This is a genomic window from Prevotella conceptionensis 9403948 (assembly GCF_000312305.1).
GTDB lineage: Bacteria > Bacteroidota > Bacteroidia > Bacteroidales > Bacteroidaceae > Prevotella > Prevotella conceptionensis.
Map to the genome: position 1 here is coordinate 184,802 of NZ_HE999449.1, position 57,671 is coordinate 242,472.

At 46.8% G+C, this 57,671-nt stretch carries 53 protein-coding genes (1 of these 53 cut by a window edge); 17 read left to right on the top strand and 36 right to left on the bottom strand.

The annotated features are described in order from the left end of the window. Window positions 1-432: 432 nt before the first annotated feature. Window positions 433-1,413 (bottom strand): ROK family protein, encoded by a 981-nt coding sequence (locus tag BN93_RS11375; protein WP_019188445.1) that lies wholly within the window; start codon window positions 1,411-1,413, stop codon window positions 433-435. A gap of 211 nt (window positions 1,414-1,624) precedes the next feature. On the opposite strand from BN93_RS11375, the gene BN93_RS11380 reads away from it, so the two are divergent. The 13 genes from BN93_RS11380 to BN93_RS11445 all read left to right on the top strand — a co-directional run bounded on the left by BN93_RS11380 (window position 1,625) and on the right by BN93_RS11445 (window position 16,964). After that, window positions 1,625-2,293, top strand: coding sequence for a LysE family translocator (locus BN93_RS11380; protein ID WP_019188446.1), 669 nt, complete (start codon window positions 1,625-1,627; stop codon window positions 2,291-2,293). An 83-nt stretch (window positions 2,294-2,376) separates the two neighbouring features. Further along, window positions 2,377-2,925 (top strand): DUF4924 family protein, encoded by a 549-nt coding sequence (locus BN93_RS11385; protein ID WP_019188447.1) that lies wholly within the window; start codon window positions 2,377-2,379, stop codon window positions 2,923-2,925. Between the two features lie 18 nt (window positions 2,926-2,943). After that, window positions 2,944-3,792, top strand: coding sequence for a dTDP-4-dehydrorhamnose reductase (gene rfbD / locus BN93_RS11390; protein WP_019188448.1), 849 nt, complete (start codon window positions 2,944-2,946; stop codon window positions 3,790-3,792). A gap of 241 nt (window positions 3,793-4,033) precedes the next feature. Beyond that, window positions 4,034-5,599, top strand: a complete 1,566-nt coding sequence (locus tag BN93_RS11395) for a peptide chain release factor 3 (protein WP_019188449.1) — start codon at window positions 4,034-4,036, stop codon at window positions 5,597-5,599. Between the two features lie 125 nt (window positions 5,600-5,724). Then, on the top strand, window positions 5,725-7,689 hold the full coding sequence (gene thrS / locus BN93_RS11400) for a threonine--tRNA ligase (RefSeq protein WP_019188450.1): 1,965 nt from the start codon (window positions 5,725-5,727) through the stop codon (window positions 7,687-7,689). 279 nt (window positions 7,690-7,968) lie between these two features. Beyond that, a complete protein-coding gene (infC, locus tag BN93_RS11405) occupies window positions 7,969-8,640 on the top strand; it encodes a translation initiation factor IF-3 (protein ID WP_019188451.1) in 672 nt (223 codons plus the stop codon). 103 nt (window positions 8,641-8,743) lie between these two features. Next, window positions 8,744-8,941, top strand: a complete 198-nt coding sequence (gene rpmI / locus BN93_RS11410; protein WP_009229858.1) for a 50S ribosomal protein L35 — start codon at window positions 8,744-8,746, stop codon at window positions 8,939-8,941. A gap of 35 nt (window positions 8,942-8,976) precedes the next feature. Continuing rightward, window positions 8,977-9,321, top strand: coding sequence for a 50S ribosomal protein L20 (gene rplT / locus BN93_RS11415; protein WP_009229859.1), 345 nt, complete (start codon window positions 8,977-8,979; stop codon window positions 9,319-9,321). 1,780 nt (window positions 9,322-11,101) lie between these two features. After that, window positions 11,102-12,166, top strand: a complete 1,065-nt coding sequence (locus tag BN93_RS11420) for a LacI family DNA-binding transcriptional regulator (protein WP_019188454.1) — start codon at window positions 11,102-11,104, stop codon at window positions 12,164-12,166. Between the two features lie 447 nt (window positions 12,167-12,613). Then, on the top strand, window positions 12,614-13,903 hold the full coding sequence (locus tag BN93_RS11430; RefSeq protein WP_044260584.1) for a Na+/H+ antiporter NhaC family protein: 1,290 nt from the start codon (window positions 12,614-12,616) through the stop codon (window positions 13,901-13,903). Window positions 13,904-13,915: 12 nt separating this feature from the next. Next, window positions 13,916-14,722, top strand: coding sequence for a hypothetical protein (locus tag BN93_RS11435; protein WP_019188457.1), 807 nt, complete (start codon window positions 13,916-13,918; stop codon window positions 14,720-14,722). A gap of 48 nt (window positions 14,723-14,770) precedes the next feature. Next, a complete protein-coding gene (locus BN93_RS11440) occupies window positions 14,771-15,466 on the top strand; it encodes a glycoside hydrolase family 25 protein (protein WP_019188458.1) in 696 nt (231 codons plus the stop codon). A 37-nt stretch (window positions 15,467-15,503) separates the two neighbouring features. Continuing rightward, a complete protein-coding gene (locus tag BN93_RS11445; RefSeq protein WP_019188459.1) occupies window positions 15,504-16,964 on the top strand; it encodes a zinc ribbon domain-containing protein in 1,461 nt (486 codons plus the stop codon). Between the two features lie 691 nt (window positions 16,965-17,655). Here the strand turns inward: BN93_RS11445 and BN93_RS11450 are convergent. The 3 genes from BN93_RS11450 to BN93_RS11460 all read right to left on the bottom strand — a co-directional run bounded on the left by BN93_RS11450 (window position 17,656) and on the right by BN93_RS11460 (window position 19,888). Next, on the bottom strand, window positions 17,656-17,835 hold the full coding sequence (locus BN93_RS11450; protein WP_019188460.1) for a PG1828 family lipoprotein: 180 nt from the start codon (window positions 17,833-17,835) through the stop codon (window positions 17,656-17,658). A 235-nt stretch (window positions 17,836-18,070) separates the two neighbouring features. Then, on the bottom strand, window positions 18,071-18,553 hold the full coding sequence (cdd, locus tag BN93_RS11455) for a cytidine deaminase (RefSeq protein WP_019188461.1): 483 nt from the start codon (window positions 18,551-18,553) through the stop codon (window positions 18,071-18,073). Between the two features lie 24 nt (window positions 18,554-18,577). Next, window positions 18,578-19,888, bottom strand: a complete 1,311-nt coding sequence (locus tag BN93_RS11460) for a right-handed parallel beta-helix repeat-containing protein (RefSeq protein WP_019188462.1) — start codon at window positions 19,886-19,888, stop codon at window positions 18,578-18,580. On the opposite strand from BN93_RS11460, the gene BN93_RS18690 reads away from it, so the two are divergent. Continuing rightward, a complete protein-coding gene (locus BN93_RS18690; RefSeq protein ID WP_019188463.1) occupies window positions 19,887-20,072 on the top strand; it encodes a hypothetical protein in 186 nt (61 codons plus the stop codon). The two genes, BN93_RS11460 and BN93_RS18690, sit on opposite strands and share 2 nt — an antisense overlap. A 34-nt stretch (window positions 20,073-20,106) precedes the next feature. On the opposite strand, the gene BN93_RS11465 is transcribed toward BN93_RS18690, so the two are convergent. From BN93_RS11465 to BN93_RS11510, 10 genes are all read right to left on the bottom strand, one after another. After that, entirely contained in the window at window positions 20,107-21,282 is a 1,176-nt protein-coding gene (locus BN93_RS11465) for an MFS transporter (RefSeq protein WP_019188464.1), read from the bottom strand. Between the two features lie 91 nt (window positions 21,283-21,373). Continuing rightward, the gene (gene panB / locus BN93_RS11470) at window positions 21,374-22,195 is read right to left on the bottom strand and encodes a 3-methyl-2-oxobutanoate hydroxymethyltransferase (protein ID WP_019188465.1); all 822 of its coding nucleotides are present in this window, start codon (window positions 22,193-22,195) and stop codon (window positions 21,374-21,376) included. A 178-nt stretch (window positions 22,196-22,373) separates the two neighbouring features. After that, window positions 22,374-23,477: a DegT/DnrJ/EryC1/StrS family aminotransferase gene (locus BN93_RS11475; protein WP_019188467.1), complete on the bottom strand. Its 1,104-nt coding sequence runs from the start codon at window positions 23,475-23,477 to the stop codon at window positions 22,374-22,376. Window positions 23,478-23,560: 83 nt separating this feature from the next. Further along, window positions 23,561-24,502, bottom strand: a complete 942-nt coding sequence (locus tag BN93_RS11480) for a GNAT family N-acetyltransferase (protein WP_019188468.1) — start codon at window positions 24,500-24,502, stop codon at window positions 23,561-23,563. Between the two features lie 55 nt (window positions 24,503-24,557). After that, window positions 24,558-24,971 (bottom strand): sugar 3,4-ketoisomerase, encoded by a 414-nt coding sequence (locus BN93_RS11485; protein WP_019188469.1) that lies wholly within the window; start codon window positions 24,969-24,971, stop codon window positions 24,558-24,560. After that, window positions 24,968-25,270 (bottom strand): hypothetical protein, encoded by a 303-nt coding sequence (locus BN93_RS11490; protein ID WP_019188470.1) that lies wholly within the window; start codon window positions 25,268-25,270, stop codon window positions 24,968-24,970. Before BN93_RS11490 ends, BN93_RS11485 begins: the two co-directional genes overlap by 4 nt. Next, window positions 25,270-26,418 (bottom strand): dTDP-glucose 4,6-dehydratase, encoded by a 1,149-nt coding sequence (rfbB, locus tag BN93_RS11495; RefSeq protein WP_019188471.1) that lies wholly within the window; start codon window positions 26,416-26,418, stop codon window positions 25,270-25,272. Before rfbB ends, BN93_RS11490 begins: the two co-directional genes overlap by 1 nt. Window positions 26,419-26,431: 13 nt before the next feature. Further along, on the bottom strand, window positions 26,432-26,884 hold the full coding sequence (locus tag BN93_RS11500; RefSeq protein WP_316928623.1) for a metallophosphoesterase family protein: 453 nt from the start codon (window positions 26,882-26,884) through the stop codon (window positions 26,432-26,434). Next, the gene (locus tag BN93_RS11505; RefSeq protein WP_019188473.1) at window positions 26,799-27,563 is read right to left on the bottom strand and encodes a cytidylate kinase-like family protein; all 765 of its coding nucleotides are present in this window, start codon (window positions 27,561-27,563) and stop codon (window positions 26,799-26,801) included. The genes BN93_RS11500 and BN93_RS11505 overlap by 86 nt, the downstream gene beginning before the upstream one ends. Window positions 27,564-27,565: 2 nt before the next feature. Beyond that, a complete protein-coding gene (locus tag BN93_RS11510) occupies window positions 27,566-28,921 on the bottom strand; it encodes an MATE family efflux transporter (protein WP_019188474.1) in 1,356 nt (451 codons plus the stop codon). Between the two features lie 1,421 nt (window positions 28,922-30,342). On the opposite strand from BN93_RS11510, the gene BN93_RS11515 reads away from it, so the two are divergent. Continuing rightward, window positions 30,343-30,579: a hypothetical protein gene (locus BN93_RS11515; protein ID WP_019188475.1), complete on the top strand. Its 237-nt coding sequence runs from the start codon at window positions 30,343-30,345 to the stop codon at window positions 30,577-30,579. Window positions 30,580-30,819: 240 nt separating this feature from the next. On the opposite strand, the gene BN93_RS11520 is transcribed toward BN93_RS11515, so the two are convergent. The 15 genes from BN93_RS11520 to BN93_RS11590 all read right to left on the bottom strand — a co-directional run bounded on the left by BN93_RS11520 (window position 30,820) and on the right by BN93_RS11590 (window position 48,524). After that, the gene (locus tag BN93_RS11520; RefSeq protein WP_019188476.1) at window positions 30,820-32,391 is read right to left on the bottom strand and encodes an NAD(P)/FAD-dependent oxidoreductase; all 1,572 of its coding nucleotides are present in this window, start codon (window positions 32,389-32,391) and stop codon (window positions 30,820-30,822) included. A 193-nt stretch (window positions 32,392-32,584) separates the two neighbouring features. Further along, window positions 32,585-33,553: a F0F1 ATP synthase subunit gamma gene (locus tag BN93_RS11525; RefSeq protein ID WP_044260588.1), complete on the bottom strand. Its 969-nt coding sequence runs from the start codon at window positions 33,551-33,553 to the stop codon at window positions 32,585-32,587. 74 nt (window positions 33,554-33,627) lie between these two features. Next, window positions 33,628-35,217 carry a F0F1 ATP synthase subunit alpha gene (gene atpA / locus BN93_RS11530; RefSeq protein WP_019188478.1) on the bottom strand — a complete coding sequence of 530 codons (1,590 nt, stop codon included), beginning with the start codon at window positions 35,215-35,217 and terminating at the stop codon, window positions 33,628-33,630. A gap of 1 nt (window position 35,218) precedes the next feature. After that, window positions 35,219-35,758: a F0F1 ATP synthase subunit delta gene (locus BN93_RS11535; protein ID WP_019188479.1), complete on the bottom strand. Its 540-nt coding sequence runs from the start codon at window positions 35,756-35,758 to the stop codon at window positions 35,219-35,221. Between the two features lie 7 nt (window positions 35,759-35,765). Then, window positions 35,766-36,281: a F0F1 ATP synthase subunit B gene (atpF, locus tag BN93_RS11540; protein ID WP_009229883.1), complete on the bottom strand. Its 516-nt coding sequence runs from the start codon at window positions 36,279-36,281 to the stop codon at window positions 35,766-35,768. Between the two features lie 8 nt (window positions 36,282-36,289). After that, window positions 36,290-36,532, bottom strand: a complete 243-nt coding sequence (atpE, locus tag BN93_RS11545) for an ATP synthase F0 subunit C (RefSeq protein WP_009229884.1) — start codon at window positions 36,530-36,532, stop codon at window positions 36,290-36,292. A gap of 191 nt (window positions 36,533-36,723) precedes the next feature. After that, a complete protein-coding gene (atpB, locus tag BN93_RS11550; RefSeq protein WP_019188480.1) occupies window positions 36,724-37,779 on the bottom strand; it encodes a F0F1 ATP synthase subunit A in 1,056 nt (351 codons plus the stop codon). A 26-nt stretch (window positions 37,780-37,805) separates the two neighbouring features. Continuing rightward, entirely contained in the window at window positions 37,806-38,225 is a 420-nt protein-coding gene (locus tag BN93_RS11555) for a hypothetical protein (protein WP_019188481.1), read from the bottom strand. Between the two features lie 9 nt (window positions 38,226-38,234). Continuing rightward, window positions 38,235-38,477 carry an ATP synthase F1 subunit epsilon gene (gene atpC / locus BN93_RS11560; protein ID WP_019188482.1) on the bottom strand — a complete coding sequence of 81 codons (243 nt, stop codon included), beginning with the start codon at window positions 38,475-38,477 and terminating at the stop codon, window positions 38,235-38,237. Between the two features lie 21 nt (window positions 38,478-38,498). Further along, window positions 38,499-40,028, bottom strand: a complete 1,530-nt coding sequence (atpD, locus tag BN93_RS11565) for a F0F1 ATP synthase subunit beta (RefSeq protein WP_019188483.1) — start codon at window positions 40,026-40,028, stop codon at window positions 38,499-38,501. 130 nt (window positions 40,029-40,158) lie between these two features. Continuing rightward, window positions 40,159-41,136: a 6-phosphofructokinase gene (pfkA, locus tag BN93_RS11570; RefSeq protein ID WP_044260591.1), complete on the bottom strand. Its 978-nt coding sequence runs from the start codon at window positions 41,134-41,136 to the stop codon at window positions 40,159-40,161. A gap of 167 nt (window positions 41,137-41,303) precedes the next feature. Then, a complete protein-coding gene (locus BN93_RS11575; protein WP_019188485.1) occupies window positions 41,304-42,692 on the bottom strand; it encodes an SLC13 family permease in 1,389 nt (462 codons plus the stop codon). Window positions 42,693-43,920: 1,228 nt separating this feature from the next. Beyond that, the gene (locus BN93_RS11580; RefSeq protein WP_019188486.1) at window positions 43,921-45,954 is read right to left on the bottom strand and encodes a M13 family metallopeptidase; all 2,034 of its coding nucleotides are present in this window, start codon (window positions 45,952-45,954) and stop codon (window positions 43,921-43,923) included. Between the two features lie 85 nt (window positions 45,955-46,039). Continuing rightward, the gene (locus tag BN93_RS11585) at window positions 46,040-48,001 is read right to left on the bottom strand and encodes an ABC-F family ATP-binding cassette domain-containing protein (protein ID WP_019188487.1); all 1,962 of its coding nucleotides are present in this window, start codon (window positions 47,999-48,001) and stop codon (window positions 46,040-46,042) included. 139 nt (window positions 48,002-48,140) lie between these two features. Beyond that, window positions 48,141-48,524 (bottom strand): 2-amino-4-hydroxy-6-hydroxymethyldihydropteridine diphosphokinase, encoded by a 384-nt coding sequence (locus BN93_RS11590; RefSeq protein ID WP_019188488.1) that lies wholly within the window; start codon window positions 48,522-48,524, stop codon window positions 48,141-48,143. Window positions 48,525-48,727: 203 nt separating this feature from the next. On the opposite strand from BN93_RS11590, the gene BN93_RS11595 reads away from it, so the two are divergent. Together BN93_RS11595 and BN93_RS11600 are read left to right on the top strand one after the other, a co-directional pair. After that, entirely contained in the window at window positions 48,728-49,642 is a 915-nt protein-coding gene (locus tag BN93_RS11595; protein ID WP_019188489.1) for a glucosaminidase domain-containing protein, read from the top strand. A 211-nt stretch (window positions 49,643-49,853) separates the two neighbouring features. Beyond that, window positions 49,854-51,128, top strand: coding sequence for a M64 family metallopeptidase (locus BN93_RS11600; RefSeq protein ID WP_044260592.1), 1,275 nt, complete (start codon window positions 49,854-49,856; stop codon window positions 51,126-51,128). Window positions 51,129-51,551: 423 nt separating this feature from the next. On the opposite strand, the gene BN93_RS11605 is transcribed toward BN93_RS11600, so the two are convergent. From BN93_RS11605 to ileS, 7 genes are all read right to left on the bottom strand, one after another. Continuing rightward, on the bottom strand, window positions 51,552-53,204 hold the full coding sequence (locus BN93_RS11605) for a dipeptidase (protein WP_019188491.1): 1,653 nt from the start codon (window positions 53,202-53,204) through the stop codon (window positions 51,552-51,554). Between the two features lie 19 nt (window positions 53,205-53,223). Next, on the bottom strand, window positions 53,224-54,876 hold the full coding sequence (locus BN93_RS11610) for a M23 family metallopeptidase (protein ID WP_019188492.1): 1,653 nt from the start codon (window positions 54,874-54,876) through the stop codon (window positions 53,224-53,226). A 107-nt stretch (window positions 54,877-54,983) separates the two neighbouring features. After that, window positions 54,984-55,199 (bottom strand): hypothetical protein, encoded by a 216-nt coding sequence (locus tag BN93_RS17665; RefSeq protein WP_157462812.1) that lies wholly within the window; start codon window positions 55,197-55,199, stop codon window positions 54,984-54,986. Then, complete coding sequence (locus tag BN93_RS11615) at window positions 55,163-56,035, bottom strand: DUF4296 domain-containing protein (RefSeq protein WP_232211176.1); 873 nt, start codon at window positions 56,033-56,035, stop codon at window positions 55,163-55,165. Before BN93_RS11615 ends, BN93_RS17665 begins: the two co-directional genes overlap by 37 nt. A gap of 13 nt (window positions 56,036-56,048) precedes the next feature. Next, the gene (locus BN93_RS11620; RefSeq protein WP_044260639.1) at window positions 56,049-56,708 is read right to left on the bottom strand and encodes a lipoprotein signal peptidase; all 660 of its coding nucleotides are present in this window, start codon (window positions 56,706-56,708) and stop codon (window positions 56,049-56,051) included. An 87-nt stretch (window positions 56,709-56,795) separates the two neighbouring features. Continuing rightward, window positions 56,796-57,176, bottom strand: coding sequence for a TraR/DksA family transcriptional regulator (locus BN93_RS11625; RefSeq protein WP_009229902.1), 381 nt, complete (start codon window positions 57,174-57,176; stop codon window positions 56,796-56,798). A gap of 16 nt (window positions 57,177-57,192) precedes the next feature. Continuing rightward, window positions 57,193-57,671 carry the end of an isoleucine--tRNA ligase gene (ileS, locus tag BN93_RS11630; protein ID WP_019188496.1) on the bottom strand. 2,962 nt of this gene lie beyond the right edge of the window, so only the last 479 of its 3,441 coding nucleotides appear in the window; the start codon falls outside the window, past its right edge — the gene reads right to left on this strand; its stop codon occupies window positions 57,193-57,195.

Below are 57,671 nucleotides of genomic sequence, written 5' to 3' on the forward strand. Positions count from 1 at the left end.
AATGGATGCTTACGTTAACAGGTTAACCAGTTGACGAGTTAACAAGTTAACCAGTTAGCGAGTTGACAAGTTAACCAGTTGACAGGTTGACGAGTTAACAAGTAGGAAAAAAGTTAACTGGTTAGCGAGTTGACAAGTTAACCAGTGACAAGTTGGTAAGCTACCCTATCACAACGAAAATACAGGAATGGTGTTTACGCTCAACATTCATTGGGACGGTTATAAGTTGCTGGTTTTCTAGGTAGATGTTTTTCTAAGTGGAGGTGTTTCTAAGTTGGTGAGCTTTTGGTTTATGAGCTGAATTGCGTTTCTTTCAAGCTAAGAACCAACAAACTTATCGTTCGTTAGAGCCCGAAAACCGAAAACTCATAAACCAAAAGCTCACCTAACTTAGAGGCCTAAAAGGCAATATAGCTTAACAAAAAGCATTGTTTACAAGTCCCATCCCACGGCACTTGCGCCAAGGACGGCAGCCGAAGAGCCTTCAAGACCGCTAATGAGGAACTTTGCCTTGTCTTTGAAAATCTTCAACACGCTCTCATCGTATGCCTTTTTAAGCGGTTTCATCAGCAAATCGCCGGCCTTGGTCAGTCCGCCGAAGAAGATAAACGCCTCTGGCGAAGAGAAAGCAGCGAAGTCTGCACATGCCTGACCAAGCATCTTGCCCGTAAACTCGTAAACATCTACAGCCAACTTGTCGCCCTTAGCAGCCGCAAGTGATACATCAAGCGATGTGATTTCTTCCGGTTTCAAGTCGCGAAGGACAGAGGGAGTTGTGGTTTTCTCCAAGAACTCGCGTGCCGAACGTGCCACACCCGTTGCCGAGCAATAGGTTTCCAAACAACCAAAGCGGCCACACCCACAGCTGCGTCCACCTTCTCTCTGGGCGATGACGTGCCCTAACTCGCCGGCAAAACCGTCGCTTCCATACACCACTTGCCCATTAATAACGATGCCGGAGCCAACACCCGTACCTAGCGTGATGACGATAAAGTTTTTCATTCCACGTGCAACGCCATACGTCATTTCGCCGATGGCGGCCGCATTGGCATCGTTGGTAAGAGCAACGGGGATGCCGCCTAAACCCTCGGAGAACATTTCGGCCAAAGGAACAACCCCATTGTGTCCCCAAGTCAAGTTGGGAGCAAACTCTATCGTTCCTTTATAGTAGTTGCCGTTGGGCGCACCGATACCCATTGCCTTAATGGTTCCGATACCGCCAACCTGCTCAATGATGATGTGAAGCGCGTCGAGCGAAGCCTTAACATAGTCTTCTACGCTTGCATAGGCTTGTGTCTTAATGGCCGTAGTGGCCTTAATTTCGCCTCGGCTATCAACGATACCAAATACAGAGTTCGTTCCACCCAGGTCTAAACCAATGACGTATGGTTTCAAATCTTCTATTACACTCATGATGTGTCTTTATTTTTAGTTTAGTAATAATTGTTTGCTTTCGTGGATATAGGCCTTGTACACCGGTCCTAAATGGTGGCAGCATTGCGCCATCCTTTTGTATTTAGCCTTAAATTAAGCGTTGACAAAGTTATGAAAAATATGGAATAACACAAACTTATAAGTTGAAAATTTGCTCAATCCGCATATTTTTTGCAATTTTGCATCCGTTATGCCCTTACCTTTTCATATAGATATTGTAGACATTGTATTCAAGGGAATACTTATTGGTCTTATTGCCTCTGCTCCGATGGGGCCTGTGGGAGTGCTTTGTGTTCAGCGAACACTGAACAAAGGCAGATGGTATGGTTTTATCACAGGCATTGGTGCGGCGGTAAGCGATATGATTTACGCCTTGGTTACTGGCTATGGAATGAGTTTCATCATGGATCTCATCACCGCCCCACGCACACTTTTCGCCCTTAAAATATCGGGAAGTGTACTGCTGATGTTTTTTGGGATTTACTGTTTCAAGTCTAACCCCACCAAAAAAGTGCATTACAGCGGTAAGGGTAAGGGCACATTGATACACAACGGCATAACCGCTTTTCTTGTAACTTTCTCCAATCCACTCATCATTTTCCTCTTCATGGCCACCTTTGCCCAGTTCGCTTTCGTTGTCCCGAACAGGCCTTGGCTGATGGTTGGCGGATATACAGGCATTGTGTTGGGCGCTTTAATATGGTGGTTCGGGCTTACTTGGCTTATCGATAAGGTGCGCGGAAAGTTCGATAAAGGTGGAATTATACTCATCAACAAGATTATCGGCAGCGTGGTCATCATCTTTTCGGTGATATTTCTCATAGGCACGATATTCAATCTCTACACATTCGAATACTGACGCGCCCTGCCGCACGTCGCCCTTGTACTCCTATTCTATATAATAAGGAGTGGCTCATTTTCATCCCTAGCAAGCATCAACAAATGTACATCGCCAAACAACTAAGAGAAAAAAGCATTGCCGAATACATATTATATATGTGGCAAATAGAAGACCTGATACGCGCTTACGGCTGTTCGTTGCAACGTATCAGGCACGAATACATAGACAAGTTCGACTATACTGCCGAACAAAAAGAAGAAATGCTCGATTGGTACGGCAATCTTGTGCGCATGATGAACCAAGAAGGGAAACGCGAACGGGGACATCTGCAAATAAATGCCATCATCGTAAAGGATTTGATGGACCTGCACAACCTGTTGATGCAAAGCACCAAGTTTCCTTTCTACAATACGGCATACTATAAGGTGCTGCCCTTCATCGTTGAACTACGCAACAAGGGTGACAAGGAGGTGAACGAGATTGAAACATGCCTTGATGCGCTTTACGGCGTGATGTTGCTGAGATTGAGACAAAAGGAGATTACCCCCGACACCATGACAGCCATCAAAGAAATTTCCACCTTTGTGGGGATGCTCGCTGATTATTATCAGAAAGACAAGCGAGAAGGACTGGTTTTTGAAGACGAATAAACATAACCCACTGCATAAATGAACATTTTGATTACTGGCTGCAACGGCCAACTAGGAAACGAAATACAGCTGCTGCAAGCGCAGTACGCACAACACACGTGGCTTAACACCGACGTTAACGAATTAGACATTACCGACAAAGCCGCCATCGAACGCTTTGTTGAGGCGAACGAGATTGACGGCATGGTGAACTGCGCTGCCTATACGGCCGTAGACAAGGCCGAAAGCGACCCGCAGCTGGCGCGAAAACTGAACGCCGACGCCCCTGCTTTCTTAGCAGAGGCTGTAGCCAAACGCGACGGATGGATGGTACAGGTGTCTACCGACTACGTTTTCAACGGCACTAAACACACACCATACGTGGAAACAGACGAGCCTTGCCCTAATAGCATTTATGGACAAACGAAGTTGGAAGGCGAACAGGCCGTAAGTAAACTCTGTACAAACGCCATGATTATAAGAACGGCTTGGCTGTACAGCGAGTTTGGAAACAACTTTGTGAAAACAATGATTCGCCTAGGAAGAGAACGCGAACAACTAGGCGTTATCTTCGACCAGGTGGGTACGCCAACCTACGCTCACGACCTTGCTACGGCGATAATGACGGCCATAGACAAGGGCATCAAGCCTGGCGTTTACCACTTTTCTAACGAGGGCGTAACAAGTTGGTACGACTTTACCAAGAGCATACATCGCCTAGCAGGGATAAATACTTGCCAAGTATCTCCCTTGCACACCGCAGAATACCCTACCCCAGCCTGTCGCCCCGCATATAGCGTGCTCGACAAAACGAAGATTAAGGACGCTTACGGCATCGAAATACCCCATTGGGAGGAGTCGTTGGCCAAGTGTATTGCCAAACTTTAATCACGAAATTAACACGGTTTACAAAATAACGGACCTGTCAACTGAATAACGCCTCTGTCAACTTGTTAACCCGTTAATTTATCAACAGAATAACAGACTTGTCAACTCGTTAATCCGTTAACTTGTCAACTGAACAACTGACTTGTCAACTCGTTAACCCGTTAACTTGTCAACTGAACAACTGACTTGTCAACTCGTTAACCCGTTAACTTGTCAACTTTGAATAAGAACATAGAAAATAATGACTGAAATAGAAAGAAGACGAACCTTTGCCATCATCTCTCACCCCGACGCAGGTAAGACAACACTCACTGAAAAATTCTTGTTGTTCGGCGGACAGATACAGGTGGCAGGAGCAGTAAAGAGCAACAAGATAAGAAAAACGGCCACATCCGACTGGATGGACATCGAGAAACAGCGTGGTATATCGGTTTCTACCTCGGTGATGGAGTTCGATTACGAAGGCTATAAGGTGAATATCCTGGACACACCCGGACACCAAGACTTCGCCGAAGACACTTATCGCACACTTACAGCGGTAGATTCGGCCATCATTGTTGTGGATTCGGCCAAAGGTGTTGAAACACAAACACGCAAGCTAATGGAGGTTTGCCGAATGCGGAACACCCCTGTGATTATCTTTGTCAATAAGATGGACCGCGAAGGACGTGACCCATTCGACCTGCTTGACGAGTTAGAAGAGGAACTGCAAATAAAGGTTAGGCCCCTTTCGTGGCCCATTAACCAAGGCGAACGTTTCAAAGGGGTGTTCAATATCTACGAAAACCAGCTGCAATTGTTCACTCCCGACAAACAACGCGTTACCGAAAAGGTGGAGGTAGACGTAAATAGCGACGAACTAAGCGAACATATTGGCGAACAAGACGCACAGAAACTTCGTGACGACTTGGAGCTGGTAGACGGCGTTTACCCTGAATTCGATGTGGAAACTTATCGTGCTGGGCATGTCGCCCCTGTGTTCTTTGGCAGCGCACTCAACAACTTTGGTGTTCAAGAGCTGCTCAATTGCTTTGTGCAGATTGCTCCAAGCCCCAAACCCACTATGGCCGAAGAGCGCGAAGTGCAGCCCACAGAGCCGAAATTTACGGGTTTCATCTTCAAAATAACGGCAAATATCGACCCCAACCACCGCTCGTGCATCGCATTCTGCAAGATATGCAGCGGTAAATTTGTGCGAAACCAGCCCTATCGGCACGTTCGGCTCGACAAAACGCTGCGTTTCAGCAGTCCAACACAGTTCATGGCGCAACGCAAAAGCACCATCGACGAGGCCTATCCTGGCGACATTATCGGCTTACCCGATAACGGAATATTTAAGATTGGCGACACATTAACCGAAGGAGAGTTGCTACACTTCCGCGGCTTGCCATCGTTCTCGCCGGAGATGTTCAAGTATATCGAGAACGACGACCCCATGAAGGCCAAGCAATTGAACAAGGGTATCGAACAATTGATGGACGAAGGCGTGGCACAACTCTTCATCAACCAATTCAATGGGCGCAAAATCATCGGCACAGTTGGTCAACTTCAGTTCGAAGTCATCCAGTATCGACTTCAAAATGAGTACAATGCCAAATGCCGTTGGGAACCCGTTCACCTGCACAAAGCCTGTTGGATAGAGTCTGACGACCCCAAAGAACTGGAGAATTTCAAAAAACGCAAGTACCAATATATGGCCAAAGACCGCGAAGGGCGCGACGTATTCTTGGCCGATTCGGGCTACGTATTGAGCATGGCGCAGCAAGATTTCGAACACATCAAGTTCCATTTCACAAGTGAATTTTAGGTGCTTACACACTATCAGTAACTCCTTACCATGCCCAAAGCATGGTATATTTTGAAAAAATCTGTGCTTGATGTAAAAAGAAAATCGTATTTTTGCAATCAAAACGACAATAAATTAAAAGGTATATGATAAAGATAACATTTCCGGATGGCTCCATCCGCGAGTACGAAAAAGGCATTACCGGCTTGGAAATAGCAAAGAGCATCTCGCCAGCCTTAGCGCGCGACGTGCTGTCGATTGGCGTAAACGGCAAGACTACCGAGCTTAACCGTCCCATAAACGAAGACGCAACGATCGCGCTTTACAAATGGGAAGACGAGGAAGGCAAACACACCTTCTGGCATTCGTCGGCTCACTTGTTGGCCGAAGCTTTGCAAGCGCTCTACCCCGGCATTCAGTTCGGCTTTGGTCCTGCCGTAGAGAACGGCTTCTTCTATGACGTAATGACCAAAGACGGAACGCCCATCAGCGAGAACGACTTCCCTAAAATAGAAGAGAAGATGCGCGAATTTGCCAAGAGAGACGAGCCTATCGTGCGTCGCGAAGTGTCTAAAGCCGATGCCCTGAAAGAGTTTAAGGAAGACGGACAGGAATATAAGTGCGAACATATTGACCTCGATTTGGAAGACGGAACTATCTCTACTTACTCACAAGGAGCGTTTACCGACCTCTGTCGTGGCCCACACCTCATGTCCACTGGCCCCATTAAGGCCATCAAGCTCACGAGTGTGGCCGGCGCATTTTGGCGTGGCGACGCTCAGAAGGATCAGCTAACGCGTATCTACGGCATCACGTTCCCCAAGAAAAAGATGCTTGACGAGTATCTTGTTATGCTTGAAGAGGCCAAGAAACGCGACCACCGCAAGATTGGGAAAGAAATGGAACTATTCATGTTCTCCGAACGCGTTGGTAAAGGCTTACCCATCTGGTTGCCGAAAGGAACAGAACTCCGCCTGCGCTTACAGAACATGTTGCGTAAAATACAGAAACGCTTTGGTTATCAGGAAGTAATTACCCCACATATCGGCAGTAAGAACCTCTATGTAACTTCGGGGCACTATGCGCACTATGGCAAAGACTCGTTCCAGCCCATACATACGCCCGAAGAAGACGAAGAGTACATGCTCAAACCCATGAACTGCCCACACCACTGTGAGGTATTTGCATGGAAACCCCGCTCGTATAAAGACCTGCCCCTGCGTATCGCAGAGTTCGGCACGGTTTACCGTTACGAAAAGAGTGGCGAGTTGCACGGACTTACCCGCGTTCGCTCGTTTACACAAGACGATGCCCACATCTTCTGCCGCCCCGAACAAGTTAAGAACGAGTTCCTGCGCGTGATGGACATCATCCAAGCCGTATTCAAAATCTTCCATTTCGACGACTTTGAGGCGCAAATAAGTTTGCGCGACCCGAAGAACACCACGAAGTATATTGGTTCTGACGAAGTTTGGGAAGAAAGCGAACAGGCCATTATCGACGCTTGCAAAGAAAAAGGGCTCGACGCAAAGATTGCTTATGGCGAAGCGGCTTTCTATGGCCCTAAACTCGACTTCATGATAAAGGACGCTATCGGACGTCGCTGGCAACTGGGTACAATACAAGTAGACTACAACCTGCCCGAACGCTTTAAGTTGGAATACACCGCCGAAGACAACACGAAGAAAACGCCCGTGATGGTTCACCGCGCACCTTTCGGTTCGATGGAACGTTTCACGGCAGTTCTTATTGAACACACCGCAGGGCACTTCCCCTTGTGGCTCATCCCCGACCAAGTGGCCATTCTGCCTATATCAGAGAAGTACAACGACTATGCACAGCGCGTGGCCAAGTACTTAGACAGCGTTGGCGTTCGTGCAACGCTCGACGTTCGCAACGAGAAAATCGGCCGTAAGATACGCGATAACGAAATTAAACGTGTTCCTTACATGGTTGTTGTTGGCGAAAAAGAGGCTGCCGAAGGACTTGTTTCGATGAGAAAGCAAGGCGGTGGAGAGCAAGCCACAATGTCGATGGAAGAGTTTGCTAAGCGCATCAACGACGAAGTGGCCGCCCAATTGGCTGCTACCGACATCCATCCTAACGATTAAAGGCGTGCACAACAACTTGCTAACTAGTCAACAAGTCAACTTGTAAACGCGTTAATTAAACAGCCGACTTATGGTCTACACTTCGCAACACACCTGCGAATGTTACGTCCATAAGTCGGCTTTTATATTCAAACACTTCCCCCTCTCACCACATCCATAGTGTGAAAGTACTTTAACAAGGAAGGAAAAAGGACACGTATCTGTAAAATAATCAATGAATTATTTTGCTTGTTGCGCGAAAAATCGTACTTTTGCAGCCGCTTATCATAATATTGTTGAATGAAGAATGAAAGAATAAAGAACCAGTATCGCGTAAACGAGCAGATACGCGCGAAGGAAGTACGCATCGTAAACGAAGGCGGTTCCACTGTTATGCCCACCCGTCAAGCACTCGATATGGCACGCAGCCAAGGAGTGGACTTGGTGGAAATATCACCCAACGCACAACCTCCCGTTTGTCGCATCATCGACTATTCCAAATTCCTTTATCAGCAAAAGAAGCACGCAAAGGAAATGAAAGCCAAGCAAGTGAAGGTGGAAGTGAAAGAAATCAGGTTTGGACCGCAAACCGACGAACACGACTACAACTTCAAGCTCAAACACGCCAAGGAATTCTTGGATGCCGGCAACAAGGTTAGGGCTTACGTTTTCTTCCGTGGACGCTCCATCCTCTTCAAAGAGCAAGGCGAAGTTTTGCTTCTACGTTTTGCGAACGACTTGGAAGAATACGGCAAGGTAGAGCAGATGCCCGCACTTGAAGGCAAGAAGATGTTCCTTTACATCGCTCCTAAGAAGACTGGTGCGGTGAAAAAGAGCCAACAAAAGCTAGACAGAGAAAAGCGCGAGAACGAAACAAAGAACGCCGAAACAGAAGATGGCAACACTGACAATGGCCTATTTGCCAATGCCAAAAACGGTGAAGACGTGCTTAAAAAGCTCCAAGCAGAATAAAAATTCAGTGCCTATAAAGCCCAAACAAAGACAAGAAAAGAGGTGCGTAACGCCGGGTATATGCGTTGCCACCATATATAAATAACAAATAAACAACAAAAAAATGCCAAAAGTAAAGACAAATTCCGGCGCAAAGAAGAGATTTCGTTTCACCGGTACGGGTAAGGTTAAAAGGAAACATGCTTACCACAGTCACATCTTGACTAAGAAGACAAAGAAGCAAAAGAGAAACTTGGTTCACTCAACTCTCGTTGATCGTGCAGACATGAAGCAGGTTCGCGACTTGCTTTGCTTGCGTTAAACATTAGTCAAACATTTTTAAGTTAAGAAGAAAGTATGCCAAGATCAGTCAATCATGTTGCTTCTAAAGCAAGAAGAACTAGAATTTTAAAGCTTACAAAGGGTTACTATGGTGCCAGAAAAAATGTTTGGACTGTAGCCAAAAACACTTGGGAAAAGGGTCTTACCTACGCTTATCGCGACCGTCGCAACAAGAAACGTACGTTCCGTGCTTTGTGGATTCAGCGTATCAACGCTGCCGCTCGCTTGGAGAACATGACCTATTCTACCCTTATGGGAGCATTGCATAAGGCCGGTATCGAGATTAACCGTAAGGTGCTTGCCGACCTCGCTGTTAACAATCCCCAAGCTTTCAAGGCTATTGTAGACAAGGTGAAATAAAACAAATTCACAACCATAAGAAAGAGGACGCATTTATATGTGTCCTCTTTTTTGTTGCAAAGGGTGAAAAGATGGTGTAAAGGTGAAAGGGTGAAAGAGTGAAAAGGTGAAAAGATGGCTTTCAAAGGTGAAAGAGTGAAAGGGTGAAAAGATGGTTTAAAGGTGAAAGGGTGAGGGGGTGAAAGGATGGTGTAAAGGTGAAAGGGTGAAAGGGTGAAAAGGTGAAAAGATGGCTTTCAAAGGTGAAAGAGTGAAAGGGTGAAAAGATGGTTTAAAGGTGAAAGGGTGAAGGGGTGAAAGGGTGAAAATAATTGCGCCCATTAACTTGTTGCCCTGTCTCTCTCAAAAACTTGTCTTATTGTCAACTCGTTAACCTGTCAACTCCCAACTCGTCAACTCCCAACTCGTCAACTCCCAACTCGTCAACTCTTCAACCTATCAACCTATCACCCCATCAATTTATCAACTTGTAAACTTGTCAACTTCCCTACCTGTTAACTCCCCAACCTGTTAACTCCCTACCTGTTAACTCCCCTACCTGTTAACTCCCCAACCTGTTAACTCCCCAACCTGTTAACTCCAACCTGTTAACTCCAACCTGTTAACTCGGAAACTCATAAACTTGTAAACTCCCTACTTGCCAATTTGTCAACTCGCCCACTTGTAAACTCATTAACCCAGCAACTCAAAAAATCACCAACACAAAACTTAATTTATTATTTTTTATTTACAATACTGCTCGAATTTTCACTCCATTCTAGCGAGAATAAAGGTTAAAAAGCAGGTAGACTACTACCTTTTCCTGCTTTTCCTGCCTCCTAACCTGTCTGTTTTTACGAAAAAACCTGCATTTTGCACCATTTAGCCCTTCTAGTTTGGTTGCCAGCCCGTAATTTTTCAAGCCCAATTACTCGCTTTTGGGCATCAAAACCCCACTTTTTAACAGTTGTTTTGCCCATTTTGGCCATGTTTCTAATGCCTCGAAAGGTTTTTGTTTATACCATTTCAGTGGATATTTATGCTTTTCGGCTCGCATTTAGCAGCATTTCGCACTGCATTTAGCACCATTTTGCACTGTATTTAGCATCAAATCGCACTGTGTTTTGCACCATATTGCACTGCATTTAGCACCAAAACGCACTGCATTTTGCGGCATATTGTACTGCAATTAGCAACAATTAGCCCCAAAAATGGGGTAAATGACGGCTATTTTAAATAAAAATTCATTTTAACAACATCTACAACAAACCCCGTTTTGCATGAAAACAAACCTTCACGAGAATCGAATTTTTGCGACAAGCTGAGCGATTGTGACCCAATAGGGCACTCATAGTGTTAAAATCATTACCGAAAACCATACAAAAAACAATCTTGCTATGTACACGCACATGGGCAACGGTACGGAAAGCACGTACGCTTACGGCCGCCAGCGCGAACGGTTGCAGTACATGCTGCTCACGGCCAACAGAGACCACATCATGTAACGCAGAAGTAATCAGCCATTGACAGTCTGTTTTCAACTTGCAGTCTATGCACCACCAAAGAATAAGATAAATCTGCATAAACAGCACCTAAAAAATACAGGGGATGCTGTTTTTGGAGCCTGCTCAGAAAGATTGAGAGATGCCATACAAAGAACAATCTGCGTTAAAATCGTTCATATTTTCCAAATAATTATCCATTACGCGCACTCTTCTAGGCATTGACAGCGAAAAATCGCTTACGCAGTTGACTATTAGCAGGATATTTTGTATTTTTGCCTTGGATTACAGCATAACACATGAGCAGCAAAATAAGGATTAAGGATATAGCAAAGATGGCCGGCGTGTCGGTTGGAACAGTAGACAGGGTACTTCACGGCCGTCCAAACATTTCGAAAATAGCAAGAGAAAAGGTTGAGAAGGTGTTGGCACAGATTAACTACCAACCCAACATGTATGCCAGCGCCTTAGCCTATAACAAGTCGTACACGTTTTATCTTCTCGTTCCTCAGCACGAATCGGAGGCCTATTGGGAAGAGATTGAAGAGGGAGCAATGAAGGCTGCCGAGGTAAGACGCGACTTCCACATCAACGTTGAGGTGATATACTACGACCGTTTCAATGCCGAAACCTTCGTAAACCAAGTAAACCATTGCCTCTCACTCAATCCCGACGGCGTAATTGTTGTGCCTGCGCAGCTAGAAATTACACGCACATTTACCGACAAGCTGCATGAGCGAAACATCCCCTTTGTGATGCTCGACTCGTACATGCCCGACCTTCAACCGCTCTCTTTCTATGGTCAAGATTCCCTGGCAAGCGGATATTTCGCCGCCAAAATGCTCATGATGATTGCTTACCATGAAAGCGAAATAGCCATTGTGAAGCAAACCAAAGACGGTAAAGTGGTGAGTAAGCAGCAAGAAAACCGCGAAACTGGGTTCAGAACGTACATGAACGACCATTTCCCAAAAGTTAAAATCACCGACGTGAACTTGCCGATGGAAACGGGTAAGCACGAATATGCCGACATATTGGAAGATTTCTTCGCCCAAAACCCACAAGTGCACCATTGCATCACCTTCAATTCGAAGGCACACATCGTAGGAAAGTTCCTACTTCAGACCAATAGGCGCAACGTACAGATAATGGGTTACGACATGGTGGGCAAGAATGCGGAGTGCCTTAGGCAAGGCAGCATCTCGTTTCTCATTGCCCAACACGCCTACATGCAGGGTTATGCCTGCGTTGAAACACTGTTCCAGGCCATCGTACTTAAAATGGAGGTAGACCCCATTAACTACATGCCCATTGAACTGCTCACAAAAGAGAACGTAGACTTTTATCGCCGAACGCAACTCTAAAGCTGTAGACCGACAAACGCATTCGAATTGGGCCACAACCATAAAAGCTTGGCCATGCCACAGCACGAAAGCACATCGAAAGGAAGATGCGCTAAAACAGAGAAAGGCGCAACAAGCAACGACATTGCCTGCAAACCCAAGCAACACGGCGTTGCAAACGAGCACAACACTGATAACAACACGGGGCAAACAAAGAAGGTGGAGGACAAGAAAAGCCCCTCTTCCCCACCCCAGCGAAACGCCCCCTATGCACCAAGCCGTTGCAAACCAACGTTTTCGTTAAGCCAAGTGAACAATGTCGAGCTTGCTCGGACATTGTCATGGCGAGAAAACTCACTTTTCGAGGAACGAAATATAACATTTAATTAACGGCCACAAGCGAGCAACAGGATAACAAGAGTACCAAAATAAGCGTGCCTTTGACTCGCATCAAACCAAACAACAGACATGCACCATATTTCAAATAAGAAAGGATTATTGGCTTTAAGTCCGCTATTCGTGTTTATCGTGATGTATCTCGTCACGTCTATTGTAGCGGGCGACTTCTATAAGATACCCATTACGGTGGCTTTCATGATTTCGAGCATGTATGCCATTGCCACTTCGAGGGGCAAACCTTTGGCCGAACGGATAAACGTGTTCAGCAAAGGTGCCAGCACCAACAACATGATGCTGATGTTGTGGATATTTGTTTTGGCTGGTGCCTTTGCCAATTCAGCCAAAGAGATGGGCAGCATTGATGCTATGGTAAACTTCACGCTCAATGCCCTTCCAAGCAATCTGTTACTTCCTGGCATCTTCCTTGCGGCCTGCCTTATCTCGCTTTCTATCGGAACAAGTGTCGGAACCATTGTGGCACTCATCCCTATTGCCGTGGGCATTGCCCAAAGCACGGACGTTAGTCTTCCACTTATGGCCGGAATAGTTGTGGGCGGTTCGTTTTTCGGCGACAACCTATCATTTATTTCCGACACCACCGTGGCCGCTACCAACACGCAAGGCTGTCGGATGAAAGACAAGTTCCTTGTGAACATCTACATCGTTTTGCCTGCTGCCCTTGCCATTGTGGCCATTTACACGTTCTTGGGCTTTGGCGTTGCAAGCACACATGCCCCTTCAAGCATACAATATCTCAACATCTTGCCCTATGTGTTGGTTATCGTTACGGCCATTTTTGGAATGAACGTGATGGCCGTACTTACGCTTGGCATCGGCATGACGGGCATTATCGGCATTTGGAACGGTGCCTACGACCTCTTCGGGTGGTTTCATTCGATGGGCGAAGGCATCGTGGGCATGGGCGAACTCATCATCATCACCATGCTGGCAGGTGGCCTTTTAGAGATTATCCGCATGAATGGCGGTGTAGATTATGTTATCAACAAGCTTACGGCACGCATCAACGGCAAGCGCGGAGCAGAGGGAACTATCGCCCTGCTCGTTGCATTGGTAGACGTGTGCACGGCCAACAACACCGTGTCTATCCTCACTGTGGGCGGCATAGCCAAAGATGTTTCGCAGCGTTATGGCGTAGACAGTCGCAAAAGTGCCAGCATACTCGACACCATGTCGTGCTGCATTCAGGGCATCATCCCCTATGGCGCGCAGCTACTTATGGCAGCAGGCTTGGCTAAAATAAACCCTGCGCACATCGTGCCTTACCTCTATTATCCCTTTGCCATTGGCCTAGCCACCATCTTGGCCATTGTTTTCAGATACCCCCAAAAGTATAGCTAACAACAACTAGCGATGGATGTCATAAAGAGAAACTTTTTCGCCTTGCTGCAAACGGGGGCATTCGGCAAGATGCAACATGTTGAACCCATGTCGGCTTACAAATGGCGCAAGTTGTTTGCCATGATGGGTGTTCACGATGTGTTGCAGTTTGCTTTGGCTGGTTACACTAAGCAGCAATACCAAAACGTGCGCCATATTCCCCAACCCATCCTGCACGACTTGAAATCGCATCCGCAACTCTCTTTGGACGAGACCTACGCTAGTTCCCGACTGTCGAACAAGTTCTTGAATAATCGGTTGAAAGCCATCAGGGAAGGCGAGCCACATGCGATGGACACTTCTATCGAAACATTGCATGTGCTCAATATCATCGTACATAATGTGGAAGATACGCTTAACAAGGGTGTTGTGCTAAGGGGTATCGTTGATTTGGGCATGTATCTTCGAACAATGGGCCATAAGGTAGACTTCGTCAAATTGGAGAGTTGGCTCAACAGGTTGCACATCGAAAGCTTGGCACAATTTCAAGGCAGCATACTTATACAGCTCTTAGGTTTCGAAGAAGACGAAGTGCCATTCACCAAGCGCATAATGGGCGATGCCGAGAAGGCCACGCTCAAATCGGTTGAACGTACTGCAAAAGACACAAGCGAAAAGTGGGACTTTAAACAAGACAAATCGCTGTGGCTGCACGCCAATTCGGGGGCCATTAAACAAAGCATGAGACGCAGCTTTCACTACCTTTTGTATGCACCGATAGAGACAATCAGCAACCTTACCTATAAATTTGCTAAAAATCTTTCGGAATTGGAAGAATAATGCGTTTATGATACCGCCACTCTAACTACTTTTTGTAACTTTGCATCTATGAAGAAATTACTTATCGTTTTGGCATGCGCATTATGTCCGTTTGGGGCTAATGCCCAAGAAGGATACTACATACAATGCGAAGACACTTGCAACCACATACACGGCATAGACATCAGCCATTATCAGGGGCAAGTGTTTTGGGAAGTCATCGGCGAAAACTCGAAGATGGCATACGTGTACATCAAAGCCTCCGAAGGTGGCGACCGCATCGACCCTAGGTACGAACGCAACATACAACTGGCTCATCAATATGGGCTGAAAGTGGGTTCGTACCACTTTTTCAGGCCCAAAACCAACCTCGCTAAGCAGTTGGAGAACTTCATGACACAATGCAGGCCAGGCGACCAAGACCTTATACCGATGATTGACGTAGAAACGAAGAGCGGATTGTCCACACCCGAATTCCGCGATTCGCTTACCAAATTCATCACGCTTGTGGAAGAGGCGTATAAGCAAAAACCGCTCATCTACACCTTCACCAACTTCTATAACGCCCACATGCAAGGTGCGATAGACGGCTATCCACTAATGATTGCCCAATACAACGCCATCGAACCCGAACTTAAAGACGGACGCGACATCACCATGTGGCAATATACAGGCAAGGGACGGATTAACGGTATCAACGGATTTGTAGACAAAAGCAGGTTTCTTAAGAACCACGGCTTGCGCGAAATACGTTTCCACCACTAACCAATTATCATCAAACAATACATAAAAGGAAAACAATATGGCAATGATTAAATGTCCGGAGTGCGGTCATGTTATTAGCGACAGAGCACCCTCGTGCCCTTCATGCGGCGCGAAAATCGAAAACGAAGTTGTTAAATGCCCCGTTTGTGGAGAGGCTTACTTTAAGGAGCAAGCCGAATGCCCCCACTGCCACCACCGCACGGCAAATGCTTCGACCATGGAAAATGAACACCCCAACAACGTTGTTCACCCTGCGCCACAGTCTCCTTCGACAGGCGTAGCAGATACCAACGTTCCGCAACAGCCGTCTAACAATGCGTATGTACAACCAACGGTTACCCCTGTTGCTGCTCAACAGCAACAAAACGTATATGGCAACGGCCAAGGCATGCAATCGCAAGCCAGCCAACCTGTAAACAACGCCTATCAAGGTCAACCTGTACAGTCAACGCAACAACAAGGCGGATACCAGACACAACCGCCCCAGCCCACACAGCAACAAGGCGGTTATCAGGCTCAACCGGCTCAGCCCATTAATGGAGCACAGCCGCAGTTTGGCAACCCCCAACAGTCTCAATACGGACAGGTTCCACCACAAACGCCCCCTCCCGGCACTCAACAACCGCAAAATAAGAACATCTTAACCATTGCTCTCATCTCGGTTGTTGCGTTGCTCTTCATTGGTCTTGGCGCATACTTCTTCTTTGGTTCATCTGGTAACAAGGAGCAACAGGCCTACGAATACGCCCTTAACAGCAACGACCCAGCGGTGCTTGAATCGTATCTAAACAATTATAGAGATGCAGACCCGATGCACCGCGACAAGATTAGCCAACAGCTAGCCCAACTTAAACAAAGCGAGCTAGACTGGACTAACACGATGGTGAGTGGGTCGAAGACGGCTTTGGCTGATTTTCTAAGCAAATACCCTAACAGCACACACAAGGCAGAGGCGGAACGCAAGATAGATTCGCTTGACTGGTTGGTGGCTAAAAAAGCCAATACGGCAGAGGCCTACAACCTATATGTTACCGAACATCCCAACGGCGTATATATCGACGAGGCTAACAACAGCTTGAATGTGGCCAAAACTAAGAACATTACGCCGAAAGAAAAAGAAATGCTGGCTTTGGTGTTCCGTAGTGTGTTCCGTAGCATTAACGACCGTGACGACGAAGGGCTCACTTCTAACTTCAGCGATTTCCTAAGTTCGTTCCTTGGAAAGAGCAACGCCTCGAAAAGCGACGTCATTGCTTTCCTCAACAAAATTTATAAAGACGACATCACGGCTATGGAATGGCGCGCCAACAACGACATGAAGATTACAAAACGTGAGATTGGCATAGATGAATATGAATATAGCGTTGACTTCTCGGCGAAACAAAAGATTGAACGCGAAGACGAAGACCAAGAAACCGAGGCAAACTATCGAATTAAGGCGAAAGTGAACCCCGATGGAAAGATTACAGAACTGAACATGGTTAAGGTGATAAAGTAAATACGCAACCACAACTCGCTTTATCTGCCGTGCCTTGACCTGTGTTTATCGTTAAACGATATCGGTTAACTGCCTTTCATATAATATCCCCACCTTTGGTTAGGGTTACCATCCCTGCGCCAGAGTGGGGATATTTTTATGCAGAGATTAAACCCGAGTCGGTTTTTAGACCGCTTATCAAATATCTGAAGTTGTTTCCATTGTTTCCATTGTTTCTATTCATCTTTCATTTGCTTGTTGACCCTATTTCCTGTCTTAGCCTCTAGACGTAACCCGTCATGCCTCCTAGAATAAGGCCCGCAATAAGCCCATGCAACTTAAAACGCACAAAAAAGGTTCTTCCTGAATTTGGTGTGATATCGTTTAACATCTAATTATCAATACCTTTTTGTGAGCTCTATTCTTTCACATCACTTTATTTACTGAATATTAAAGAATATAAAATGCTAAAATAAAGACTACAAAATCTATACTTAGCTTACATGGGATTCCATACTACAAAGAGCTTATGTTTAAGGGTTTACAATACTTATTTATCAGCAGGTAGCCTGAAAAAATAACCATTAATCTTCTGTTGACCCCTTTGTGGCAGGTTGTAAGGGGTCAGTGATTTAGACCTTTGCAGCTTAAAACGCATAAAAAAAGGCGCACCAAAGGTGCGCCCGTTCTCTCATTTCACTTTACGTAGAAATTACATGTGAGCTGTTGAATCGTTAGCAGCGGTGCTGTCGTTAGCAGCAGTGCTGTCTTGAACGTTAGCGGTGTCATTAACCGTGCTGTCTGCGTTAGCAGCAGGAGCGTTCTTCTTATCATTGCAAGATGCGAAAGATACAGCAGCGATAGCTACGAAAGCCAAAACTAATTTTTTCATTTTCTTTGCTTTTTAAATCTGTAAAACAATCATTTGTTTATTAAAACATTGCAAAGGTAAACATTTTTCCAATACGACGTATCGTTTTTTAGCATTATTTTTCAACTAATTCTGTAACTTTTCTATATATTACTGTATATCAACTCATTACAGAATAGTTAAAAATCAGCCCAACACGTCCAATTTAAGCAATTTTACTCATAAACTAGGCATTTCACCGTTTTTAAATAAGTGTCTAGCCGTGCATGTGTGCGTCCACAAACGACAGCGGGAGCAAGTCTTTGATTGACGAAAGCTCAAAAATGCGGTTTTCGCCATAAAGAAGAATGCGGACAGGCTGCTTATAACGGTCTTCCATTTCCAACACTACCTGCCTACACGCGCCACAAGGGGTGATTGGTTCGGAAAGAAAGCCCTTCTCGTTGCGTGCGGCCACTGCCATAGCAACGATGGCCTGCTCTGGACATCGCGATTGGGCTGCAAAGATGGCCGAACGTTCGGCACATAAGCCCGATGGAAAGGCAGCATTCTCTTGATTGGCACCTATAACCACACTTCCATCGGCTAACAAAAGGGCAGCACCCACATAAAACTTTGAATAATTGGCGTAAGCATTGTTAGTGGCCAGCTTGGCTTGTTCCAGCAAATGGCGGTCGGCCTCGTTCATTTCATCGAATGCAAATTCGCGAACGCGAATGTTAAGGTCTATTGTTCTCATAATGTATAATGTCTTTTTTGCTTTTTACTCTTTATATTCGTACGCCCCCAAGTCGGGTTTAGCGTCGCGTGCCACTCCCCTTCTGTCGATGGGCAATGCCCACAATGCGTTACCCACGTCTATCGCCCCACTACCCTTCTTTAATCTGAAATCGTAATAAAGGTTTTTCTCATCAAACACTGCAAACGTGTTACGGGGCGATAGGGTTGTGTCCGAAGCGTTCTCGTAAATAACGTTCTCAAACTTCGCATTAATGTAGGGGTCTTCCAATTTGGGCATTCTAATACGACAGTCTCTAAACGTCATCAACAGCCCCTTATCCTTTTCTTCCTTCCCCAGCATCAATATATCGTTGGCATAACCTGTTAACAGGCTGTTCTGTACCACCAAGTTTGTCAGCGGATATTTGTTAAACGTTACCCACAAAGCTGCGCCCCGGTTAGCACCGAAAGGGTAAAACTGAGCCAAGGTGCAATGCGTTAGCGATACTTTTCCGCCGTTTATGCGCACGCAATCGTTCTGCGTGTTGGATATTTGGCAGTTTTGCATCTCTATCTGACTGTTGTCCGCCAGCACTCCAAAGCCTTGGCAGTTGTGTACTGTTACCGCTTTCATGGTTAATTTTGTTTTGGAAACATCCGACGAGTCTACTCGCAAACCATCGAAAGAGCTATGAAGGTCCATGTTTTCAAACTCGTTGCCATACGAATGCTCGTAGATACGCACGCCAGCCCACTGTCCACTCACGCGGTCGTAAGGCAAATAGCTAAACATCTTGTCCAACCTGTCGCCGCGCAACACCACGTTGACCTCGGCTGTTCCCTTAACCAGTAGCCGTCCATACACGTCAATTCCAGCCTTATCGTGAAAAAACAGCATAGTTCCTGGGGCTAAGGTTAGTGTTGCCGCACTGTCAACCTGTATCTTTCCATAAACAATGATGGGTGTTTCGCCTGTTAATGTAGTGTCGCGCCGTATGTGAAGGTTCTTCACCGAACGCGCTTTCCAGCTACGCGCACGAAGTAGCACGCGTTGTTCCATGCCGCCAAGCTGACTAAAAACTAATTTGTCTTCTATCAGTTCCAATCCTTCCGACGTTGCCTTTGGAGATGTCAGCTCAACAAAGACTCGGATGCTATCGTTCTTGCGCACTTCCAAATTACTCGTTTGAAATCCCGATTCGGCACTTAGATATGTACCATCCACATTCACCCGATAACCTTGCTGATTGCCGCCAGCCAAGCGCACGCTAGACAGTCGCACGTTGGCACCCGAACGATTGTACACCCAAAAAGTACGTGTAGACGTGGGCACATTGGCAAACACGGTGTCCATGTCAACCGTATCTGTTGAGAAATGGAGGGGCGAAACCGAAGAAGATGTGGTGAAATCGTCGTCGGAACACGAGAATAACAAGCAGAATATCGAGATTATAAAACAGGCGTACTTTACTTTCATACTGATAATAACGTGTTTCAAACAAATATATTGCCGACGAAACGGGAAAAAGAGTGCGTAACCAGCCTATGAGAATAAGCACGCAAACAAACCTGTTACCTATTCTTTTTCCTAATATACCACTGGTGCGTAAAGGCCACATACAAGCCGAAAGCCAAAATAAGGCATACTAACGAGGCCGACAATGCTAGGTGAAGGTCTTCGGCAAAGAAGAAGTAGCCAACGAAAAGGCCTGCCGCTAGGCCGCTTTCCCACCCCAACATGTAGGTGCTTACAGCCGTTCCACGCTGACAATGCTTGCTCAACTTAATGAAAAAGAGCAAGAAACGCGAACCAATAAGCCCAATGCCAAGCCCTACAAACACGGGTGATATGTAGTTAACTATCATCTGTTTGCGCGTTAGAATCATCACCAAAGCCGCAGCAATAAGTATCGAACCCGCCACTACCTGACTTTTTAGGTCGGCATCTACAAAGGCAAAACGTTCGGCTAGCAAGGCTATCGCAAAGCCTACCATCACCATAGCGTAGAACATGGCGGTGAATTGCGTGGACATAAGTATGCCAACCGACAAACAAATGAGGAAGAGATTGAGGAAAAGCCACTTTGCCACGGGTAAGAAAAAACGGTCGCCACTAATCTTTTTAACACCGTCGTCGGGCGTGCGAAAGGGAAATTTCACCGTGGCAAGCAGTATATAAGCAGCCAAAGCCAAAGCAGCACTAGCCAAAATAGGACTGAAAGTGGTGCGGGCAAAGACAATACCAAGCATCGGACCTAACGACAAGGCAAAGCGTCCGAACCATGCAGAGGCGTGGTTGGCCTCGGTACGCTGAAAGGATTCGCTCTTATCTATTATCAACGTGCTAGACAATATCATCTGTACTAAACCGAAACCGGCACCTAGTACAAGGCGAAGGAACAACAACACGCGGTATTGCAACCACGACTGATGCAGTTCGCGCTCAACAAGCCAACAGCCTAGCAAGGCCAAAAACACCAAGGCAATGGCCCAAAGACAAACCCTGTTGCGGCGATAACGCTGAACAAGCCAGTTGCAAAAGCCGCCCAAAAGAAACAATCCGATGCCGTAAACGCCCATTACAATTCCAACGGCTTGTTGGGAAAAACCAGCCGACCCCAACATCCAAACAGGCAAAATGGGTATGAGCATATAAACCGACATGGTTATAAGCAAGTTGGTAATGGCCAAAATCCAAAAGTCGGCGTGCCAAAGACTGATGTGTACTGGGGTGTTTTGGGTGTCCATTGCTTCGTTGTTAATTGATAATCATGAAGTGGAGGTGAAGAACACGAACGTTAATAGTTGGCGCATTGAATGCCCTTTACGAGCAACAAGGTCAATACGACTCGTCAACAGAGGGGAACGTCGCTGCCTTAACGTCGGTGATGTAGGCCTGCACAGCATCGTTCATCTGCTGTGCAAGATGGGCGTACTGCCTTAAAAACTTAGGTTTGAAACCCTGCGTAAGGCCAAGCATGTCGGCATATACAAGAATTTGGCCATCGGTTGCATGGCCTGCACCAATCCCAATCGTGGCGCACGATACGCGTTTGGTTACCTCGGCGGCTAAATCGGCAGGCACTTTCTCCAAGGTTATGGCAAAACAGCCGGCCTTGTCCAGCGCAACGGCATCCGCAATTAGCTTTTCGGCCTCGGCCGTTTCTTTTGCCCTAACGCCATATCCGCCAAACTTATGCACGCTTTGTGGCGTCAGTCCGAGGTGTCCAATAACGGGTATGCCGATATCTACCAAATGTTTAATCGTGTCGGCAATTTCCTTTCCGCCTTCCAGTTTCAAGGCATCCACACCCGTTTCTTTCATCATTCGCACGGCATTGGCCACGGCCAAGTCTTTTGAAACTTGATAAGTACCAAATGGCATGTCGCATACAACGAGGGCGCGACGTACGGCACGGGCAACACTTCGGGCGTGATATATCATTTCGTCGAGCGTAATGGGCAAGGTGTCAGCGTTTCCAGCCATCACGTTAGAGGCCGAGTCGCCCACCAAGATGCCGTCAATACCTGCTCCGTCAATAATCGTTGCTGTGGTGAAATCGTATGCCGTGAGCATAGAAATCTTCTCACCTTGACGTTTCATTGCCACAAACTTGTTTGCTGTTACCTTTTTTATGTCAGTATTTAAATAGCCTGCCATTACGTTCTTTCATTTTCAATTAATGGAGTTCGAGCCTTGCCCCAACTCCATTTTGCCATATATTGTTGTAAATTTAGGGCAAAGTTAAGCATTATTATCCATATCTGCAAATTGTGTTAGTTAAAGACGCGGTACGCAAACAAGTTGGAATGTGCATGGCGTTGGTCATTTTCTGATGTCACAGCCTGATGTCTGACACTTGCGAGATAACCATTTCCACCTCTTCATTGGTCATGGTGGGGTTTAACGGCAAGCTTAACTCTTCGCGATGTATGCGTTCGGTGATGGGCAAAGCAAGGGCATTCCACTCGGAGTAGCATTTCTGCTTGTGGGGCGGTATGGGATAATGAATGATGGTTTCGATGCCGCGTTGGTGTAATTCGCGCTGCAATAAGTCGCGTTTGGCACATAGCACGGGGAATATGTGGAACACATTGTTGGCCAAATAATCTTTAGTTGGTAAGTTTATGGCTGTGTTTTGGATGCCGTCAACATACTTTGTGGCGATGGCCACGCGTCGTTCGTTGTCCAGATCGAGCCATTTAAGTTTCTCGCAAAGCACTGCAGCCTGCATTTCGTCCATTCTACTGTTCTGCCCCACGTAGTCGAACACATACTTCTTGCTCGAACCATAGTTGCCTAATGCTCGCACAATGTTCGCCAACTCTTCATCGTTAGTGGTTACACCACCGGCATCTCCCAGTGCACCGAGGTTCTTTCCTGGGTAGAAACTGTGGGCAGCCGCATGGCCCACACTACCTGTTCGCCGTCCTTTCCATAGGCATCCATGAGCTTGCGCGTTGTCTTCTATCATCAAAAGTTGATGTTCTTCGCAAATGGAAAGCAACTCTTCGGTAAAGGCACACTTGCCATATAGATGCACAACAAGCAGTGCTTTGGTTCGCTTGCCGATGTGTTTTGCCATTTGTTGCGCGTCTATCTGGAACGTATCTGCATGTGGTTCGACCAAAACTGGCAGCAAACCGTTAGACGTTATCGAAATGATTGAGGCGATATAGGTGTTGGCAGGCACTAGTATCTCGTCGCCAGGGCGTAACAAACCTTTCTCAATGTAGGCCTTGAAGATGAGCGAAAGGGCGTCCAATCCGTTTCCGCAGGCCACACAATGCGACGTACCGATGTATTGGGCATAGGCCTTTTCGAAAGCCTTTACCTCGTTACCCAACAGATACCAACCACTATCCACCACGCGGCGAACCACTTCTTGCAGTTGCTCGCGGTGCTGGGCGGTGTATCGTTGAAGGTCGAAATACTTTAACATGACATGAAAGGAAACTTATACATTATTATATATAACATCGAACAAAGGCGTGCAGACACTTGAAGATAACGTTAGTGCGAAGCCTATGGCACCCATTCGTAGGTGTCGTAACACACGCCACGCCCCCCAAAGCCTTCCTTTTGGAAGATAAGTGGTTCGTTTAACCGCCGTCCGCGGTCTTCGGTAGACTTGCCAAAGTCGAAAAACGGCTTGTCAATAAACACTTCGTCGATGAGATAACGAAACAGAAGGTCGAGCGCACCAACGGCTTTTCCCTTGGCCGATGCAGATATATATTGCACATGCAGTACGCGTGGCATAACGTAGACCACAGTTCCTGCAACCATTTCGTTGTCTAAATAGGCTGCATAAAGGCGGATGTGGCGAGAGAAAAGGTTTGCCAACATCGATATTTCGGTAAGCGAATGCACAGGATTAACGGCGTATCGCTGTTGCAAGTTGGCAGATAGTATGTCCCAAAAAGCGGCAAAATCGTTGCAGGGCATAACTTCTACACCTGCTCTTTTAGCCTTTCGCAGACAATCTTTTCGCGACTGACTGAAAGCCAACTTCTTCTCTTGCGAGATAGTAGAGGATATTTCGCGAGCCGTTAGACGTGCATTGCAGACATTGAAAAGCGCATAAAGGTCTTCTTCGGCAGGCAATTCATGGTATATCCACGGCACGGGGCGATACACAACGCGTGTTATTCCCGCATTGCGTAACCACGTATTAAGGCATTCGAACACCTGCATCACCTTAACCGCCCTACCCTTCTTGTCGGTTATCAGTCCGCCGTAGGTCAACCCACTATGCGAAGTCACGCTCCCATCCCTTTCCTTATTGAGCGGCAAAAGAGCCACCAAAGATTGCTTATGGAATATAAGAAGTGAGAAATCGGTGAACCTTTGGCGATGGTAGTCCATATAATCGCGCAAGAAAAGGAAAGTTCCGTTACGACTTTTGCGAACGAAACTGTCCCATTGGGCTTTCAGTTCAGGCGTATATCTAACTATTTCGTACATTCAAAAATTGCGGGATGGGTATTAAAGCCAATATAAAACACGATGCAATGCACCGCTATTTTTTATCTGCGAGATACCGAAGAAAGTCGTCGTACTCGCGAATGTAGTCGTCTTCATCGAACGGTTCGGATGCTAAAACCAAACAAACCGCCCCTGAAGAGAAGTCGTCGAGCGTTCGCCACACGTCTGTATCAATAAGCAAACCTTGATAAGGATGGTTAAGCAACACTGTTTTTTGCTCTTCGCCGTTGTCTACCGTTACATGGAAACTACCACTAAGGGCGATGAGAACCTCCTTACACAACTTGTGCGCATGCCCTCCGCGGCATTCACCGGCAGGCACATCGTAAACCCAATAAGCGCGTTTGATGGAAAAAGGAACATCGGTATGAGCCTGCGCCACAGTGAGATTACCACGCGGATCGGTTATCTTGGGAAAGTCGATAAGAGCTGTGTTCAAGTGTTTCATTTCTTGTTTATCAAACCTTTAAGCATCTGCCATTCGGGGGTTACAGCCAACCTACGCAAGTCGGTGGCTATGTTTTCGGCCGTTTTGGTGTCTGTTTCGTTCTTTGCCTGTGCCAATTGGCGTAACGTAAGCCTTGTTTTACCAAACAGGCCATAGAAAGAAATTAGCCGTTGTTCGTTCAAGGTGGGCAACAGGTGGAGCAAATGTTCAACATAATGCCCCACCTGATGACTCACCAACTTGGGATTTTGGCCAAAGCTGATGAGAAAGCTGTGCAACTCTGTACTAATGTTATCCATTAGCGGTTGCCGTACATCTCTTCGTAATACTTCTGATAATCGCCGCTGGTTACTTCGGCAATCCACTCCTGATTGGCCAAGTTCCACTCGATGGTCTTAACGATGCCATCGGCAAACTTTGTTTCGGGATACCAGCCCAGTTCGTTTTTAATCTTCGTTGGGTCGATGCCATAACGTTGGTCATGTCCCAATCGGTCGGCAACATACGTAATCAGATCTTCGTTTATCCAGTCGGTGCGTATCTCTCCATTAGCATCCAATTCTTGTTTTTTAAGCACGTGGCGAAGGTCTTTATCATTGTCCATCAGCTGGCGAATGGTCTTAATAATCAGTTTCACAATGTCGATGTTCTTCATTTCGTTGTGTCCGCCAACGTTATACACCTCGCCAACGCGCCCTTCACGTACAACAAGGTCGATGGCCTTACAATGGTCTTCAACGTAAAGCCAATCTCTAACGTTCTCGCCTTTGCCGTAAACAGGCAGCTTTTTTCCTTCTAAAATATTGTTGATAATTAGCGGAATAAGTTTCTCGGGAAAATGATATGGACCGTAATTGTTAGAGCAACGTGTGATGCTTACGGGCATGTGGTAGGTATCGTGGTAAGCCATGACAAACATGTCGGCACTAGCTTTCGATGCACTATATGGGCTATGGGGGCACAAAGGCGTAGTTTCCATGAAGTAACCCGTGTCTCCTAGCGAGCCATAAACCTCGTCGGTAGATACTTGATGGTAGCGTTTGCCGGCCTTCCATGTGGGATAACCCGTTTCGTCTTTACCCGTAACCCACGCCTTACGCGCCGCATCCAGCAGGTTTTGGGTGCCAAGAATGTTTACCGAAAGAAACAGCTGTGGGTCTTCGATGCTGCGGTCAACATGACTTTCTGCGGCAAAGTTAACCACATAGTCGATGTCGTTGTCGGCAAAAAGACCGTTAACCAAGTCGTGATCGCGTATGTCGCCACGAACAAACACGCAGCGTTTGTTGTCGATGTCGTTTTTTATCGTACCCAAATTGCCAGCATAAGTAAGCAGGTCCAGTACAATAACTTTGATGTCTTCGTCCTGGTACTTCTTTTCCAAGAGGTACTTAATGTAGTTGGCGCCGATAAAACCAGCCGCTCCTGTTACGAGATAGGTTTTCATATAAAAAATATATTTATCTGTTTTTATTATTGTCTGCTAATGTTATTACTTCACAATCGGTGAATTTTTCGCCCTCAATAGTAAGCCTAACGAGTGTTCGTTCCTTGTGGAATCCCGATATGCCTGCTGCTCCGGGGTTGATGTGTAGCATGTTCAACGTCTTATCGTATTGTATTTTCAAGATGTGCGAATGCCCCGCAACGAATAGTTTAGGCGGACTAGCATAGAGTGTGGCCTGTATGCGCGGGTCGTAATGCCCTGGATAACCGCCGATATGAGTCATCAAAACGTCTACATCCTCTACTTTAAAGCGTAATCGCTCTGGGTATAGGCGGCGCAGGTCGCCACCATCAATGTTGCCATGCACAGCCCTTAGCGGCTTAAAGGCGGCCAAACGCATGGAAACTTCCAACGAGCCGATGTCGCCTGCATGCCAAATCTCGTCGCATTCGGCAAAATAGGTCAAGTACCTGTCGTCCCAATAGCCGTGGGTGTCGCTCAAAATACCTATTCGCCGCATTGCTTAGAAAACTTTGTTTCAACAATTGACCAAGGAAATCGGCCGTACCCCTTATGCCCAAGATGGAAGAATTGATGCAAAGGTCGTACGAGAACCCATGCCCCCACGTCTTACCCGTATAGAAATCGTAATAGGCAGCTCGGCGTTCGTCGCCTTCGTGAATGATGGCGGCAGCCTTTTTCTCGTCGCATTGCTGGCGTTGCATCACGCGTTGAATGCGCTCTTCGAGGTTTGCCGTTACGAAAAAACTAATAATACGTGGAGCATCACGCAGAATATAGTCGGCGCACCTACCCACGAACACGCAATTGTCAGCCTCGGCAGCCTTGATGATGGCCTCGCTTTGAAACTTGAACAACATATCTTGCGACAGCTCGTTCTGGAACAAGCCGTGTTCTCCGCCGATAAGTGGGAGATTGTAGCGGAAGAAACTTTTGCTAAACGCCTTCTGCTCATCGTTGCGTTCGAAAAGCCGTTCACACAGTCCACTTTCTTTTGCAGCAAGGTTCAACAACTCGCCATCATACATCTTATAACCCAAGTGTTGTGCCAGCAATGAGGCAATTTCCTTGCCGCCACTGCCAAGCTGTCTGCCCACTGTTATGATAATATTCGAAGTTTCCATTGCTATAATGTCTTTTGTCTGTTGATTTTACGCATAAACAAGACCATGATAACGGCTGTTACTAAGGCCGATGTGGTATCGGCAACGGGCATAGACCACCAAACACCGTCTACACCATAAAGTGTAGGCAGCACCAAGAGCAGCGGAATTAAGAACACCAACTGCCTTGAAAGCGAAAGGAAAACGCTTATCTTGGCCTTGCCGATGCTTTGGAAGAAGTTGGCGATAACCATTTGATAGCCGATGATGGGGAAAGACACCATCGTTATGCGCATGGCATGCACCGAAAGGGTGATGAGCGTCTGGTCGGATGTGAAGAGCCTAACGCACTGTTCGGGGAAAAACTCGCCTACCACGAAGCCTGTTGTGGTTACGCATGTGCCGCAAATTACGGCATATTTCAACACACGCATCATGCGGTCGAACTTCATCGCTCCATAATTGTAGCCTGCAATGGGCTGCATACCTTGGTTAACACCGATGGTTACCATCACGAAGATAAAGGCAATGCGGTTGATGATGCCGTAGGCACCAACAGCCATGTCGCCCCCATGCGACACCAAACTGTTGTTGATGATGATAACCACAAAGCAAGCGCACACGTTCATGGAAAAGGGAGACATGCCAATGGCAAGGATATTCTTCACCAAACGACTGCGCAAACGATATATTCCGCGCTTGAAGTGTATAAATTCAGACTTTTTGCTGAACATCATCAACTGCCATACCAGGGCAAGTAGCTGGGAAAGCACCGTAGCGTAGGCTGCTCCGCGTATGCCTAGTCCTAGTGGCCAGATGAAGATTGGGTCGAGTATGGCATTGATTATCACCGTGAAGATGGTCATATACATAGACAATTGGGGCTTGCCCGCCGCCCGTTGCAGGGCGTTAAGACCAAAATACAGGTGTGTAACAACGTTACCAAGGAGAATAATCTCCATGTAGTCTTTGGCGTAGGGCAGTGTTTGGGCACTCGCCCCAAAGAACATCAGGATGGGTTCAAGAAACAAAAGGCTGATGATGGAGAAACAAACGCCCGTTATGATGTTTAACATCACAGTGTTGCCGAGTATGTTTTGGGCGGCTCCATAATCCTTCTGCCCTAGCTTTACGGAAAGTAAACTAGATGCTCCCACTCCTACACCCGCGCCAAAAGCCGTAGAAAGGTTCATCAGCGGAAAGGTAATGGCAAGTCCAGAGATAGCCAAAGCGCCAACGCCCTGCCCAATAAAGATACTGTCAACCATGTTGTAGAGCGAGGATGCCGTCATGGCAATGATTGCAGGGACGGCATAGCGCACAAGCAGCTGCCCCACTGGCTTTGTACCTAACTCTAATGTTGCTTTCTGATTATCCATCAATATAATTCGGTTTATCCTGCAAAAGTACTAATTATAGCTGGTTTCCACAAATTACCTGCTCATTATTACCAACTTTCTAGTTGGCAACGCACTTGTAGTAGCTGTTTAATGGTGAAACAGGCTTTTAAACCCATCTTCTCGTTAACTGGTCTATTCGTTGGCTTGTCAACTGGTTAACTCGTAAACTGTCCACTAGTTAGCTTGTCCACTCTCGTTGGTTTGTCAACCCGTTAACTGGGCTACTCGTTAACTGGTCAACACGTCAACCTGCCAACTCGCTAACTTGTCAACGCCCCAACTTGTCTGTTTCTGTCCACTTTTCAGCAAGAATTTTAACATTATGAGTACCCTTTTCGTTCACCAATCGCTCACCTAGTCGCAAAAAATCGATTCTCGCGAAGGTTGGTTTTGATGCAAAAAGGGGTTAGCATGTGAATGCTGCAAAATGAATTTTTATTTAAAATCATCGTCATTTGCACCAGATTTTGGACCATTTGCTGCTAAACGTAGTGCATTTTGGTGCAAAACGCATTGCATTTTGCTGCTAAACACAGTGCAATTTGGTGCTAAACGCAGTGTATTTTGGTGCTAAACGCAGTGCATTTTGGTGCTAAACGCAGTGAAAAATGTTGCTGAATGCAAGTCGAAAAGTATAAATATCCACTGCAATGGTATAAACAAAACCTTTTAGGACCATTAAAAACAAGGCTAAAAAGGCCAAAATAGCCGTTAAAAAGTGGGGTTTTAGGGTATAAAAGGCTAAAATTGGGCGTGAAAAATTACGAGTCAACGACCAAACTAGAAAGGCAAAATGGTGCAAAATGCAGGTTCTACTCTTAAAAACAGACTGAACAAAAGACTTGAAAGACTAGAAATGGTAGTAATTTACCTACTTTTTAACTTTTATTTTCGCTAGAACGGAGGGAGAATTGGACGGACCTTGTAAAACAAAAAGCAAGGATTTAAGTTTTCTGGATTTATAAGTTTGTAAGTTTAAGAGTTAGTAGGTTTAAGTGTTGATGAGTTCTTGAGTTCGTCAGTTGATGAGTTGATGTATTCGGTAGTCGTTGGGTTTTCGTGAGTTCATACACCAGCGAGTTGGTCTTTCGGGCACTTCGTATATGAGATGGGTGTTTATCTTGTGTTGACATCACAAAGACAACAACCCCCTATCCACTTATTGCCATAGTAAAAGTACAGACGGGTCCAACATCTAAATTTCTGCTTATAGTACTTTATTATTTCTAGAGAAGAGTGTCGAACAGGTACATTTTATAAAAAACTAAAACTTCGCAAATGATGAGTCACAAACATAGATTAACGTAAGTTGGGAATAAAGAGAACTTTGAATTTGTATAGCTCACTGAAAATGAGTACCTTTACATTGATTAAAAAACAAAGGAACAAACCCAAAAGCCATGCAGAAAGATACAACAATGTTTAGGGAAGATGGTTATCTCAACGACTTTCACAGAGCGTGGAACGAAAAATGTATCAAAGACGACAAAGAACATCGGGCTTTGATGCAATCGAAAGGGATGCGCTATTCAGCAGAATTTCTGAGAGCACAGTCCCAAAGAATGGACGAATTGGTAAGACAGGAAGAAGAAAGGTCGAAAGAAGAAAGGAAGAAACGCTCAAAGGCTGGGCGATAGTAACTGGCCATTGGTACATGGGCTTGTAGGTCTTTACCGACAAGCAGCCGTGCTGTTTCTTTCAAAACGAACACGATACTGTGTCTTTTGTTAGGCCTGTAATGGCATCCTTACTACATCTATTCGTCGCATGCGCCAAAAACAGCGGAAGTTTTGTTAGACATGTAAAAGGCCATACTTACTACATCAAAGACCCACTTACGATATCTATATGTGCAAGTTATGCTAGCTTATTAACAGCTAGCCTATCGCATTGACGTAAGCTGCGCACATTTCTGCACAGCGTTCGCCGTCCATTGCAGCCGAAACAATGCCGCCAGCATAGCCTGCGCCTTCGCCGCAAGGGAACAAGCCTGCAATACTAACGTGCTGAAAGTTCTCTCTATCGCGCACGATGCGAACGGGCGAAGAGGTTCGGCTCTCGGTAGCAATGAGCACTGCCTCGTTGGTTAAGAAACCATGACTGTTTCGGCCAAACTTCTGAAAGCCCTCTTGCAAACGCGAAACAATGTGTTTGGGCATCCAAAAATGCAGGGGACTGGATATTAATCCAGGCGAATAACTACTTTGGGGCAGGTCGTAACTTAACTTACGATTAACAAAATCGACCATTCGCTGTGCGGGTGCGGTCTGCTTGCAGTTGCCGTTCACCCAACAATCGTGTTCAATAGACTGCTGATAGTGCATCATTTTCAACACGTCGTCGCCTTCAACATCTTCGGGTCTTACCTCTACCACCATGCCACTATTGGACCATTTGGAACCTCGATTGGCAGGACTCATGCCATTAACCACGATTTGTTCGGGCTCGGTTGCTGCAGGAATGACGAAACCACCAGGACACATACAGAACGAATAAACACCCCTTTCGGCCGATTGGGCAACGAAACCATATTCGGCAGCAGGCAAATACTTGCCTCGTCCGTTCTTGCTGTGATACTGAATTTGATCGATTAAGGCTGACGGATGTTCGAGTCTTACGCCTATGGCCAGCCCTTTGGGTTGGATGGGGATGCCTGCCGTGGCTAGATATTGGTACACATCGCGTGCGCTATGGCCTGTGGCCAAGATTACAGCGCCTTTGAAATTCCGCTCTTCGCACGTTAAACTATTAAGTGTTTGCACGCCAATCACCTTATTACTTTCCATTAAGAAGGCAGTCATCTTGGTTTGGAAGTACACTTCTCCGCCACTATTGATGATGGTATTGCGGATTGCCTCGATTACCTTTGGCAACTTGTCGGTGCCGATATGGGGGTGAGCGTCTGACAAGATGGACGTTGATGCACCATGCTGGCAGAACACGTTTAATATTTTCTCTACATTGCCGCGTTTCTTACTCCGCGTATACAGCTTGCCGTCTGAATAAGCACCTGCACCGCCTTCACCAAAACAATAGTTGCTTTCGGGGTTTATCTTTTGCTCCTTGGTAATTAGCGAAAGGTCGCGGTGGCGTTCGTTAACGCTTTTTCCTCGTTCAACGACAATGGGACGAATGCCTTGTTCAATCAAACGAAGTGCTGCAAACAATCCGCCAGGACCTGCCCCCACAACAATGGCTTGGGGACAATGCGACACATCAGGGTAATTTACAACCTGGTATTCTAGTTTTTCGGGCATTTCGTTAACGAAAACCCGCACTGAGAGATTAACGAATATGGTGCGTTGGCGCGCGTCGATGCTGCGTTTTAGCACCTGAACGTGTGTGATGGTTCGCACATCAAGTGCTTTATCATGTGCAACATAGTCGCGGATGCTGTCTTCGGTGTATGCCTGCTGGGGCAACAAACGCAATTGATATTCGTATGTCATTGGTGTAAAATGGGGGAAATGTGTGGGTGAGAAAGGGTGTAAGGGCGCGTAAGAAATGTGTGCCCCATGGGGTTATCCTAAAAACAAAGATTGACAACTTTACGCTTTAACGGCCATTACAACAAAGTTACAAGGACGTTAATACGCAAAGTTGCCAAACGCAAACGAAGACAAAAGAAACACAACAGGGCAATTAATTGTTTACGCTGCCGCCCATAATGTCGAGCAACTCGTTGGTAATTGCCTGCTGTCTACTCTTGTTATACTGTAAGTTCAAGCCTCTGAGCAGTTCGTCGGCATTGTCGGTAGCTGTTTGCATGGCCACCATACGCGCCGCATGCTCACTAGCATTGCTGTCGAGCAAGGCCGTATACATCATCAAGTTCAACTCTTTGGGGATGAGCGTTGTTAGGATTGTCTCCATGTCTGGCTCAACAAGGAAGTTGTCGTTAAGGGGTTTTGCCTCGTCCTTGGTCTTTTCTTCCTTCGCTGCTTTTTTCTTAAGATACTCTTGTGCCTTGGCCGTAACCACATCAGAACTTAGGTCGCGGTCGCTAAAACGTCCCAATTCTGTGGAGAGGTCGATGGGCAAGAAAGTTCTTCTAGTCAAAATCTGCGAGCCTGCGCTCTTGAAATGATGGTAAATAAGCTCAACTCTGTCTAGCTCGCCTGCTGCATATTGTTCCGACAACTCTGTGGCGATGTCTGCACATTGGTGTGCATTGGGTTTCTCGGCAAGAAGGTTGAAATTGCCACCTATCTGCAATCCCATCTTGGTTGCCTGCTCGGTGATTTTCCTGCCGATAGGGTAAACCACGATGTCGGTAACGCCTTGCTCTCGATAGTGTGCCACCGCCTGCTGCAACAACTTGGTGACGTTGGCATTGAAACCGCCACACAAGCTGCTGTTGCTTGAAAAAGGCACAAGCGCAACGCGTTTAAGCTGCTTGCGCTCCACGTTTAATGGCGTGCGAGCCTCTGGCATTGACGCGAGAAAAGCTTTGAGGATATGCTCCAACATACTCTCGTAAGGCAGCATGTTCTCAATCAATTGCTGTGCATGGTGCAGCTTAGACGATGCCACCATCTTCATGGCACTCGTTATCTTACGGGTGCTGTTAACGGAAGCAATTCGTGTCTTTATCTCTTTTAATGAAGGCATACGCTATGTGTTGAAGGGTGACGTCGTCCGCCTCACACACTGTTGTGAGGCGGAACAAGGCCAGCCTTAAATGATCAAACTTTTTGGAATTGACCCGCAATGTCAGCCATTACGGATTCGAGTACGCCGCAAGCCTCGTCGTTCAGTCCGCCACTTGCCAAGAAATCAATGGTGGATTGGTGGGTTGAACGCAACTTGTCGAGGAACAGCGTCTGACATTCGCGTACCTGTTCTACGGGTACATCGTGCATCAAACCGCGCGTTCCGCAATACAATATGGCAATTTGCTCGCCCACAGGCATTGGCGTGTATTGGGGTTGAATGAGCAATTGCGTGTTCTTTCGGCCCCTATCCAAGGTCATTGCGGTAACGGCATCCATGTCGCTTGAGAACTTAGAGAAAGCCTCCAGCTCGCGATACTGTGCCATATCTATTTTAAGTGTACCCGCAACCTTCTTCATACTCTTGATTTGAGCAGAGCCACCCACACGGCTAACCGATATACCTACGTTGATGGCAGGACGGAAACCTTGGTTGAAAAGGTCGGTTTCCAAATATATCTGCCCATCCGTAATAGAGATTACGTTGGTTGGAATGTAGGCGGAAACGTCGCCGGCCTGCGTTTCGATGATGGGAAGCGCCGTTAGCGAACCACCTCCCTTTACGTGACCTTTAAGACATTCGGGCAGGTCGTTCATCTGTTCGGCCACTTCTTGCTGGTCGTTGATGCGTGCGGCACGTTCCAACAGACGGCTATGCAGATAGAAAACGTCACCAGGATAAGCCTCGCGACCCGAAGGACGGCGAAGGATGAGCGACACTTCACGATAGGCAACGGCTTGCTTGGAAAGGTCGTCGTAAACAACTAGCGCGTGTTCGCCACGATCGCGGAAGTATTCGCCGATGGCAGCACCTGCGAATGGCGCGTAATATTGCATGGCAGCGGGATCGGCAGCTGTTGCCGAGACGATGATGGTGTAGTCTAACGCACCCCGTTCTTTCAGTGTCTGTACTAAAGTAGCCACCGTAGAGGCCTTCTGGCCAATGGCAACGTAAATACAATACACAGGCTTGCCGGCATCGTAGAAACTCTTTTGATTGATGATGGTGTCGAGAGCAATGGCCGTTTTACCCGTCTGGCGGTCGCCAATGATAAGCTCGCGTTGTCCTCTACCAATGGGAATCATCGAGTCTACACCTTTAAGTCCTGTTTGAAGTGGTTCCTTAACGGGCTGACGGAAGATAACACCAGGTGCCTTTCGGTCGAGCGGCATCTCGAAAGCGTTAGACAAATCAATTTCGCCAAGCCCGTCGATAGCCTCGCCCAAGGGGTTGATTACACGCCCAAGCATGTTGTCGTTCACCCGAATGCTGGCAATGCGGTGCGTGCGCTTTACCACCTGCCCCTCTTTGATTTCAGAGGTAGGTCCTAAAAGCACACAGCCAACATTGTCTTCTTCCAGGTTCATGACGATGGCCATGGTTCCATTTTCAAATTCAAGCAACTCGTTGGCTTCGGCATTACGCAATCCGTAGACACGCGCAACGCCATCGCTAACGGTAAGGACCGTGCCAATTTCGTCAAAGTCCTGCCCGTCGCTGATTTGTTGAAGTTGTTGGAACAATATCTCTGAGACCTCGTTGGGCCTTATTTTATCAGACATGTTACTTGTTTTTTAATTCTATTAGAATTCGATTAAGTTTGCTCTTCACGCTGGCATCCATGCGGTAGGTGTCGTAGTCCAACACAAATCCGCCAAGAATGGCAGGGTCTACCTCCGTGGTGAACTCGACAGTTCCCTGCGTTCGCTCTTCCACTAAGTGGCGCATACGTTGCTCAACCTCGGCAGTGAGTTGCACGGCCGTGGTGATTTTGCCGCTTGTAATGTGGAAATGTTGCCTGTACAGGTTAATGAAAGACGAGGCAATGAACTGCAACAAGTCTTCCCTACCCTCGCGCAACACCAAAGCGATGAAGCGTTTCGTGAGTTCGACAGCGGGCGTCCCGCATGCCGCCATCACCACTGAGCTTTTCTTCGACCGTGAATACATGGGGTTGCACACCGCAGGACGGAGCTCTGGAACATGCAGGTAGCATTCCAACAGGTTCGTCATGTTGTTATACACATCCTCGTAACAGCGGTCATCAATGGCAGCTTTGAGCAATGCGCGAGCGTATCGAACAGCTATTAACCCTATATCCATAACTCGTTTAGTTGGGGTTTACAGAGAAAGCATCGTCTAAGAAACGGTTAACCAACGACATCTGTTGAGCGTTGGAGGCCAAGTTTTCACGCACAACCTTCTCGGCAATCTGCACGCTTAGCTCCGCCACCTGTGTACGAATGTCGCGGATGGCATTCTGTTTCTCTACCTCTATCTGCCTTTTGGTTTCTTCGAGCAGTCGCACACCCTCCTCGTGAGCCGTCTGTCGAGCTTTCTCAACTATGGCGTCGCGTGTTTGGGCAGCCTCCTTTAAGATGAGTGATTGTTTCTCTCGTGCGTCTTGAAGAATTTGTTCGCTTTCTTGCTTGATGTTTTCTAGCCGTTCTGATGCCTCATGAGCCTTGCGCAGACTTTCGTCTATGTATGTCTTACGGTCTTCAACCATCCTGATGATAACAGGAAAACCGTATTTAACTAGAACAACAAAAACCACCAAGAACGCCAAGAGCATCCAAAAGAGCAAGCCCAAGTCGGGCGTTAGTATTGATGGTAAATTCTCCATTCGGTTACTTATTTAATCAAGAATGCACACGCTGCAATGGCGAAGAGGGCACAACCCTCAACGAAAGAAGCGGTAACAATCATGTTTGTCTGTATTTTGTTCGTAGCTTCGGGCTGACGGGCAATGGCATCCATTGCGCTACCGCCAATGCGACCGATACCTAAACCTGCACCAATTGTAGCAATACCTGCACCAATACCGCAGCCTAGCTGAGCCAGACCCTCGGCAGCCAATAATGTTGTAATCATCATAGTTCTTATTCTTTTATTAATTGTTTATATTCTATTTTAGTTGTTTTGTTCGTTAAGACGTTTCTTACAGTGGCATCCGAGCCTCTTGTGGCATGCACACCTATGTTAAACTTATCACACAATAGCGCATTCACACGAAGAACTCTGCCCGTTAAAGTGTGTTCTGCACAAGGCTGATAAGCTTTTGGAAACTACTCGGCAACGTGGTGCTCACGATGAGCCATGCCGATAAAGACGGCACTAAGCATGGTGAACACATACGCCTGCACGAATGCGACAAGCAATTCGAGACAGTTCATGAAAAGCAACATGATTATCCCAAACGTGTTCAATCCCAGGCCATAGCCTACGCCCATGTTCCATCCAAGGAATATCACGCAAGTGAAACTCAATATAATGGCATGACCAGCCATCATGTTGGCGAAGAGACGTATCATCAACGCAAAAGGCTTTGTGAAGATACTGAACACCTCTATCACCGGCATAAGGGGAACGGGAAACTTCAAGGCAACAGGAACTTCTGGCCAAAATACGTCTTTCCAATACTCCTTATTGCCAAAGATGTTGATAACCAACATCGCGGTAATGGCCAAGAACATGGTTATGTTGATGTTACCCGTTACGTTTGCTCCGCCTGGGAACACGGGAACAAGCCCAATCATGTTACAAGTGAAGATGAAAAAGAACACCGTCAACAAGAAAGGAGCATAGCGTTTGTATTGCCGTTCGCCCACGGCAGGCTTTATCAGGTCGTCGTGGATGTACATCACGAACATTTCCATCAAGCCAACGAGACCTTTGGGAGCAGCACTTTTCTCATCCACCTTCTTATACCAGCGTGCGCACGACAGGAAGACCGTGAGCAAAATCGCCACAACAATCCATATCTGAGCAACGGCTTTGGTTATGCTTAGGTCCAAAGGACGCGTCGTAGAACCGTCTGCACGCCGTTCATATATCTTTCCATGATGCTGGGCATCGAAGAAAAAGTTGTTCGGAAGATGATGAGCCGTACCCACATACCATTCGCCCGTGTCGCTACTTCTAACGATGATGGGTAAGGGTATGCTCAGATGCTTGCCTTCGTACGTGGCGATGTGCCATTCGTAAGCATCCGACAAGTGTTCGAGCACGATCTCTGGAATATCGAGTTCCTTCTTGTCTTCCCCTCCGTTGCTAGCCGCGTGGAGCGACAACGAAGTGAAAAGCAACAGCAGCAGAAACGATATATATCTTACTTTTTTCATTATAATACATTATTATTATATAGCCGTTATGTACCCGACTTACGCTTATCGTTTGAGAAGAACGTGGCGTGGTGCACCAACATCGCCACATAGTACAAGGCGAAAACGCATAGAAAGAGCAACATCGCTTGTCTTTCTACCACGAAGTAGTACACGAAAAACACCAACACACACAACAGCATGCGAAACCCTGACACACCTAAGAAAAAGGTGGGGAGGCTATCTGGCGACTTTATCGCCACGCGCGACCATACCAGGATGTCTGCCGTCTCGATGATTAAAAAGACCACCGAACTAACCAGCAACGGCAACGCAACCGCATAACCCAGGAAAAGTTCGGCAACACCATACACGCCTATCGCCAACAAGGCCAGCGTAATGAGGCTTTGGCAGATGAAACGCCACTTTTGTTTGCCTACTCGCCTTTCGTCCATAGCACTTTCCATAGAGAGCCGTTATACCTCCACACACAAGGAGACAACGTTCTTTTGCACCTCGACAAAACCACCTGTGATGGCACACTCATGCGTTTCGCCCTCATCCGTGACGTAAACCACTTGGCCCACATCTAGCGAAGAGATGATGGGTGCATGGTTGTCGAGAATCTCGAACTCACCAAGACTGCCTGGAACCTTTACGCTCTGGGCATCGCCTTGATAGAGTTGCTTTTCCGGAGAAACAATAATCAATTTGAGCATAGACACGTGCTTTTACACCAACTAGTTCGAACCTGCTGCTTCAAGCAATTTCTTACCTTTCTCGATAGCGTCTTCTATCGTGCCAACGTTCAAGAAAGCCTGCTCTGGAAGGTCGTCTACCTCACCGTCAAGTATCATGTTAAAGCCCTTGATGGTGTCTTCGATGCTTACCATCGCGCCCTTAACGCCCGTAAACTGCTCGGCAACGGTAAACGGCTGAGAAAGGAAACGCTGCACCCTACGTGCGCGGTTCACCGTCTGTTTGTCTTCGTCGCTCAACTCATCCATACCAAGAATGGCGATGATGTCTTGCAATTCCTTATAGCGTTGCAGTATCTGTTTCACACGTTGCGCACATTCGTAATGCTCTTTACCCACAATCAGCGGGTCGAGAATACGCGAAGTAGATCCCAATGGGTCCACGGCAGGATAAATACCCAGCTCAGTAATCTTACGGCTAAGCTCCGTTGTAGCATCCAAGTGCGTGAAAGTGGTAGCAGGAGCGGGGTCGGTCAAGTCGTCGGCAGGCACATATACGGCCTGGACAGACGTGATGGAACCACGCCTAGTAGACGTAATGCGCTCTTGCATCGCACCCATCTCACTGGCCAACGTAGGTTGATAGCCCACAGCCGAAGGCATACGGCCCAACAAAGCCGATACTTCCGAGCCTGCTTGTGTAAAGCGGAAGATGTTGTCGATAAAGAACATGATGTCTGCCGGCTCGCCATCCTTCCCTCCATGATCGCGGAATTCCTCGGCAACGGTTAGTCCCGACAATGCCACAGAGGCACGTGCGCCAGGCGGCTCGTTCATCTGCCCATACACAAGGGTGGCTTGCGATTGGCGTAGTTCTTCGGGATCAACTAGCGAAAGGTCCCATTTGCCCTCCTCCATTGCCTTCCTAAACTTGTCGCCATAGCGGATAACCCCCGACTCGATCATGTCGCGGATAAGGTCGTTTCCTTCACGTGTACGTTCTCCAACACCTGCGAACACCGAGTAACCGTTATGTCCCTTGGCGATGTTATTAATCAGTTCCATGATAAGTACGGTCTTACCAACGCCCGCACCACCAAACAAACCAATCTTACCACCCTTCATATAGGGTTCCAACAGGTCGATAACCTTGATGCCCGTGGCCAACATTTCCTTGTGGGTAGAAAGTTCGTCGAACTTAGGTGGCTCCCTATGGATGGGATAAGCCCCTTCCATGTTCAGTTCCGACATGCCGTCGATGGGCTTGCCGATAACGTTCAGCATGCGGCCTTTAATCTGTTCGCCGGCCGGCATGGTGATAGGACTGCCCAAAGGCGTTGCTTTAAGGTGGCGTTGCAGACCGTCGGTGTTATCCATTGCCACGCAGCGCACAGTGTCTTCACCGATATGCTGTTGAACCTCCACTATCAATTCGCGGCCGTCGGGCCTAACGATACGCAAGGCATCGTGAATTTTCGGCAGCACTTTCTCCTCCTCTTGGCCCTTGGTGTCGAAGTAGACGTCAATTACCGGACCAATAATTTGCGAAATGTGTCCTTCTATGTTTGACATATTCAGATATCTAGTTTATTATATTTCTTTATTAATGATTGCGCAAAAGTAACGATAAAAAACGGAATTGCCAAAATGTTCAGGCAATTTAATGTATGCAAACATTAAACTTTTCCAAATGTTGTTCCTTTTATATGCTTAGTTCGTCTAAAACGGTTATCAGCTTTTTATCAAAGGGTTTATCGCTCCTAATGGCTTCGGAAAGTGGCACATATACAATTTCGTTGTTGCGTACACCAATCATAACGTTGCGTTGTCCTTGCATGATGGCATCTATCGCGCCCACTCCTGTGCGGCTAGCCAAGATGCGGTCGTGGGCTGTTGGCCTACCGCCACGCTGCAAATGCCCAAGGATAGACACGCGCACATCATAGTCGGGGAACTCTTTCCTCACACGGTCGGCATAATACAGGGCGCCACACTTGGGACTTTCCGATACGATGACGATGCAACTCTTCTTCGATTTGCGTATGCCCCGTTCCATAAACCGCGCCAATTGGTCAACGTCCGTCGAGTCTTCGGGTATGATGGCGGCCTCTGCGCCAGCAGCAATGGCACTGTTCTGAGCCAAAAAACCTGCATCGCGCCCCATTACTTCGACAAAGAAAATACGTTCGTGGCTTTGCGCCGTGTCGCGTATGCGGTCTACACATTCCACGATAGTATTCATCGTGGTATCGTAACCAATGGTCGAGTCGGTACCGTAAAGGTCGTTATCGATAGTTCCTGGCAGTCCAATACAACACAAGTCGTATTCTCTTGCAAACACCATTGCACCCGTGAGCGAACCATTACCCCCAATCACAACCAAAGCATCTATCCCTTCTTTAACGATGTTGTCGTAAGCTTTCTTCCTTCCCTCTTCTGTTGTGAATTCACTGCTGCGCGCGGTCTTCAATATGGTGCCGCCCTGCATGATGATACCACTAACGTTCTCGGTGGTGAAAGGCTTTATGTCACCATTTATAAGTCCGTCGAAACCACGGTATATGCCTTTTATGTTAAACCCATTACAAATGCCAGCGCGTGTCACGGCGCGTATGGCAGCATTCATTCCTGGTGCATCCCCACCCGACGTGAGTATGCCTATCGTCTTTACTTTTGTCATTGTTTTGATAACTTTATCTAGTTTCTACGCCCCATATATATAATAAGGTGTAGCGTAATCGTCCTTTATTTTGGTTGACAAATTAACAAGTTGACAAGTCAACAAGTTGGTATCCCTATCCATTGTACAAATCTTAGCACGCCATTGCACACCCTCCATCCGTTTGCTTACGTAATGAGCCAAAGCAAAGCCATACCCAATACGCCACCCAAAAGAACTTTCCATCCCACATTGGCGAAATACCACCCAACGCGCATACGCTCCGTTCTTATCAGCGCCAAACCGCTTATCGAGCCTATGGGCAGAATGTTACCACCCACTGCTGTTGCAAAAGCAATCATCTTCCAATAAGCCCCGTTTTGGGCGAAGTTGGCCGAATATGAAGTGAGTTCAGCGTTCTCGCCCGACAAAACGGGATGTAGCGACAGGGCAGACATAGCCGTAACGAAACTGTCGAGCACACTACTGATGGCCGCACTTGCCACGCCAAAGAACCAAATGTTGGGTGTCTGTTTGTCGATATAGGCCGTTACCTCGCTGAAAAAGCCCGTTTCATTAACTACGCCCACCGCAAACATGATGCCTAAAACAAACAATATCATCTGCATAGAGCCATATTGCAACACGCGTGGTATGCGGCGATGTATCGTTTCGCCCGTGTTAAGCAGCTTTCGGTTGAATATTTCGTTAACCACCCATAGCACAGACAGCACGCAAAGTGCGCCGAGGAAAGGGCTTAACTTGGTGATATTATGGAATGTAGGGATAAACCACAGACCGCCAATGCCCACAACGAACATCACAAGACGCTGCCAAACATTCAAGTTGGTATCGTCGCCGCGATAAGGGAGCCGTAAAAATTCAATGTCGATACGGTCGGGCAATGCCCTAGACAACAACCAGGTTGGCACAACACAAGTAACAATGCAAGGTACTGCCATGCTTAACGAATAGTTTGTGGCAGTTATCGCCCCCATGTTCCATAGCACCAAGCCTTCGGGCGAGCCAATAACGGTTAATGCTCCGCCCATGTTTGCAGCAATTACAGCCACACTACCATAAATCATTCGGTAACGCCTGTTGGGTATCACCTGATGAATGAGCGTCAAGGCCATCACCGTTGTGGTAAGGTTGTCTAAGTTTGCAGACACCACAAAGACGATGAGCATCATCATCCAAAGCAGCTTTTTGCTGTCACGAGTTCGTGCCCATATACCCAAGAAGTCGAAACAGCCGTTATTGTTCAATATCTCTACGATGGTCATCGTGGCCAGCAAGAAGAGAACTATCTCGCAAGCCTTACCCACATAACGCAAAAAGATGGTCTGAGCGATAAACTGTTTCACAGCCTGACTGGTGTGCGCCATGCCGTTAAGATAGTCGGCGTAGGCCTGCTTGTGCATCAGCTGCACGAAATCCGTTCCATAAGAAACATACAACACCCACCCCACTGTACCAAGGAATATTGCTACAGCGGCCCTATTCACATTTGTAACATTCTCTGTGCTAATGAGAATAAAACCAACGACTATGATTAAAAGGATAATCAGAGACATTATCTTAGACTATTTAAACGCAAAGGTAACAATTGTTTATGAAACAAACAAGAACAAAAGAAACTATTCAACTTTTTTTTAGCCTATGTCCGTTCTTTGCGCATTAACTCCCACCGCATGTACATGTTAGTAGCGCATGCATTTTGTCTATTTTTCAGTATAAAATTTAACATAATAAGTGGCCTTTCCGTCAACCAATCGCCCACCCCGTCGCAAAAAATCGATTCTCGCGAAGGTCTGTTTTGATGCAAAAAGGGACTAGTTGTAATTGCAGACAAAATGAATATTTATTTGATGAAACCACAGTTTAAACCTGATTTTGGGCTATCTGCTGCTAAAAAAAGTGCAATATGCCGCTAAATGCAGTGCGTTTTGGTGCTAAACGCAGTGCGTTTTGATGCTAAATGCAGTGCGTTTTGGTGCTAAACGCAAGGTAAAATGGTGCTAAATGCGGTGCAAAATGCTGCTAAATGCAAGATGAAAAGCATGAAAATACACTGCAATCGTATAAATATAACTTTTATAATCCATTAAAAACATGGCTGAAAAGGGCGAAATGGACGTTAAAAAGTGGGATTTTAGCGGCTAAAAGCATGTAATTGGGCATGAAAAAATACAAGCTTGCAACCAAACTAGAAAGGTAAAATGGTGCAAAATGCAGGTTCTGTACCTAAAAATAGACAAAACAAGAGACGTAAAAAGCTAAAAATAGTGCCAATTTACCTACTTTTTAACCTATATTTTCGCTAGAACGAAGTGAAAAATAAAGGGACATTGTAAAATAAAAACAACAAACTGAATTAATGAGATTGTGAGCTTGTGAGCTGATGAGTTGATGAGTTGATAAGTTTATGAGTTCTTGAGTTTGCAAGTTGATAAGTTGTTGTGTTTCTAAGTCGTTGAGTTGATGTATTTGGAAGTTGTTGGTTTTTCATGAATGTATAAGCCAGTGAGTTGATTTATCCTACACTTTGTATATGAAGAAATATCTATCTTGTATTGGCACCACAAAGATAACAAACACCTATCAATGTATTGAAAGATTAAAAGTCAAGACAGTTTTAATATTAAAATTTGCACTAGAAACATTGCGCAAAGTAAAGACAGGAGGACAAACAATGCCAGATGGCTGCAAAAAGAATCCGTTGCCCGATAGGTGCAAGGCCAACTTGGCCTTAACTGCACCCCACCGAGCAACGGTAAATTAAGTGTTTACGGTCTTATCACTTTACCAAAGCGACAAACGTTGGCTCTTAGGGATAAACAACTTGTCGCCTTCTTTCACAGCGAAAGCCTCGTACCAGGCATCAATATGGGGCAAAGCGCCATTTACACGCCATTTACCCAGGGCATGCGGGTCGGCTTTTGTGCGGTTACGAATTTCTTGTTCGGTGATGTTTTGTCCCCAAACAGCAGCATAAGCCAAGAAGAAACGTTGTTCGGGCGTAAAGCCGTCGATGTTTTTAAGGTGTTTTTTTGCCTCAACATTTTTGAAAGCATTGAAACTTACTTGCAATCCGCCGTGGTCTGCAAGGTTTTCGCCGAGCGTAAACTGACCATTGGCGTTGAGGTCGGGAAGAACTTTGATGTTCGAGAAGAAGTCGGCATAAAGTTTAGCGCGCTCTTCAAATCCTTTCGCATCAGATGCAGTCCACCAATCATTCATATATCCGTTGGCATCGTATTGCCTGCCCTGGTCGTCAAAGCCGTGTGTCATCTCATGACCAATAACCACGCCGATAGCGCCGTAGTTATAAGCCTCGTCGGCCTTAGGATCGAAGAAGGGACGCTGCAAGATACCAGCGGGGAAACAAATTTCGTTGGTTGTAGGATTGTAGTAAGCGTTAACCGTTTGCGGGGTCATCAACCATTCATCGCGGTCGACGGGCTTACCCGCTCTTGTTAGAATGTGCCTATCGTGCGAGAACTTTCGGCAAGCAAGCACATTCTCATAATACGACTTCGTTGGGTCGATGGTTAGTTTGCTATAATCTATCCATTTGTTGGGGTAACCAATCTTAACATAGAACTTGTTTAGCTTGTTATGCGCAGCTGCTTTTGTGGTGTCGCTCATCCATGTTTGTGCATCAATACGTTGTCCAAGCGAAATTTGCAAGTTGCGCACCAGCTGTTCCATCATCTTCTTCGACGTTTCGGGGAAATAACGGGCAACATACATCTTACCTAATGCCTCACCCATCTGCTCTTCCACTTGGTTTGTGGCACGTTTCCACAACGGATATTCTTCCTTTCGGCCGCTCATGGTCTTGCCAAAGAAGTCGAAGTTGGCCAAACGAATTTCGTTCGTGAGGTACGAGGCTGAACTTTGAATGATGTCCCACTCGATAAGTGCGCGCAAGTCATCGGCCGTTGCGGCTGCATAAAGCTTGTCGTAGCCCTCCATAAACCCAGGTTGCCCCACAATCATTTCCTGAATATAGGCCGATTTCACGCCCTCGGCATTAGCCATTGCTTCAAGATTTATGTTGGGATAGTTTTCCTTAAATTCCTTCAAGGTCATCTTATTGTAGTTGGCTTGTGGGTCGCGCAGTTCGGTTACGCTCTTCGACACCAACGCCAATGCCGTTTCCATGCGGAAAATAGCGTCGCGACGGGCATCGGCTTGTGCCTCGTTAAAGCCATAAAGACGGAACATGCGTGCGATGTGCTTGCGAAAAGCCTCACGAATGGCTACCGTGGCGGGGTCGTTGTTCACATAATAGTCTTTCTGACCAAGCGTTAAACCACCCTGACCGATAGTCAAGATGTTCATCGTTACGTTTTTTTCGTCGGCAGCGAAATACGAACCGAAACCAACGCCGTAACCATAAACGGCATATTTAAGTTGAAATTGTTCAAGGTCGGCCTTGGTTTTAGCCCCTTCCGCCTCTGCAATCAAGGCTGCAACAGGTGCAAGTCCTTCCTTTTCGCGGCGAGTAGAGTCCATAGCCAGCTTGTAATAGTCGGACAATTTCTGCTCCGTGCTACCTGGTTTAAACTTTTTTTTCAGTAGTTCGCCCAAAATGTTGTTAATGCGCTTGTTGTTGTCTTCTTGCAATCGGTCGAAACTTCCATAGCGCGAATAGGCTGCCGGCAACGGATTGTTCTTTTGCCAACCGCCCGTAGCAAACTGATAGAAATCGTCGGCCGCACGAACCGACTTGTCAAGGTCTGACATCACTAGCCCCGACTGCCCCTGAGCCATGCCCAACGTGGGCGAGGCCATCATCAAGAGCGCAGGAAAGATTTGTTTCATGTTCATGATTCTTTTTTTGTTATTGGATAATGATGATTAAATATTTAGTACTAGTTATATGTTCACCGAGACAAAGGGCTACTATCTACCTCTACGACACCTGCCTCGACAGCTCTTCAAGGGTTTGGCTCAGCTCCATCCACTTTTCGTTTTCGCTATCCAAAGCACGTTGCACGGAGGTATATTCGCTCACGAGCGTCATGTCCGAGGCGTTGCTCACGTCGCTTAGCAGTTCGTTAAGTTCGGCAATGCGCTTTTCCATCGATGCAATACGTGCCTCGCATTCCTTAACGGCTTTTTCGGCTTTGTTCACCTTCTTCATCCGATCTTTACGCTGTGCATAACTTTCGTTATCGGCTTTTGGCGTTTCGTCCGTTTTGGTTGGAGCGGGCGCAGCCGTATGCAAAAGGCTATCGATGTTGGCAGATGTGGCGTTATCGGGCTGATTTGCGGCCGCAGTGCGTATAAAATCGTATATGCCACCAAGGTGTTCTTTCACCCTACCCTCGCCAAACTCGTACACTTTCGATACCAATCCGTCGAGGAACTCACGGTCGTGAGAAACCACGATGGCCGTTCCGTCGAACGCTTTGATGGCCTCTTTCAGCACATCCTTCGACTGCATGTCGAGATGATTGGTGGGTTCGTCGAGTATAAGCAAGTTAACAGGCTCTAACAGCAGCTTAATCATAGCCAACCTACTCCGTTCGCCGCCACTCAACACCTTCACTTTCTTGTCCGAAGCCTCGCCCCCAAACATAAATGCGCCCAGTATGTCGCGTATCTTTAAGCGTATATCGCCTTTCGCCACATTATCAATCGTTTCGAAAACGGTTAGGCTTTCGTCTAACAATTGGGCTTGGTTTTGTGCAAAATAGCCTATCTGCACATTGTGACCAATCTTCAATTCGCCCGTGTAAGGTATCTCATTGAGGATGCACTTCACTAGGGTAGACTTACCTTCGCCGTTCCGACCCACAAAGGCAACCTTCTCACCTCGTTTAATGGTAAACGTAACATGGTCGAAAACAGTGTGCTCACCATAATCCTTACGCACATCGTCGCATATAACGGGATAGTCGCCACTGCGCAAACAGGGCGGAAACTTTAATCGCAAAGCCGAAGTGTCCACCTCGTCTACTTCTATCGGCACTATCTTAGCCAACTGTTTGATGCGGCTCTGCACCTGAACAGCCTTCGTAGGTTTATAGCGAAACTTCTCGATAAAGTCTTTCATGTCCGCTATTTCCTTTTGTTGGTTCTCGTAAGCGCGCAGTTGCTGTTCCCTTCGTTCGGCCCTTAGCGTAACATATTCGTCGTACTTCACCCGATAATCAATCACCTTTCCACACGATATTTCTAGCGTGCGGTTAGTTACGTTGTTGATAAAGGCACGGTCGTGACTGACAAGTACCACCGAGCCAGAGCTCTGTGCCAAGAATTGTTCGAGCCATTGAATGCTGTCGATGTCCAAATGGTTGGTGGGTTCGTCGAGCAACAGCACGTCGGGTTTGCGTAAAAGAATCTTTGCCAGCTCGATACGCATACGCCAACCACCGCTAAATTCACTCGTGGGGCGGTCTAAGTCGTTTCTATCAAACCCCAACCCGATGAGCGTTCGCTCCAATTCGGCCTCATAATTGTTGCCACCCAGCATTAGATAACGTTCGTGTTCGTGGGTAAATTGTTCAACGAGAGCCATGTAATCCTCACTTTCGTAGTCGGTTCTTTCGCTCAGTTCGTTGTTCAACTGCTCAACGCGTGCCTTCAATTCCGTATTGTCGGCAAAGGCCTTCCTGGCCTCTTCTTTCACCGTTGTATCATCTTCAAGAACCATTACTTGTGGTAAATATCCCACAGTTGTTCCCGAAGGAACAGACACATTGCCAGCCGTGGGCTTTTGTTTTCCACATAATATTTTGAGCATGGTAGACTTGCCTGCACCGTTTTTGCCAACCAAAGCAATGCGGTCGCGATTGTTCACCACAAAACTAACGTCCTTAAACAACGGCTTTACACTAAACTCAACCGTTAAACCTTCAACTGAAATCATTTATTTGCTATTTACTCGCACAAAGTTAATCATTTTGTTTGAAAGTATGGACGTTTGTTTTAGGATTAGCTTAGCTACAACTACATTTTTGTTGTTTGCCAAATGCAGTTGGTTGTTTTGCTGTTTAAGCGTTGATTTCTTATTTACCGCTTAACTCTTTAAGTAATAATTGGATATAATCCCTACTCCAATCGTCTGCTTTACGTTTCGTGCCGTCGAACTGCAACAAGTCAATGTCTATCTTCACAATGCCTTTCTTCCGCTCTTCGGACACACTTCCCATCTCCGCCTCAATGTTTTTGAGCGCAACGAGCAACTCTTCTAACTGCATACTGCAATACCCTTCGGCCAAACAGTTTGTAAATGGTGGCGAAACGATGCCTATTGCGGGAGTGATAAGCGAACGCGAAAATTGCAATTGCGGGAAAACAGTCAACAACCGTGCTTTGGCATGGTCTATATTCTGTTCGGCTGCGATGTTGCTCCCCAAGGCCAATAAGATGTAATGCGTTTGTTGGTTCATTGGATAAAAATGTTAGGCATACAAATTTACATAATTAACGCGATTTATAAGCCAGTGTAGGCAAAAACTTTTCGTGCAATAGCTAATTGTTTATAAAAACGGCGCAACAAGGTGAAGAATGGTTGAAATACTTATAATATGCTTGTCCGACTGTGCGAAGTTACAATAATAATCATTACTTTTGTGCTTAAAATCAGTTTTATATGAAGAAAATAGTTGTTCTGCTTACCACAATAGCACTTGTACTCCCCGTTTCGGCACAGCTGCGGTGGAATTCGGTGTACCAAACCTACATCAGTCAATATAAGGATCTGGCCATCGAAGAGATGCTCAAACATCGCATTCCCGCCAGTATCACGTTGGCGCAAGGGCTATTGGAGAGCGGCGCAGGACAGGGCGCACTGGTAAAAAAGGGCAACAACCACTTTGGCATTAAGTGTCACGACTGGACAGGACGTAAGACTTACCACGACGACGATGCCAAAAACGAATGTTTTAGGTCGTACAAAAGTGCGAAAGAAAGCTACGAAGACCATAGCCAGTTTTTAAAGCGCGACCGTTACAAGTCGCTTTTTGCACTCGCGCCTAACGACTATCGTGGATGGGCCAAGGGATTAAAGGCATGCGGATATGCCACAGACCCTGGTTATGCCACGAAACTGATTAATGTAATTGAGCTGTATAAGCTATACTTGTACGACTCGGCAAAAGACTACGACAAGTTTTTTGCCAAACATGCAGGCAACTATCTGCCGGGTAGCAGCAACATGCGCCTGCACCCGATATACAAGTACAACGACAACTACTATCTCCGAGCAAGACGAGGAGATACCTTTAAATCGTTGGCCGAAGAACTGGAACTTTCGGCTAGGTCGCTTGCCAAAGCCAACGAACGTTCTAAGAATGACGTGCTGGCCGAAGGCGACATCATCTATCTCAAAAAGAAGCGTAAGCATGCAGAGAAACAATTCAAGGACAGGCCACACGTGGTTAAACCTGGCGAGAGCATGTACGACATCGCACAAAAGTACGGCATCCGCGTGAAGAGCCTGTACAAGATGAACGACTTGCCCGAAGATTACCAGATAAAGGTTGGTGCCGTGTTGAGGGTTTATTAAAAACCGCCTGCACAATGGACAACCAAACGCCAACAGCTTACGCCCCATAGTGCGGGCGTGAGCGCATTGTTTGCCACAACTAGCGGTGACGTAGTGCACGGGTGCGCATTTGGCCCGAACCGCAAACGCCAACAAGCAGCCACACCATGCGGCAATCTGCCTACATCTAACAATTCTAGACAATTATTATCGTTTAACATCATACTATAAAATGAAGACACTACTACTATCAATTCTCGCCTTGGCGAGTACTTTGACTGCGTGGTCGCAACGATTCGACGACGAGTTTGACAACCGAACCCTGCGCATTGACTACACATTTGCCGGGAATGTAAACAAACAAGAGATTTCTGTGGCCAAGCTAAACGTCATGCCTGGATGGTACGGCAAACGGCAAAGACTTGCAGAAATACCTGTTGAAGGCAACGGACAGATTACTGTTAGGCGGAAGAAAGACAAGCAAGTGATTTACCGCAACTCTTTCTCAACGCTGTTTCAAGAATGGCTTACCTACGACGAGGCCAAGTCGTCGTCCAAGTCTTTCGAAAATGTGTTCCTCGTTCCAATGCCAAAAGACACGGTGGAGATTACCATCGACCTGCGAAACAACCGCCGACAGGTTGTGGCTAGCCTAACGCACACGGTGGCTCCAAAGGACATCTTGATTAGAAAAATAGGCGAAACATCCGTTACGCCTTACGAAACGATCCAGAAGGCAGCCGATCCGAACCATTGCATCCACATCGCCTACGTTGCAGAAGGCTACACAGATGCGGAAATGGACGTGTTCTTAAAAGATGCCAAAGCGGCAACCGAGGCCCTGTTCGCCCACGAACCATTTAAGTCTACACGCAACCGATTTAACATTGTGGCAGTGAAATCGTCCTCAAAGGAGAGCGGCACAAGCGAACCCTCTAAGGGAATATGGAAAAATACGGCGTTGCACTCGCACTTCGACACGTTTTATAGCGACCGTTACCTTACCACACTGAACCTATTTGAACTGCACGACTGGTTGGCCGGCACGCCATACGAACATATTATCGTACTGGTGAACACTGAAAAGTATGGCGGCGGTGGCATACTTAACTCTTATAACCTGTCGATGACCCACCACGAGAAGTTCAAACCAGTGGTCGTACATGAGTTTGGACATAGCTTTGCAGGGTTAGGTGATGAATATGCCTATGAGGCCGAAAGCATTTCAATGTACCCACGCGACATCGAACCTTGGGAGGAGAACCTCACTACATTAGTGGACTTCAAGGGGAAATGGGAAAACCTCGTTAAGAAGAATACCCCGATACCAACACCTGCAACCGAGAAGAATAAGAAAACAGTTGGTGCTTACGAAGGTGCCGGATATAGCCTAAAAGGTGTTTATCGTGGCTATCAAGATTGCAGGATGCGCACAAACGAGTTTCCAGAGTTCTGCCCTGTGTGTAAGCAAGCCCTAACAAGGTTTATTGATTTCTATACCAAATAGGCCAAATACGCCAAGAATAAACTTTGGAACACCAATTTGTAAGCCCCTTGTACTGACACTACAAAGGGGCTTGTATTGACACTACAAGACGCTTGTACTCGCACTACGAGCCGCTTGTAGTGTGAGTACAAGCGTGTTTGTAGCCGCTATACAGATAGTTTTCACTAACAGATTGACAACGAAACGGCGGTGTACAACCAACGTTCCAAAAGAAACTCCTTTCGTCTATAAGCTAAGTTCTATTGGTCCTGCTTATATCAACGTGAGTGGAAACAAAGAAAAGCCCCACTGCCGACCAAAGGATATGGCCATGCAGTGGAGCTTTCGTGTATGGTTAAAGGCAAATCAGTGGTTAAGACTTGACTTGTAGCGACACAGCTTTCACAACGCACCTTGTGCCTTTAATACCCAATATTTAGCATCTTACTTTTTCTTTTCTTCGGGTACAAGATACCAGTCGCCCGTTTCCTTTACCAGCTTGCGAGCAAAAGCCTCAGGATAGCCAGGGCGTTGAACCTTTGCGCCAAGACCTTCCTTGTTGCGTTTGAAACTGCGTCCTTCGGTGGGTTTAACAGCCATGTCGTTATACTTTACGATAAGGAAGGTGGCCAATTCTTTCCAGTTCTTCAACATAGATTGTGCCTGCTCGTTGCTATAATCGTTCAGATATTTAATGGTTTTCGATACGTCTGTGTTGTAAAGTTCGGCTGCACGTTTCTCTACTTGTGGCTGTTGAGCCAAATAACTGTTTTCAAGACTGTCGCGCATTGCTTTAAGCGGCGGGAAAAGAAGGCTGTAACGTGGGTAAACCATGTTGCTAACCCAGTTGCAAACCCAATACGCATTCTTGTCCGAGAAGTTCAAAGCATCGGCACCAGGCGTGTTATAGCATTCGGGTTGAACGGTATTTCCGCAATAGATGGGCGTATAGGGAACCATGTTTCCATCGTCGTTGCCAAACCAAAGGATGCCACCAATCTGCCTAGGTAACCAAGAACGCAGTTGAGCAATAAAGCTGAAAGCGGTTTGTTGGGTGGATACAGGACGTTCGTTGAAGTATTTTTTACCGTCTACCGTATAGTAAAGCGGTGTGGGACGATAAGGCATTTGCCAGATGCCTCCACCAACATTGGTGCTGTCCAGTGCCAAAGGCGTTCCTTCGTAATGGTCGCGCATGGCAGCAGCAACGTCTTCGAAACTTACTTTCTTGTTGGGAATTATCCACAAAGGCATGTCTTCGGCATTGGGGTCCTTGCCAAGAACCCAAGGCAAATAGCGGTCGAAGTTGTCGGCAAAGCGGTTAAAGAAACTGTAAACACGTGCATCGCAGAACCTTCTTCCTCCGAAAGTGGGTTCGCCATAGACATCGCGCCAAGAGAAATCCTTATCCTTACCCGTGTACCAACCCTTTGAACGTGCAAAGCTGATAACGTCTTTCGAGTACATTACGTCGCTTTTGGGGTATTGCATAAACTTTGTTATGCGACTTTGGTTGGCATGAGCGCAAATGGCGTTGTCGGGAATGCGCACCGCAACCCACACTGCACCTTTACTTCCTGCGCCCTTTCCCATCATCTCCATAATCCAAGCCTCGTTGGGATCGCAGATGGTGAAAGTTTCGCCACCAGAGTAATAGCCATAGGTGTTTACCAAAGTGGTCATCACGTTGATAGCCTCGCGTGCCGTTTTGCTACGCTGCAAGGCGATGTATATAAGCGAACCATAGTCTATCAAGCCCGTTGAGTCGGTCATTTCTTCTCGTCCTCCGTATGTGGTTTCACCAATGCAGACTTGGTGTTCGTTGATGTTTCCGATAACGTTATAGGTAATAGGTGCCTCTGGAATTTCGCCCAGATACTTGTGGCTGTCCCAATCGAACACCTTACGCATTTCTCCTTTGGCGTGCTTTCCTGCGGGGAAATGACACAATCCGATGAACATACCGTAGTCGTCAGCATTATATGTGCAGAAGACCGACCCGTCTTTGCTTGCCTTTTTACCCACAATAAAGTTGGTGCAAGCATAGCTGCCCAGCCCAACTAGGGAGAAGGCGGCAATTAGCAATAGCTTCTTCATAACTGTATAATTAGTTTGATTAATAAAGAATATCTGTTTCAAAACGTCTTTTGTTGCCTTGATTGTCCGTGGCGAAGAACGTTAAACGGCGTTGTTTACCTGTGCGCTTGATTGGTGTTTCGGCCAGCTTGCACGCCACCCACGGACTTAAAGGCACGTCTTCGAACAAGACGAACTGCCCATCTATGTAGCCTTGGTAGGTGTCTACGCCGCTTTTCGCATCGGTAAGTCCTAGCTTGATGGTTTTCGTAGCGTTCCAATTGCCTTGTCCCACAGGCGAAACAATAGGCGGTTCGTCATCGTATTCGATGGAATATTGCAAATGAAGGTCGCGCATGTTGGCCGTAACCCAGCCTTTTTCGTATGTTCCACCCAGATAGCGCGTAACATAACCGCGCCCACTGATGTATAGTTTAGAAGTGTCTTTTACCTTCTTCGTCAATTTCAAGCTTATTCGTGCAGGACGGAAAAGCCGTTGGGCACTGTTGGTGAACGTGCAAGAATTGGAGAGAGCGTCGTCTTTACAACTTATAGTCGGTGTCAAGGTAATGGCATTGGCAACCGAATTGGGCCTTATCAACAACTGCACACCATCTGTTTGCATGGCGTATGGCCTGTTCCAGTACACACTCCGTAGCGTACTTGCTTGCCGTTGCGGAACGAAAGCGCGTTTTTGTCCCGCCACGGTGAACGTATATCGGCTTGTGTTGCCTTTAAAGTCGGTCAGCACATATTCTATATGGTAATCACGTTCTTGATTAAAGTTCACAATTCCCTTGTTTTTGTCGGCAGATAACATTTGCAATCCCATGCCCGGATAGAGAAACGAATGCATGTACCACACATTATATCGCAAGAAATGTTCATGGTCGCCCCATGCGTTTACCTGAACAGTCTTTTCGTAAGGAATACGATTGACGTTGCTTTTGAAAACGGTTTTGCCATCAACCAACAACTCTGTCTTCTTAACACCATATCTATTATAGGTTATTTCCATGTAGTCGTTGGCCCATATTCCAAAGCCCACCTTACCCCAAGCGATGAACTTATTGGGCAAATTGTGTGAGGAGAACGAATGCGAAGACTTGCCGGGATTGTTGTTAAAGACACCTTCGCCACTAACGGGATAGGCCATAAAGCCGTGCGCCATGGGTGCCAGGGCGTCTTTAACATGGTGTCCGATGAAGTCGAGAGGATCGAGCATGTCGCCCGAACGTGTTTCATGCAATTCAAGATGCAGGTGCGGTGCCTCCGATGCGCCCGAATTTCCGCTAATGGCAATGAGTTGTCCCTTTACAACAGGTAGGTCGGTGGGTTTAAACCAGATGTCGCCCGTAGACTGTTTATTGACATACTGCCACTTCCTAACCATAGCTTTGATAGCAGGCGTAAATGTTTTCAGGTGGCAATATACGCTGGTATAGCCTTCGGGATGGTGTACGTAGACGGCATTTCCAAAGCCATCGTAGCCCACAGAGACGTGCGACACGTAGCCATCGCCAATGGAAAAGATGGCTTTTCCCTCCACTCCATCGGTCTTTACGTCCACTCCGCCATGAAAATGGTTGGGGCGAGGCTCGCCAAAGTTACCAGCCAAAGAGATGGGATAGTTTACAGGAGAGCCAAAAAGCACATTGGCCGCCAGCATTATAGATAGTATGATGTTCGTCATGCCATGTTTGTTACTTATTAATTAAAAGGTAGAAAGGCAATGTTTAAGTTATAGGGGCGTGCCTGTGGAGGGCAAATACAACTGAAAGAGCAGCTATTGGCTTGCACTTATTCTAGTAACACGCCCTTGTGAAATGCCCGAAGTTCCCCTTTCTCATGCTCTTTCAGAACAATTTCGCCACCAAGCCAAATGGTATTGGCCTGTTCGCCGTCGAGAGCTGAATAGCTTTGCACTGCGCCTTTGGCTATGTTCACCACTCCATTCCTCAGTATCACGTCGCCGTGAACTATCGTGTTGGCAGCGTAGAGCTTTCGTTCATCCATTGTTTCGGGTCGTCTATGGTCACAGCCGAGTCTATCTTGTTGGGCTCGGGCTGATTACTTGGCTGTTCGGGAGCGTTTGCACGCATCTTGATTAGCCTAATATTGTAGATGGGCAGCAGTCGAAGTGTGGTTTGCATGCCCCCAAAAGCTTTCTCGTTGTTCAGCAAGAAGTATCCGTTTATCCGTTTAATACCCTGTCGCTCGCTGTCGTTAAGCTGTAAGGTGAAGTGCGAGGGCGATGATATATGTATGGTCTGCGCCACAACGCTGTCGTTGGCAAGGGTCATAGCTAGTACCGCCACGGCATCGCGCACGCCTTCTTGGAAGATAAATTGAACATCGAACTCTAACAAGTAGCGGTCGCCCTTATGGAAACTCGTATCGGCTTTTATGGCGAACGAGTACATATTATAAGGAATCTGACTTGTTAACACCACAGAACGGTCGCCATTCCATACGTTGGCCGTATCGCCCTTAGACGAAAGGCGGTCGTAATTGGCAGCGGCTCCGCCTAATGCCATTTCTTCTGATTCAAGTCTTTTCGAAAGTCGTTGGTATATATCGTGGAGCATGTTGGTGTTTTGCATGTAGTAAACCATCGACGAATCGAACTTCGCTTGGTCTACGCCATGTTTCTTTAATGCGGCCAAACGATAGGCGTATTCGTCCTTTCCGTCGCCCATGCTGTTACGCGCCATTGCCCCTGCAAGGTGGTAATCGTAGAGAATGTCTTCCATCTCGCCGGGCTGGATGTACTGGCTAGGCACGCCTGGCTTACAACCTTGGGCCGTAAGCAAGAGCAAAGCGAACATGAATACGCCAACAATCGTTTTCACCACATTCACCATGTTATTCTTCTTCGTTAACGTTCTTCTTTCTCGAAAAGCTAAACGAAATGGTTTCCCATTCCTTTCTACAAAACAAGAAAAGACACACAACACCAACGCTGATGCTTGCATCGGCGAAGTTGAACACGGGACTGAAGAACACAAATTGCTCTCCGCCTTTGAACGGGAACCAATCGGGATAGGTGGTTACGATGAGTGGGAAGTAGAACATGTCTACCACTTTGCCCGTTAAGAAGTCGGCATAGCCACTGCCAAAGGGAACAAACGAGGCCACCGTAAAGGGTGTGGAGGCGTTGAATATCAGCCCATAGAACATGGAATCGACCATGTTTCCCATTGCGCCGGCTAGTATCATGGAAAGGAAAACGACGTATCGCGTACGCATGCCTTGCTTTACCACCTTCCAAATGTAGCGGGCGATAACGACAATAGCCACCAATCGCAGAATGCTAAGAACCAACTTGTTGATGAAAGTCATGCCATAGGCCATGCCATTGTTCTCCACGAAGTCGATGTAAAACCAATCCGTAACGTGAATGGCCTCACCTAACGACATGCTTGTCTTCACCTCAATCTTGATAACCTGGTCGATGATGAGGATTACAACCACCAATAATATGGCCAAACGGCCATCTGTTAATAACTCTTTTCCTTTTGCCATGAATGGTTTTCTGTTGGTCAGCACAATGCCTTGCGCCCCACAAACCTGTTGCAGGGGCAAGACATCTGCTGTGTTAAGGCGCGTACTTTAACGTTTGCGCGCGTTCTTCGACTCCACGCTTAGTGTGGCATGAGGAACGGCCATAAGTCTTTGCTTGGGTATAAGCTCGCCTGTTATGCGGTCGATGCCATAGGTTTTGTTGGCAATTCGCACAAGGGCTGCTTCTAGCCCCGTAATGAACTTCTGTTGCCGATTAGCCAATTGTATCAGTTCTTCCTTACTTTGCGTTGCACTTCCTTCCTCCAAAACCTTGTAGGTTGGTGAAGTATCGTCTACATCGTTGCCGTCAGCGTTCATCAAGGTACGCATCATGGCCTCGTAATCTCGGCGTGCAAGCCTTAGTTTCTCGTTGATAATAACGCGGAACTCTTCCAGTTCCTCGTCATTGTAACGTGTTTTGTTAGCCATAAGTTAGATAGGGTTTTTAGTGAATTATTTTATCTATTTGAATGTTCAAGTTAAAGTCCTCGAAGGCAATTTCTTTTCCTTCGTTGGGCTGTACAAGGAGGTCGTCGGCCAGAACTTGGCTCTTGATGTAATCTCCAAAGGCCGCCACAGCTGCATCCGTTTGGGCGTTGGGCGCCAAGGTAACCTTTATTCGGTCGGTAATTTCCAGTCCACTTTCCTTGCGTAGGTTCTGAACGCGGTTGATAATCTCGCGCGCCATACCTTCTTTTACCAGTTCGTCTGTGAGTTCCACTTCGAGAGCTACGGTCAGATTGCCTTCGTTAGACACCAACCAGCCTGGAATATCCTCGCTGATAATCTCTACATCGGCCGCCTCAACCGTCACTTCGTTACCTTCAACCATCAAGTTGATGTTTCCATTGCGTTCCAAGTCGGCTATGGCCTCTTGCTCCAAGGTTTCCATTTGGGCGGCGATACCTTTCATCAGCTTACCAA

Coding starts and splice junctions, on each gene's coding strand:
- BN93_RS11395 (WP_019188449.1), top strand. CDS start 4,034: ATGACTGAAATAGAAAGAAGACGAACCTTTGCCATCATCTCTCACCCC.
- BN93_RS11535 (WP_019188479.1), bottom strand. CDS start 35,758: ATGGATATAGGGTTAATAGCTGTTCGATACGCTCGCGCATTGCTCAAA.
- atpC (WP_019188482.1), bottom strand. CDS start 38,477: ATGCTCAAATTGATTATTGTTTCTCCGGAAAAGCAACTCTATCAAGGC.
- BN93_RS11555 (WP_019188481.1), bottom strand. CDS start 38,225: ATGGAAAGTGCTATGGACGAAAGGCGAGTAGGCAAACAAAAGTGGCGT.
- BN93_RS11480 (WP_019188468.1), bottom strand. CDS start 24,502: ATGTACGAAATAGTTAGATATACGCCTGAACTGAAAGCCCAATGGGAC.
- panB (WP_019188465.1), bottom strand. CDS start 22,195: ATGGCAGGCTATTTAAATACTGACATAAAAAAGGTAACAGCAAACAAG.
- BN93_RS11605 (WP_019188491.1), bottom strand. CDS start 53,204: ATGAAGAAGCTATTGCTAATTGCCGCCTTCTCCCTAGTTGGGCTGGGC.
- rfbD (WP_019188448.1), top strand. CDS start 2,944: ATGAACATTTTGATTACTGGCTGCAACGGCCAACTAGGAAACGAAATA.
- BN93_RS11580 (WP_019188486.1), bottom strand. CDS start 45,954: ATGAACATGAAACAAATCTTTCCTGCGCTCTTGATGATGGCCTCGCCC.
- BN93_RS11440 (WP_019188458.1), top strand. CDS start 14,771: ATGAAGAAATTACTTATCGTTTTGGCATGCGCATTATGTCCGTTTGGG.
- rfbB (WP_019188471.1), bottom strand. CDS start 26,418: ATGAAAACCTATCTCGTAACAGGAGCGGCTGGTTTTATCGGCGCCAAC.
- BN93_RS17665 (WP_157462812.1), bottom strand. CDS start 55,199: ATGGATGAACGAAAGCTCTACGCTGCCAACACGATAGTTCACGGCGAC.
- BN93_RS11460 (WP_019188462.1), bottom strand. CDS start 19,888: ATGGACACCGTGTTTGCCAATGTGCCCACGTCTACACGTACTTTTTGG.
- BN93_RS11525 (WP_044260588.1), bottom strand. CDS start 33,553: ATGCCTTCATTAAAAGAGATAAAGACACGAATTGCTTCCGTTAACAGC.
- BN93_RS11595 (WP_019188489.1), top strand. CDS start 48,728: ATGAAGAAAATAGTTGTTCTGCTTACCACAATAGCACTTGTACTCCCC.
- BN93_RS11420 (WP_019188454.1), top strand. CDS start 11,102: ATGAGCAGCAAAATAAGGATTAAGGATATAGCAAAGATGGCCGGCGTG.
- BN93_RS11505 (WP_019188473.1), bottom strand. CDS start 27,563: ATGGAAACTTCGAATATTATCATAACAGTGGGCAGACAGCTTGGCAGT.
- atpB (WP_019188480.1), bottom strand. CDS start 37,779: ATGAAAAAAGTAAGATATATATCGTTTCTGCTGCTGTTGCTTTTCACT.
- BN93_RS11590 (WP_019188488.1), bottom strand. CDS start 48,524: ATGAACCAACAAACGCATTACATCTTATTGGCCTTGGGGAGCAACATC.
- atpD (WP_019188483.1), bottom strand. CDS start 40,028: ATGTCAAACATAGAAGGACACATTTCGCAAATTATTGGTCCGGTAATT.
- BN93_RS11450 (WP_019188460.1), bottom strand. CDS start 17,835: ATGAAAAAATTAGTTTTGGCTTTCGTAGCTATCGCTGCTGTATCTTTC.
- atpA (WP_019188478.1), bottom strand. CDS start 35,217: ATGTCTGATAAAATAAGGCCCAACGAGGTCTCAGAGATATTGTTCCAA.
- infC (WP_019188451.1), top strand. CDS start 7,969: ATGAAGAATGAAAGAATAAAGAACCAGTATCGCGTAAACGAGCAGATA.
- BN93_RS11445 (WP_019188459.1), top strand. CDS start 15,504: ATGGCAATGATTAAATGTCCGGAGTGCGGTCATGTTATTAGCGACAGA.
- rpmI (WP_009229858.1), top strand. CDS start 8,744: ATGCCAAAAGTAAAGACAAATTCCGGCGCAAAGAAGAGATTTCGTTTC.
- BN93_RS11430 (WP_044260584.1), top strand. CDS start 12,614: ATGCACCATATTTCAAATAAGAAAGGATTATTGGCTTTAAGTCCGCTA.
- BN93_RS11475 (WP_019188467.1), bottom strand. CDS start 23,477: ATGTTAAAGTATTTCGACCTTCAACGATACACCGCCCAGCACCGCGAG.
- BN93_RS11610 (WP_019188492.1), bottom strand. CDS start 54,876: ATGACGAACATCATACTATCTATAATGCTGGCGGCCAATGTGCTTTTT.
- BN93_RS11375 (WP_019188445.1), bottom strand. CDS start 1,413: ATGAGTGTAATAGAAGATTTGAAACCATACGTCATTGGTTTAGACCTG.
- BN93_RS11600 (WP_044260592.1), top strand. CDS start 49,854: ATGAAGACACTACTACTATCAATTCTCGCCTTGGCGAGTACTTTGACT.
- BN93_RS11520 (WP_019188476.1), bottom strand. CDS start 32,391: ATGACATACGAATATCAATTGCGTTTGTTGCCCCAGCAGGCATACACC.
- BN93_RS11620 (WP_044260639.1), bottom strand. CDS start 56,708: ATGGCAAAAGGAAAAGAGTTATTAACAGATGGCCGTTTGGCCATATTA.
- BN93_RS11485 (WP_019188469.1), bottom strand. CDS start 24,971: ATGAAACACTTGAACACAGCTCTTATCGACTTTCCCAAGATAACCGAT.
- BN93_RS11435 (WP_019188457.1), top strand. CDS start 13,916: ATGGATGTCATAAAGAGAAACTTTTTCGCCTTGCTGCAAACGGGGGCA.
- BN93_RS11385 (WP_019188447.1), top strand. CDS start 2,377: ATGTACATCGCCAAACAACTAAGAGAAAAAAGCATTGCCGAATACATA.
- rplT (WP_009229859.1), top strand. CDS start 8,977: ATGCCAAGATCAGTCAATCATGTTGCTTCTAAAGCAAGAAGAACTAGA.
- thrS (WP_019188450.1), top strand. CDS start 5,725: ATGATAAAGATAACATTTCCGGATGGCTCCATCCGCGAGTACGAAAAA.
- BN93_RS11575 (WP_019188485.1), bottom strand. CDS start 42,692: ATGTCTCTGATTATCCTTTTAATCATAGTCGTTGGTTTTATTCTCATT.
- BN93_RS11625 (WP_009229902.1), bottom strand. CDS start 57,176: ATGGCTAACAAAACACGTTACAATGACGAGGAACTGGAAGAGTTCCGC.
- BN93_RS11585 (WP_019188487.1), bottom strand. CDS start 48,001: ATGATTTCAGTTGAAGGTTTAACGGTTGAGTTTAGTGTAAAGCCGTTG.
- atpF (WP_009229883.1), bottom strand. CDS start 36,281: ATGGAGAATTTACCATCAATACTAACGCCCGACTTGGGCTTGCTCTTT.
- BN93_RS11380 (WP_019188446.1), top strand. CDS start 1,625: ATGCCCTTACCTTTTCATATAGATATTGTAGACATTGTATTCAAGGGA.
- pfkA (WP_044260591.1), bottom strand. CDS start 41,136: ATGACAAAAGTAAAGACGATAGGCATACTCACGTCGGGTGGGGATGCA.
- BN93_RS11510 (WP_019188474.1), bottom strand. CDS start 28,921: ATGGATAATCAGAAAGCAACATTAGAGTTAGGTACAAAGCCAGTGGGG.
- BN93_RS11490 (WP_019188470.1), bottom strand. CDS start 25,270: ATGGATAACATTAGTACAGAGTTGCACAGCTTTCTCATCAGCTTTGGC.
- BN93_RS11515 (WP_019188475.1), top strand. CDS start 30,343: ATGCAGAAAGATACAACAATGTTTAGGGAAGATGGTTATCTCAACGAC.
- atpE (WP_009229884.1), bottom strand. CDS start 36,532: ATGATGATTACAACATTATTGGCTGCCGAGGGTCTGGCTCAGCTAGGC.
- cdd (WP_019188461.1), bottom strand. CDS start 18,553: ATGAGAACAATAGACCTTAACATTCGCGTTCGCGAATTTGCATTCGAT.
- BN93_RS11465 (WP_019188464.1), bottom strand. CDS start 21,282: ATGGACACCCAAAACACCCCAGTACACATCAGTCTTTGGCACGCCGAC.
- BN93_RS18690 (WP_019188463.1), top strand. CDS start 19,887: ATGTCAACCGTATCTGTTGAGAAATGGAGGGGCGAAACCGAAGAAGAT.